Origin of the sequence: Mycobacterium sp. NPDC050853 (assembly GCF_040653875.1) — a bacterium.
In the GTDB taxonomy this organism is placed as follows: domain Bacteria; phylum Actinomycetota; class Actinomycetes; order Mycobacteriales; family Mycobacteriaceae; genus Mycobacterium.
This window is the reverse complement of record NZ_JBFAGW010000002.1, coordinates 284,730-339,933: the sequence shown is the minus strand read 5'-3', so window position 1 is coordinate 339,933 and position 55,204 is coordinate 284,730. Positions and strand designations below refer to the sequence as shown.

65 protein-coding genes (2 of these 65 only partly in view) are annotated in these 55,204 nt (G+C 62.9%); 54 read left to right on the top strand and 11 right to left on the bottom strand.

What is annotated here, in order from left to right; all coding sequences use genetic code 11:
* On the bottom strand, positions 1 to 1,002 hold the 5' portion of the coding sequence (locus tag AB0H22_RS10000; RefSeq protein ID WP_358146511.1) for an RND family transporter. The gene continues 1,911 nt to the left of window position 1, outside the view; 1,002 of the gene's 2,913 nt are visible here — the first part of the coding sequence; it begins with the start codon at positions 1,000 to 1,002; its stop codon lies beyond the left edge, outside the window.
* Between the two features lie 134 nt (positions 1,003 to 1,136).
* On the opposite strand from AB0H22_RS10000, the gene AB0H22_RS09995 reads away from it, so the two are divergent.
* The gene (locus AB0H22_RS09995) at positions 1,137 to 2,348 is read left to right on the top strand and encodes a histidine kinase (protein WP_358146510.1); all 1,212 of its coding nucleotides are present in this window, start codon (positions 1,137 to 1,139) and stop codon (positions 2,346 to 2,348) included.
* Positions 2,341 to 2,997 carry a response regulator transcription factor gene (locus AB0H22_RS09990; protein WP_180751687.1) on the top strand — a complete coding sequence of 219 codons (657 nt, stop codon included), beginning with the start codon at positions 2,341 to 2,343 and terminating at the stop codon, positions 2,995 to 2,997. The genes AB0H22_RS09995 and AB0H22_RS09990 overlap by 8 nt, the downstream gene beginning before the upstream one ends.
* A gap of 11 nt (positions 2,998 to 3,008) precedes the next feature.
* On the opposite strand, the gene AB0H22_RS09985 is transcribed toward AB0H22_RS09990, so the two are convergent.
* The 3 genes from AB0H22_RS09985 to AB0H22_RS09975 are packed head-to-tail and all read right to left on the bottom strand — an operon-like array spanning position 3,009 to position 5,460.
* Positions 3,009 to 3,488, bottom strand: a complete 480-nt coding sequence (locus AB0H22_RS09985) for a DUF1003 domain-containing protein (RefSeq protein ID WP_180751688.1) — start codon at positions 3,486 to 3,488, stop codon at positions 3,009 to 3,011.
* A complete protein-coding gene (locus AB0H22_RS09980; protein WP_180751689.1) occupies positions 3,485 to 4,774 on the bottom strand; it encodes a CBS domain-containing protein in 1,290 nt (429 codons plus the stop codon). The genes AB0H22_RS09985 and AB0H22_RS09980 overlap by 4 nt, the downstream gene beginning before the upstream one ends.
* 59 nt (positions 4,775 to 4,833) lie before the next feature.
* Entirely contained in the window at positions 4,834 to 5,460 is a 627-nt protein-coding gene (locus AB0H22_RS09975) for a TetR/AcrR family transcriptional regulator (RefSeq protein ID WP_180751690.1), read from the bottom strand.
* An 83-nt stretch (positions 5,461 to 5,543) separates the two neighbouring features.
* Between AB0H22_RS09975 and AB0H22_RS09970 the strand changes: the two genes are divergently transcribed.
* Positions 5,544 to 6,401 (top strand): SDR family oxidoreductase, encoded by an 858-nt coding sequence (locus AB0H22_RS09970; RefSeq protein ID WP_180751691.1) that lies wholly within the window; start codon positions 5,544 to 5,546, stop codon positions 6,399 to 6,401.
* Complete coding sequence (locus AB0H22_RS09965) at positions 6,398 to 7,846, top strand: NAD(P)/FAD-dependent oxidoreductase (RefSeq protein WP_358146509.1); 1,449 nt, start codon at positions 6,398 to 6,400, stop codon at positions 7,844 to 7,846. The genes AB0H22_RS09970 and AB0H22_RS09965 overlap by 4 nt, the downstream gene beginning before the upstream one ends.
* A gap of 16 nt (positions 7,847 to 7,862) precedes the next feature.
* Here AB0H22_RS09965 and AB0H22_RS09960 read toward each other — a convergent pair whose 3' ends face one another.
* From AB0H22_RS09960 to AB0H22_RS09950, 3 genes are all read right to left on the bottom strand, one after another.
* Complete coding sequence (locus AB0H22_RS09960; RefSeq protein WP_180751899.1) at positions 7,863 to 8,558, bottom strand: MspA family porin; 696 nt, start codon at positions 8,556 to 8,558, stop codon at positions 7,863 to 7,865.
* Between the two features lie 51 nt (positions 8,559 to 8,609).
* The gene (locus AB0H22_RS09955; protein WP_180751693.1) at positions 8,610 to 9,287 is read right to left on the bottom strand and encodes an MspA family porin; all 678 of its coding nucleotides are present in this window, start codon (positions 9,285 to 9,287) and stop codon (positions 8,610 to 8,612) included.
* Positions 9,288 to 9,516: 229 nt separating this feature from the next.
* Positions 9,517 to 10,332: an aldo/keto reductase gene (locus AB0H22_RS09950; protein WP_180751900.1), complete on the bottom strand. Its 816-nt coding sequence runs from the start codon at positions 10,330 to 10,332 to the stop codon at positions 9,517 to 9,519.
* 310 nt (positions 10,333 to 10,642) lie between these two features.
* Here AB0H22_RS09950 and AB0H22_RS09945 point away from each other — a divergent pair, with 310 nt between their 5' ends.
* Positions 10,643 to 11,920, top strand: coding sequence for a site-specific integrase (locus tag AB0H22_RS09945; RefSeq protein WP_358146508.1), 1,278 nt, complete (start codon positions 10,643 to 10,645; stop codon positions 11,918 to 11,920).
* 3,150 nt (positions 11,921 to 15,070) lie between these two features.
* Here AB0H22_RS09945 and AB0H22_RS09940 read toward each other — a convergent pair.
* Positions 15,071 to 15,712 (bottom strand): hypothetical protein, encoded by a 642-nt coding sequence (locus tag AB0H22_RS09940; RefSeq protein WP_358146507.1) that lies wholly within the window; start codon positions 15,710 to 15,712, stop codon positions 15,071 to 15,073.
* 637 nt (positions 15,713 to 16,349) lie between these two features.
* Between AB0H22_RS09940 and AB0H22_RS09935 the strand changes: the two genes are divergently transcribed.
* Positions 16,350 to 16,637 (top strand): helix-turn-helix transcriptional regulator, encoded by a 288-nt coding sequence (locus tag AB0H22_RS09935; protein ID WP_358146506.1) that lies wholly within the window; start codon positions 16,350 to 16,352, stop codon positions 16,635 to 16,637.
* A complete protein-coding gene (locus AB0H22_RS09930; RefSeq protein ID WP_358146505.1) occupies positions 16,634 to 17,437 on the top strand; it encodes a phage antirepressor KilAC domain-containing protein in 804 nt (267 codons plus the stop codon). The genes AB0H22_RS09935 and AB0H22_RS09930 overlap by 4 nt, the downstream gene beginning before the upstream one ends.
* Positions 17,438 to 17,481: 44 nt before the next feature.
* On the opposite strand, the gene AB0H22_RS09925 is transcribed toward AB0H22_RS09930, so the two are convergent.
* Positions 17,482 to 17,841, bottom strand: coding sequence for a hypothetical protein (locus AB0H22_RS09925; RefSeq protein WP_358146504.1), 360 nt, complete (start codon positions 17,839 to 17,841; stop codon positions 17,482 to 17,484).
* Positions 17,842 to 18,097: 256 nt separating this feature from the next.
* Here AB0H22_RS09925 and AB0H22_RS09920 point away from each other — a divergent pair, with 256 nt between their 5' ends.
* The 17 genes from AB0H22_RS09920 (at position 18,098) to AB0H22_RS09840 (ending at position 26,819) form a co-directional block, all read left to right on the top strand.
* Positions 18,098 to 18,283: a hypothetical protein gene (locus AB0H22_RS09920; RefSeq protein WP_358146503.1), complete on the top strand. Its 186-nt coding sequence runs from the start codon at positions 18,098 to 18,100 to the stop codon at positions 18,281 to 18,283.
* A gap of 101 nt (positions 18,284 to 18,384) precedes the next feature.
* On the top strand, positions 18,385 to 18,669 hold the full coding sequence (locus AB0H22_RS09915; protein WP_358146502.1) for a hypothetical protein: 285 nt from the start codon (positions 18,385 to 18,387) through the stop codon (positions 18,667 to 18,669).
* Positions 18,666 to 18,974 carry a DUF732 domain-containing protein gene (locus tag AB0H22_RS09910; RefSeq protein WP_358146501.1) on the top strand — a complete coding sequence of 103 codons (309 nt, stop codon included), beginning with the start codon at positions 18,666 to 18,668 and terminating at the stop codon, positions 18,972 to 18,974. Before AB0H22_RS09915 ends, AB0H22_RS09910 begins: the two co-directional genes overlap by 4 nt.
* Before the next feature lie 20 nt (positions 18,975 to 18,994).
* Positions 18,995 to 19,702: a hypothetical protein gene (locus AB0H22_RS09905; RefSeq protein WP_358146500.1), complete on the top strand. Its 708-nt coding sequence runs from the start codon at positions 18,995 to 18,997 to the stop codon at positions 19,700 to 19,702.
* Positions 19,689 to 19,958, top strand: a complete 270-nt coding sequence (locus tag AB0H22_RS09900) for a hypothetical protein (protein WP_358146499.1) — start codon at positions 19,689 to 19,691, stop codon at positions 19,956 to 19,958. Before AB0H22_RS09905 ends, AB0H22_RS09900 begins: the two co-directional genes overlap by 14 nt.
* Positions 19,955 to 20,389 (top strand): hypothetical protein, encoded by a 435-nt coding sequence (locus AB0H22_RS09895; protein WP_358146498.1) that lies wholly within the window; start codon positions 19,955 to 19,957, stop codon positions 20,387 to 20,389. Before AB0H22_RS09900 ends, AB0H22_RS09895 begins: the two co-directional genes overlap by 4 nt.
* Complete coding sequence (locus tag AB0H22_RS09890; protein WP_358146497.1) at positions 20,389 to 20,802, top strand: hypothetical protein; 414 nt, start codon at positions 20,389 to 20,391, stop codon at positions 20,800 to 20,802. Before AB0H22_RS09895 ends, AB0H22_RS09890 begins: the two co-directional genes overlap by 1 nt.
* Entirely contained in the window at positions 20,799 to 20,972 is a 174-nt protein-coding gene (locus AB0H22_RS09885; protein ID WP_358146496.1) for a hypothetical protein, read from the top strand. The genes AB0H22_RS09890 and AB0H22_RS09885 overlap by 4 nt, the downstream gene beginning before the upstream one ends.
* A complete protein-coding gene (locus AB0H22_RS09880; RefSeq protein WP_358146495.1) occupies positions 20,969 to 21,175 on the top strand; it encodes a hypothetical protein in 207 nt (68 codons plus the stop codon). The genes AB0H22_RS09885 and AB0H22_RS09880 overlap by 4 nt, the downstream gene beginning before the upstream one ends.
* Entirely contained in the window at positions 21,172 to 21,399 is a 228-nt protein-coding gene (locus tag AB0H22_RS09875; RefSeq protein ID WP_358146494.1) for a hypothetical protein, read from the top strand. Before AB0H22_RS09880 ends, AB0H22_RS09875 begins: the two co-directional genes overlap by 4 nt.
* On the top strand, positions 21,396 to 21,542 hold the full coding sequence (locus tag AB0H22_RS09870) for a hypothetical protein (protein WP_358146493.1): 147 nt from the start codon (positions 21,396 to 21,398) through the stop codon (positions 21,540 to 21,542). Before AB0H22_RS09875 ends, AB0H22_RS09870 begins: the two co-directional genes overlap by 4 nt.
* The gene (locus tag AB0H22_RS09865; protein ID WP_358146492.1) at positions 21,539 to 22,687 is read left to right on the top strand and encodes a hypothetical protein; all 1,149 of its coding nucleotides are present in this window, start codon (positions 21,539 to 21,541) and stop codon (positions 22,685 to 22,687) included. The genes AB0H22_RS09870 and AB0H22_RS09865 overlap by 4 nt, the downstream gene beginning before the upstream one ends.
* Positions 22,684 to 23,199, top strand: coding sequence for a hypothetical protein (locus AB0H22_RS09860; protein WP_358146491.1), 516 nt, complete (start codon positions 22,684 to 22,686; stop codon positions 23,197 to 23,199). The genes AB0H22_RS09865 and AB0H22_RS09860 overlap by 4 nt, the downstream gene beginning before the upstream one ends.
* Positions 23,196 to 24,173, top strand: a complete 978-nt coding sequence (locus AB0H22_RS09855) for an AAA family ATPase (protein WP_358146490.1) — start codon at positions 23,196 to 23,198, stop codon at positions 24,171 to 24,173. Before AB0H22_RS09860 ends, AB0H22_RS09855 begins: the two co-directional genes overlap by 4 nt.
* Positions 24,170 to 25,741 carry a DNA cytosine methyltransferase gene (locus AB0H22_RS09850; RefSeq protein ID WP_358146489.1) on the top strand — a complete coding sequence of 524 codons (1,572 nt, stop codon included), beginning with the start codon at positions 24,170 to 24,172 and terminating at the stop codon, positions 25,739 to 25,741. The genes AB0H22_RS09855 and AB0H22_RS09850 overlap by 4 nt, the downstream gene beginning before the upstream one ends.
* Positions 25,738 to 26,088: a hypothetical protein gene (locus AB0H22_RS09845; protein WP_358146488.1), complete on the top strand. Its 351-nt coding sequence runs from the start codon at positions 25,738 to 25,740 to the stop codon at positions 26,086 to 26,088. The genes AB0H22_RS09850 and AB0H22_RS09845 overlap by 4 nt, the downstream gene beginning before the upstream one ends.
* A complete protein-coding gene (locus tag AB0H22_RS09840; protein WP_358146487.1) occupies positions 26,085 to 26,819 on the top strand; it encodes a DNA-binding protein in 735 nt (244 codons plus the stop codon). The genes AB0H22_RS09845 and AB0H22_RS09840 overlap by 4 nt, the downstream gene beginning before the upstream one ends.
* Before the next feature lie 32 nt (positions 26,820 to 26,851).
* On the opposite strand, the gene AB0H22_RS09835 is transcribed toward AB0H22_RS09840, so the two are convergent.
* Positions 26,852 to 27,424, bottom strand: a complete 573-nt coding sequence (locus tag AB0H22_RS09835; RefSeq protein ID WP_358146486.1) for a hypothetical protein — start codon at positions 27,422 to 27,424, stop codon at positions 26,852 to 26,854.
* Here AB0H22_RS09835 and AB0H22_RS09830 point away from each other — a divergent pair.
* The 9 genes from AB0H22_RS09830 (at position 27,417) to AB0H22_RS09790 (ending at position 33,359) form a co-directional block, all read left to right on the top strand.
* The gene (locus tag AB0H22_RS09830; protein ID WP_358146709.1) at positions 27,417 to 27,965 is read left to right on the top strand and encodes a DUF4326 domain-containing protein; all 549 of its coding nucleotides are present in this window, start codon (positions 27,417 to 27,419) and stop codon (positions 27,963 to 27,965) included. The two genes, AB0H22_RS09835 and AB0H22_RS09830, sit on opposite strands and share 8 nt — an antisense overlap.
* A gap of 956 nt (positions 27,966 to 28,921) precedes the next feature.
* Entirely contained in the window at positions 28,922 to 29,269 is a 348-nt protein-coding gene (locus tag AB0H22_RS09825) for a hypothetical protein (protein WP_358146485.1), read from the top strand.
* Positions 29,266 to 29,445 (top strand): hypothetical protein, encoded by a 180-nt coding sequence (locus AB0H22_RS09820; protein ID WP_358146484.1) that lies wholly within the window; start codon positions 29,266 to 29,268, stop codon positions 29,443 to 29,445. Before AB0H22_RS09825 ends, AB0H22_RS09820 begins: the two co-directional genes overlap by 4 nt.
* Positions 29,442 to 29,621, top strand: coding sequence for a hypothetical protein (locus AB0H22_RS09815; protein ID WP_358146483.1), 180 nt, complete (start codon positions 29,442 to 29,444; stop codon positions 29,619 to 29,621). The genes AB0H22_RS09820 and AB0H22_RS09815 overlap by 4 nt, the downstream gene beginning before the upstream one ends.
* 90 nt (positions 29,622 to 29,711) lie before the next feature.
* Positions 29,712 to 30,053, top strand: coding sequence for a hypothetical protein (locus tag AB0H22_RS09810; protein WP_358146482.1), 342 nt, complete (start codon positions 29,712 to 29,714; stop codon positions 30,051 to 30,053).
* Positions 30,050 to 31,021: a hypothetical protein gene (locus AB0H22_RS09805; RefSeq protein ID WP_358146481.1), complete on the top strand. Its 972-nt coding sequence runs from the start codon at positions 30,050 to 30,052 to the stop codon at positions 31,019 to 31,021. The genes AB0H22_RS09810 and AB0H22_RS09805 overlap by 4 nt, the downstream gene beginning before the upstream one ends.
* 89 nt (positions 31,022 to 31,110) lie before the next feature.
* Positions 31,111 to 32,316, top strand: coding sequence for a Fic family protein (locus AB0H22_RS09800; RefSeq protein ID WP_358146480.1), 1,206 nt, complete (start codon positions 31,111 to 31,113; stop codon positions 32,314 to 32,316).
* 627 nt (positions 32,317 to 32,943) lie between these two features.
* A complete protein-coding gene (locus AB0H22_RS09795) occupies positions 32,944 to 33,246 on the top strand; it encodes a hypothetical protein (RefSeq protein WP_358146479.1) in 303 nt (100 codons plus the stop codon).
* A complete protein-coding gene (locus tag AB0H22_RS09790) occupies positions 33,213 to 33,359 on the top strand; it encodes a hypothetical protein (protein ID WP_358146478.1) in 147 nt (48 codons plus the stop codon). The genes AB0H22_RS09795 and AB0H22_RS09790 overlap by 34 nt, the downstream gene beginning before the upstream one ends.
* 371 nt (positions 33,360 to 33,730) lie before the next feature.
* On the opposite strand, the gene AB0H22_RS09785 is transcribed toward AB0H22_RS09790, so the two are convergent.
* Complete coding sequence (locus AB0H22_RS09785; protein ID WP_358146477.1) at positions 33,731 to 34,423, bottom strand: hypothetical protein; 693 nt, start codon at positions 34,421 to 34,423, stop codon at positions 33,731 to 33,733.
* A gap of 144 nt (positions 34,424 to 34,567) precedes the next feature.
* Between AB0H22_RS09785 and AB0H22_RS09780 the strand changes: the two genes are divergently transcribed.
* The 21 genes from AB0H22_RS09780 to AB0H22_RS09680 form a co-directional block, all read left to right on the top strand.
* Positions 34,568 to 34,915, top strand: coding sequence for an SdpI family protein (locus AB0H22_RS09780; protein ID WP_358146476.1), 348 nt, complete (start codon positions 34,568 to 34,570; stop codon positions 34,913 to 34,915).
* A gap of 21 nt (positions 34,916 to 34,936) precedes the next feature.
* Positions 34,937 to 35,287 (top strand): HNH endonuclease, encoded by a 351-nt coding sequence (locus tag AB0H22_RS09775; RefSeq protein ID WP_358146475.1) that lies wholly within the window; start codon positions 34,937 to 34,939, stop codon positions 35,285 to 35,287.
* 309 nt (positions 35,288 to 35,596) lie between these two features.
* A complete protein-coding gene (locus AB0H22_RS09770; protein WP_358146474.1) occupies positions 35,597 to 36,064 on the top strand; it encodes a hypothetical protein in 468 nt (155 codons plus the stop codon).
* 9 nt (positions 36,065 to 36,073) lie between these two features.
* Positions 36,074 to 37,723 carry a terminase gene (locus tag AB0H22_RS09765; RefSeq protein ID WP_358146473.1) on the top strand — a complete coding sequence of 550 codons (1,650 nt, stop codon included), beginning with the start codon at positions 36,074 to 36,076 and terminating at the stop codon, positions 37,721 to 37,723.
* A 76-nt stretch (positions 37,724 to 37,799) separates the two neighbouring features.
* Entirely contained in the window at positions 37,800 to 39,188 is a 1,389-nt protein-coding gene (locus tag AB0H22_RS09760) for a phage portal protein (RefSeq protein ID WP_358146472.1), read from the top strand.
* Positions 39,172 to 40,347: a hypothetical protein gene (locus AB0H22_RS09755; RefSeq protein WP_358146471.1), complete on the top strand. Its 1,176-nt coding sequence runs from the start codon at positions 39,172 to 39,174 to the stop codon at positions 40,345 to 40,347. Before AB0H22_RS09760 ends, AB0H22_RS09755 begins: the two co-directional genes overlap by 17 nt.
* 68 nt (positions 40,348 to 40,415) lie before the next feature.
* A complete protein-coding gene (locus AB0H22_RS09750; RefSeq protein ID WP_358146470.1) occupies positions 40,416 to 41,141 on the top strand; it encodes a hypothetical protein in 726 nt (241 codons plus the stop codon).
* 12 nt (positions 41,142 to 41,153) lie between these two features.
* Positions 41,154 to 41,567, top strand: a complete 414-nt coding sequence (locus AB0H22_RS09745) for a head decoration protein (RefSeq protein ID WP_358146469.1) — start codon at positions 41,154 to 41,156, stop codon at positions 41,565 to 41,567.
* A gap of 14 nt (positions 41,568 to 41,581) precedes the next feature.
* Positions 41,582 to 42,640 (top strand): major capsid protein, encoded by a 1,059-nt coding sequence (locus AB0H22_RS09740; RefSeq protein WP_358146468.1) that lies wholly within the window; start codon positions 41,582 to 41,584, stop codon positions 42,638 to 42,640.
* Positions 42,640 to 43,074: a hypothetical protein gene (locus AB0H22_RS09735; RefSeq protein WP_358146467.1), complete on the top strand. Its 435-nt coding sequence runs from the start codon at positions 42,640 to 42,642 to the stop codon at positions 43,072 to 43,074. Before AB0H22_RS09740 ends, AB0H22_RS09735 begins: the two co-directional genes overlap by 1 nt.
* Positions 43,074 to 43,502, top strand: coding sequence for a hypothetical protein (locus tag AB0H22_RS09730; protein ID WP_358146466.1), 429 nt, complete (start codon positions 43,074 to 43,076; stop codon positions 43,500 to 43,502). Before AB0H22_RS09735 ends, AB0H22_RS09730 begins: the two co-directional genes overlap by 1 nt.
* The gene (locus AB0H22_RS09725; RefSeq protein ID WP_358146465.1) at positions 43,493 to 43,816 is read left to right on the top strand and encodes a hypothetical protein; all 324 of its coding nucleotides are present in this window, start codon (positions 43,493 to 43,495) and stop codon (positions 43,814 to 43,816) included. Before AB0H22_RS09730 ends, AB0H22_RS09725 begins: the two co-directional genes overlap by 10 nt.
* Position 43,817: 1 nt before the next feature.
* The gene (locus AB0H22_RS09720; RefSeq protein WP_358146464.1) at positions 43,818 to 44,204 is read left to right on the top strand and encodes a hypothetical protein; all 387 of its coding nucleotides are present in this window, start codon (positions 43,818 to 43,820) and stop codon (positions 44,202 to 44,204) included.
* Positions 44,201 to 44,674 (top strand): hypothetical protein, encoded by a 474-nt coding sequence (locus tag AB0H22_RS09715; RefSeq protein WP_358146463.1) that lies wholly within the window; start codon positions 44,201 to 44,203, stop codon positions 44,672 to 44,674. The genes AB0H22_RS09720 and AB0H22_RS09715 overlap by 4 nt, the downstream gene beginning before the upstream one ends.
* A 17-nt stretch (positions 44,675 to 44,691) precedes the next feature.
* Complete coding sequence (locus AB0H22_RS09710; protein WP_358146462.1) at positions 44,692 to 45,618, top strand: Ig-like domain-containing protein; 927 nt, start codon at positions 44,692 to 44,694, stop codon at positions 45,616 to 45,618.
* Between the two features lie 75 nt (positions 45,619 to 45,693).
* A complete protein-coding gene (locus AB0H22_RS09705; RefSeq protein WP_358146461.1) occupies positions 45,694 to 46,185 on the top strand; it encodes a hypothetical protein in 492 nt (163 codons plus the stop codon).
* 56 nt (positions 46,186 to 46,241) lie between these two features.
* Entirely contained in the window at positions 46,242 to 46,604 is a 363-nt protein-coding gene (locus AB0H22_RS09700; protein ID WP_358146460.1) for a hypothetical protein, read from the top strand.
* Between the two features lie 3 nt (positions 46,605 to 46,607).
* Positions 46,608 to 51,545 carry a hypothetical protein gene (locus AB0H22_RS09695; protein WP_358146459.1) on the top strand — a complete coding sequence of 1,646 codons (4,938 nt, stop codon included), beginning with the start codon at positions 46,608 to 46,610 and terminating at the stop codon, positions 51,543 to 51,545.
* Complete coding sequence (locus AB0H22_RS09690) at positions 51,542 to 52,492, top strand: hypothetical protein (RefSeq protein ID WP_358146458.1); 951 nt, start codon at positions 51,542 to 51,544, stop codon at positions 52,490 to 52,492. The genes AB0H22_RS09695 and AB0H22_RS09690 overlap by 4 nt, the downstream gene beginning before the upstream one ends.
* On the top strand, positions 52,489 to 54,204 hold the full coding sequence (locus tag AB0H22_RS09685) for a hypothetical protein (RefSeq protein ID WP_358146457.1): 1,716 nt from the start codon (positions 52,489 to 52,491) through the stop codon (positions 54,202 to 54,204). Before AB0H22_RS09690 ends, AB0H22_RS09685 begins: the two co-directional genes overlap by 4 nt.
* A gap of 39 nt (positions 54,205 to 54,243) precedes the next feature.
* Positions 54,244 to 55,204, top strand: partial view of a hypothetical protein gene (locus AB0H22_RS09680; protein ID WP_358146456.1) — the 5' portion only. It continues 11 nt past the right edge of the window; 961 of the gene's 972 nt are visible here — the first part of the coding sequence; its start codon is at positions 54,244 to 54,246; the stop codon falls past the right edge of the window.

Sequence of the window (55,204 nt, the reverse complement as noted above, 5' to 3'; positions counted from 1 at the left end):
CAGGGTCAGCGAGGCTGCCATACCGGTGAGGATCCCTATGGCACAAGGTAATCCGGCGCTGCGCAGCATTCCGACCTGGGCGAACATCAGGCAGGACAGGGCGGCGGCGATGGTCAGCCCAGATGCCGCAATGACCGGTGCCACGCTGCGGTTGGCGATAGCTAGTGACTGTTCATGGTCCAGCCCCGAACGCCGCTGTTCGTGATAGCGCCCGAGCAGGAAGATGCCGTAATCGGTCGCCGCGCCGAGCACGAGGGCGGCGAGCAATGCTACCGAGAAGATGGAAACCTCGATGAGATTGCGTTCCCCGAGGAAAGCCACGATTGAGCGTGCCACGCCCAGGCCCACACCCACGGTGATCAATGGGATCGCAGCGGTGATCGCCGATCGGTACACGGCGAACAGCAGCACCGCGATGAGCACCACCGTGACGCCGGTGATTGTGAGCATCTGCGTATCGATGGAGGTGAGCTCGTCGGCGATGGTGGCGCCGGGCCCGGTAACCCAGGAGTGCATGCCGGTGGGCGCAGGCTCGTTGGCAACGATCTGCCGGACGGCGTCCAGGGAAGCGTTGGCTTGTGCACCGCCGAGCTCGCCGGTCACGCGCAGCATTGTGTATGCGGCCTTCCCGTCTGGGCTGAGCGCGCCCTCGGCCGTCATCGGGTCGGCCCACAGGTCCATCGCCGAGTCCAGATGGGCGGTGTCCGCACGCAGTTTTGTCAGCAGCCGATCGTGGTACTGATGCTCGACGGGCCCCAGTTTGTGGTCGCTTTCCAACACCAGATAGTTGAGGTTTCCGCCGTCGCCGTCCTGGAACTGCTTGCCCATGGCGGCGCCCGCGGTGTTCACCGGTGCGCTCTGCGGAAGAAAGCCACGGGCGTGGTTGTGTGCCGTGCTTTCCACCTGCGGCACAAGCAGATTGCCCGCCGCTGCGGCGAGTATCCAGAGCCCGATGACGAAAATCGCATAGCGGCTGCAGAACCTTGCGATGGCTTCCCACATGCCATGTGAAGTTACGGACACCGGGCGGCGCAGTCGTCGTGCTGTGGGCGACACTTCTTCTCATACCGTGGTAGGACACGCGCATCCGCGCCGAGCATGATGTGCGACAGGGTTACCGCCTCTACGCTGGCACTATGAACCGGCTCCGGGAATGGGCGTACCGCCGCCGTGCCCTGGTGCCGTACGAGTTCCCGTGGACTGTCCCCGTCGTCATGTACACCGGGACGCTGTTGGTCGTGGGGTGTGCAGTAGTACAACGCGGTTTCACCCGGCCGTGGCTGCTGGCACTGGCGGCCCTGGTGGCGCTGGCTCCGATCCTCATCTTTACGGCGGGATACAAGCTCGGCACCTTCGGGAGCGCGGCCTACAGCCTTGCGGGAGTGGCCCTGTTCCTGACGTGGCCCGCGAACGTCGTGGACGCCGCGCCGTTCCTGCTGATGTTCATGATCGGCGAGGTGGGCGCGCTCGCCTCCGTGCGTGCGGGGCTACTTGCCTGCGGCGCCTGTGTAGCGCTACTCGTGGTGGCCGAGCAGCTGCATCACCTCGGGACGTTCTCGCTCTACAACGCGTTCTTCGTGCTGGTCGGGTGGCTGATCGGACACATCTTGCAGCTGCAACAGCGGCTTCTCTTGCAGGAACGGGCCCAGCAGGCCCGGATGCAGGAACAGGCCGCCTCCGATGAACGGCGACGCATCGCGCGCGAAATCCATGACGTGATAGCCCATTCCCTCTCGGTGACGATGCTGCACCTCACCGGCGCCCGGCGGGCGCTGCAGGAGGATCGTGATGTGGAGGATGCCGTCGCCGGGTTGGTCGATGCAGAACGCCTTGGGCGTCAGGCAATGTCGGATATCCGTGGCACTGTGGGTCTGCTGAGCGCGGGACCGGGTGGTGTCGAGCCGATGCGGTTGGCGCCGGAGCCCGGCATCGCCGATATCCCCGATCTGATAGCCGACTTCACCACCGCGGGGATGACGGTGCAATCCACAATCGACGAGCCCGGTGAGTCCGTGAGTGCCGGAGTGGGTTTGGCGCTCTACCGGGTCGCACAGGAATCGCTGTCCAATATCGCCAAGCATTCCCCCGAATCGTCGGTCGCGGTACGCCTCGATATCAACGGGGCCGCGGCGACTCTGACGGTGAGCAACGACCTCCCGACAGGCGCCCGCCCGGTCGCCTGTGCGGGGGGTGGGCTATCGGGTATGCGCCAGCGGGTCGAGGTTCTGGGCGGCGAGTTCCGTGCCGGGCGGGAGCGGGACGGCTGGATGGTGTCGGCGAGGGTGCCGTTGGAGTCCACCGGATCAGCGTGCCGTCCGCGGCGGAAGGTGTTGTGGCGTCATGACTGAAACCGAGGTGGGCGTGCTGCTGGTCGACGACCAGGAGCTGGTACGTACCGGGCTGCGCCGGATTCTGCGCCGCAAGGATGGGTTCGCGATCGTGGGGGAGTGCGCCGACGGCAGCGAGGTCGCGGCGGCGGTAACTCGGGTGCGGCCCGATGTCGTGATCATGGATCTGCGCATGAAGCAGATGAGCGGTATCGAGGCCATTCGGCTACTTCATGCCTCCGAGGGGCCGCCGGCACTGGCGCTCACCACGTTTGACGACGACGAGCTGCTCTCGGGGGCGCTCCGTGCCGGTGCCGCGGGTTTCATCCTCAAGGACTCTCCGGCAGAGGAGCTGGTCCGCGCTGTGCATGCCGTGGCCCGCGGCGAGGCATATTTGGATCCGTCGGTGACCTCGCGCGTGCTCAGCGCCTATCGGCGGGCACCAGCCGCCACCACGGGTGATGTCGAGCAGAAGCTCACCGCGCGTGAGCTGGATGTGCTGGCGCTCATCGCATCCGGGTCAACCAATTCCGAGATCGCCCAGCAGCTGGTGATTTCCGAGGTGACGGTGAAGAGTCATATCGGCCGAATATTCGTCAAGCTCGACCTTCGGGACCGGGCGGCGGCCATTGTGTACGCCTATGACCAGGGCATCGTGACACCCAAATAGGGTCACTGGGTTTACTTCTCGCGAAGCGCTGTGATTGCTTCGTGGAGCTCTTCAAGCTCGCGCCGCAAATAGTCGCGGGTGGCGACCTCGCCCACCGCCAGCCGAAGTGCTGCCAGCTCCCGCGCCAGGTATTCGGTATCGGCCTTGGTCTGTTCGGCCCGGCGACGGTCCTCTTCCAGCGATACTCGGTCGCGGTTCTCCTGGCGGTTCTGGGCCAGCAGGATCAGCGGCGCGGCGTAGGCAGCCTGAGTGGAGAACGCGAGGTTGAGCAGGATGAACGGGTACGGATCCCATTGCATGCTCACCGCGAAGAGATTCAGGATGATCCACACGATGACGAACACCGTCTGCATGGCGAGGTAGCGACCGGTGCCCAGGAACCGGGCGATGTTCTCGCTGACCTGCCCGACCGCTTCCACGTTCAGGCCGAGCGACAGCCCCCGAGAGGTACGTGGGGTGTCGAGCCGCTGGCGTGCCGATGTCTCGCTCACGGGCGGTCACCTCCCAGTACTGGTTCGGGTTCGTCGGCGCGCCAGCCCTCTGGCATCAGGTGGTCCAACACGTCATCGACCGTGACCGCGCCGAGCAAGTGGTTCTCCCTGTCGATAACGGGGCCGCACACCAGGTTGTACGCGGCGAAGTAGCGGGTTACCTCGGTGAGCGGTGCCTCGGCGTCGAGGTGCGGCATATCGGAGTCGAGGATGCCACCCACCATGGCGTACGGGGGCTCGCGCAGCAGTCGTTGCAGATGCACACACCCTAGGTAACGCCCGGTGGGAGTCGCCGTGGGCGGCCTGACCACGAATACCAGCGAGGCCAGTGCCGGGGTCAGATCGGGATTGCGCACGCGTGCAAGGGCTTCGGCGACGGTGGTGCTGGGACTGAGGACTACCGGTTCCGGGGTCATCAGACCGCCGGCGGTATTGGGGGAGTGGGTCAACAGTCGACGGACAGGTTCCGAATCTTCCGGATCCATCAGTGCCAGAAGTGATTCCGCTTCCGCCGGGGGTAGTTCGCCCAATAGATCGGCGGCGTCGTCGGGATCCATTGCCTCCAGCACGTCGGCAGCGCGCTCGTTCTCCAGACTGGTCAGCACGTCGGCCTGGTCGTCCTCCGGCAGCTCCTGGAGAATGTCGGCCAGCCGCTCGTCGTCGAAGGCGCTCAGTACCTCATCGCGCCTCTTCTGCGGCAGGTCCCGGATCGCGTCCGCGACATCGGCGGGCCGCATGCCCTCGAACTGGAGCATCAGCTGAGCCACGCCCTGACCGGGCAGTTCCAGAGTGGAAGCAGTCAGTCCGTGGATGTGAGTCCAGTCGGTTACCTGCACCCCGGAGCGGCGACCCAGCCGCCGCGGGCTGCGCACCGCCACCCGGGTGACCACCCAGTCGCGGGTGCGGGTCTGCTCCAGGCCCAGGTCAACCACTGTCAGGTCGGCGCCCACGAGCTGTTCGAGCTTGGGATCGTCGGTGTGGACTGTGGTGTCGAGCACCTGCCCCAGGACCAGTGCTTCACCGGGGCGCTGGGCGAACCGCCGCAGCGACACATTGCCGGTCGTCAGGGTCACCGAGCCGGGCTCGATGGCGGTGACCCGCAGCATGGGAACGAAGATCCTTCGGCGCGTGAGCATTTCGACGACAAGACCGATGACTCGGGGCTGTTTTCGAGCAACCCCGATGCCGATCACGACATCGCGGACCCGTCCGATTGATTCACCGTCCGGACCAAGAACGACCAGGCCTGAGAGCCTGGCTGCGAACACCTTGCTCACTGCGGCCATGACAGCAAGATTAGGGGGTGGAACCTGAGAGCCGTCCCCCAGTGTCGCCGGGTGGGCGGTTAAGGGCCGATTCCGCCGTACATCAATGCGATGACGGCCGCCGAGAATCGATCGGTGTCCTGCACCTCGCCGCCCCGGGATGCATGCAACCCATTGGCGAGAATCATGCCGGTCACCGCTCGGGCTGTGTTCTCGGTATCGAGATCGGCACGGAGGTAACCTTTTTCGACACCGTGCCGCAGGTAGGCCTCGGTCAGCTGGTCGCTTGTGGAGAGCATGGCGAACACGCGCTCGCGTAACTCGCTGTCAACCGAGCCTGCCTCCAACAGAAGTAGTGGCAGCTTCGGGTTCTCGCGGAACAGGTGGGCGAGAGCAGCGCCGATACGCACCGACTGTCCGCGGTATTGGGCGATATCGTCGGCGAGCCCCGCGGCGTTCTCGGCGCTGATCGCCTGAAAGATCTGTCCGGTGACGTCATCGATGACATGCTCGATGATGTCCCGCTTGCTCTTGAAGTACCGGTAGAAGGTCCCATGACCGATCCCGATTCGTCCGGCGATATCCGCGACGCCCGTCGCGTGATAGCCCTGCTCGGCGAAGCAGGCAAAGGCGGCGTCCAGAATCTCCTGCCGCATCTCAAGCTTCTTGCGCTCGGCGCGGCTGAGTGTGGACGGGCTGGACGTCATACGCGGCAATCCTACCGACCTTGACACTCATCAAGAATGACATATCATTCCGAAACTGACAATCCATTCCGCTGGAGGTTGATGTGAGTCGTTATCCGAGGATCGAGCTGCGCGGCGCGGTGGTGGTTATCACCGGCGGAGCCAGGGGAATCGGGGCCGCGACGGCGCGCCTCTTCGCTGACCAGGGAGCCGATGTCTGGATCGGCGATGTCGATGACGTGGTCGCCAAAGAGACCGCGGAGGGAATCCCGCGAGCGCAGGCCGGCGCCCTCGATGTCACCAAGCCCGAGTCCTGGACCGCGTTTCTTGAGCAGGTGCGCGCCCAATCCGGACCTGTCGACATCTTGATCAACAACGCGGGTGTCATGCCGCTGGGCGGATTCGTCGAAGAAAACGAGCGCACCACCGACTTGATTCTCGACGTGAACGTGCGTGGCCCGCTCAACGGTGCGCGGGCCGCGTTGCCGGAGATGGTGGCGCGCGGGCGCGGACACATCGTGAACGTGGCGTCGATGGCGGGCAAGTTGGCAGTCCCGGGCATGGTCACCTATAACGCCTCCAAGTTCGGTGCTGTCGGACTATCGATTGCGTTGCGCAAGGAGTACGGGAACAGCGGCGTGAGCATCAGCTGCGTGCTACCGAGCGCGGTCCGGACCGAACTCGCCTCGGGTGCGCCGTTGGGGAAGGGTATGCCGACCGTTGACCCAGAAGATGTGGGCGCCGCGATTGTTCGAAGCGTCGACACCCGCCGCGCACAGATCTCGGTGCCGGGCTGGCTCGCGTTCGGTTGGGGACTGGTGGACCTGCTGGTGCCCGAACCCGTTGAGCGACTTGCCCGGCGGCTCATCGACGACCGCCGCGCCCTGACGTCGCTCGACCTGACCGCGCGCGGCGCCTACCTCGAACGGATCGAGCGTCAGAGTAGGGAGCACGAGAAATGAGCAACCAACGCACCCCGAGGGTCATTGTCATCGGCGCGGGCATGGCGGGAATTGCGGTGGGCCACAAGCTCAAAGAGGCCGGATTCGACGATTTCACGATTCTGGAGAAGGGCGATGACGTCGGCGGCGTCTGGTACTGGAACCGCTATCCGGGACTGACATGCGATGTGCCCTCCCAGGCCTATCAGTACCCGTTTGCGCCGAGAACGGACTGGCCCCGCGTCTTCGCCACCGGTAGCGAGATTCAGGCGTATCACCGGCGGGCAGCCGAGGACCTCGGTGTGATGCCGCATATCCGGTGTGGGCAGGAAGTGACGGCAGCCGAGTTCACTGGATCGGGGTGGCGGGTCACCACTGCGGCGGGGGAGATACTCGAATGCGATTTCCTGATCGCCGCCACCGGCGTGCTGCATCACCCGAACATTCCCGATATCCCTGGGCTCGACAGCTTCCGGGCGACGGTGGTGCACACCGCCCGCTGGGATGACTCGGTGGAACTGGAGGGCAAGCGAGTCGCCGCCATCGGAACGGGTTCCACTGGAGTGCAGGTGGTTTCGGCGCTGCAACCGATCGTCAATCAGGTGACGTCCTTTATCCGGACCCCGCAATGGGTGCTGTGGGCACCGATGGGGATGCGGCAGCCGAAGTTCGTTACCAAGGTGTTGGAGGCGTTGCCCACGGAACGTATTGTGCGGTTCAGCGCGCTGACGGGCACCGATGCATTGGTCAACATCGTGACCAAGCCCAACTGGGGGCGGCGTCTGGTGCAGCAGTACGCGCGGGCCTGTCTGCATTTGATCCGCGATAAAGAGTTGCGCCAGAAGCTCACTCCGGATTACGAGCCGCTGTGCAAACGGCAGGTGCTATCCGGGTCATTCCATCGCGCCGTCCAGAAGCCGAATGTCGAGATTGTCACCGACCGTATCGACCGGGTCACGCCAACCGGAATCGTGACGGTCGATGGCGTCGAGCGTGAGTTCGATGTGATTGTGCTGGCTACCGGTTTCCAGGCACACAACTACATGCGTCCCATGAATCTGGTTGGCAAAGACGGATATTCGATTGAGGAGGCATGGGAGAAGGGGCCCAAGGCCTACCGTATGACCGCTATCCCCGGCTTCCCGAACTTCTTCACCGTGCTCGGTCCCAACTCGCCGACCGGGTCGATCTGGCTTCAGCACACGGCCGAGCGCACCGCCGAATATATCGTCAGCTGGCTTCGTCGTTTCGCCCTCGGTGAGATCACCACGGTTGAGGTGAGTCGTGAGGCTACGGACGAATTCAATGACCAAGCGCGCGAGGCGATGAAACCCACGGTGTGGGCCACCGGCTGTAACTCGTGGTACCTCACTGAGGACGGATCGGTCGACTTGTGGCCATTCGATCGAAAGACCATGGAGCGCATGCTCGCATCTCCCGAGGAGAGCCACTACATCGTGCAGTGAGGCTGGTTGATCCGGATCAGACGGTCTTGGTCACCCCGTAGTAGGCGACGATATCTTGAGTCCCGGTGGTGGAGCTGGTCAGGACCGCGTATGACCGTAGGAAGGACTGTCCGACACATCCGTCGATTTTGATGTGTACGTCCTTGAGAGTGACCCGAGATTCGGTGCCTTTGAATTTCTTCTTGGTCACCGAGACGTTGATGACCTCGCCGGGTTTGGGCCTGACCTCAATGTTGCCCACGAAGGGCATACTGATGTTGCCGAGACCGGATTGGCCTATCGAGGACGATAGGCCAACGCTGCCCGTCAGTCGGACAGAGTTCAGCTCAATGCCGCAGCCGATTTGGTAGCCCGCCTCCACCGTTCCCCCCTTCAGTTTGGTGCTGCCGCTGCCCTTGACGCTGCCGGTGAAGGTGCCTCCAGTGAGGTACTCGCGGGAGGAAACGGCGGTCGTCAGCGGTGGGATCGGCAGTTGGGTCTCCTCCTCGGCGGCGAGCGTCAGCACCCAACCGTCGGGTGTCTTCGCAGTGCTCGGCTCCTCGGAGGCGACGATGCCGTTGTCCAGCGGTGGGCCCGGCTCACCCTCGGCGGGTTGCGGCAGCGCATCGGCGGCGGGTATAGGCGGCGGAGTGGAATCGGGGTCCGCCCGCGCCAGCGGTGCCGTCCCCGCGATTGTGCAGGCCGCAGTCAGTGTGGCAAGAGTTTTGAGCATCATGAGTTTGCCTCTCGGGGCTGAAATGCATTGAACGATATGGGATGTGGCTTATACGGCTTTGGTGGCGCCCATGTAGGTGATCACGTCTTGTGTGTCTTCGGTTGAGCTGGTGAATGTGGCGTAGGAGCGAATGAAGGATTGGCCCACGCAGCTGTCGATCTTGATGCGGAATGCGGTGATTGTCACGCGCGCCGAGGTCTCGCCCTCGAATGCCATCTTGGTGACCGGGATGATGGTCGCGGTCCCCGGTTTGAGCGTAGGGCGAACTTGTGCGAAGACATTGGCACCCACACTGGGCACGCCAACGGGGCTGATTTGTGGCGTGATACCGCCACCGAATCTCAAATCGACCTCGGCTGCCGTTATGCCACAACCGATCTGATATCCGGCTTCCAGAATCCCGTCGGTCAGCGCGGTCTTACCGGAACCCTGGATGGATCCGATGAACGTGCCGCCCACCAAGTACTCGCGGGAGGACAGGGCGGTGGTCAGCGGCGCGACGGGCAACTGAGTCTCGTCCTTGGCCGCGACCACCAGAATCCAGCCGTCGCGTGTACGCAGGGTGCCCGGCTCGGCGGAGGCGACGGCACCGTTGTCGATAGGCGGCACGGAATCGGCGACAGGCTGTTCCGGTAGCGGTTCGCCGCCCGGCGGATTGGCCAGGGCGCTTGGCGCGGCGGCTCCAAGCGTGCAGATGATGGTCAGGGCGACAAGGCTTTTCAGCATGGCGGCATTGCTTCTCAGTTGTCCGACAGCGTCCATCCGCGGGGGATGTCGCGACGCGGCGATGTCCAGTACCCATGAGGGGTACGGGTACCTCCGGAAATTTCTAAGAGAGCCGCATTTCTGGCTGAAGAACAGAAGGCAAACGCAGTATGTAGATCAAGTATCCGTTTCCTGCCGGGACCGTCGACGGCAGGGGATGACGGTCCCGGCAGGCGTGCTGAATCGACTGTTAACGCAGGTTGAACGTCGCGGGATCCGGGCCGATGCGGCCGTCGGGTACGTCGAGTGCGGTGATGCGCTGTACCGCCTCCTCGTCGAGCTCGAATCCGAACACGTCGAAATTAGCCGCAATACGTTCCGGGGTAACCGATTTCGGGATCACCACGTTACCCAGCTGAAGATGCCAGCGCAGGATCACCTGGGCCGGAGTCACGCCGTGGGCTTGCGCGATGGCGCCGATCGTCGGATCCTCCAGGACGGTGCCCTGACCGAGCGGAGACCACGCCTCGGTGGCAATGCCGTATTCGGCATGGAAGGCACGCAGCTCGGGTTGGGTGAACCGGGGGTGCAGCTCGATCTGGTTGAGGGCAGGGACTTCTCCCGTCTCGTCGATCACGCGCTGGAGGTTCTCGATGGTGAAATTGCTGACCCCGATGGCCTTGGCGCGACCATCCGCCTGGATCCGTTGCAATGCTTTGAAGCTCGCCACGTACTCATCGAGCTCGGGCACCGGCCAGTGGATGAGATACAGGTCCACGTAATCGGTGCCCAGGCGCGCCAGGGAGGCGTCAAAGGCGCGCAGCGCGCTGTCATAGCCCTGATCGGAGTTCCACAGCTTGGTGGTCAGGAAGACGTCCCCACGGGAGAGTCCGGAGTCCGCAATGGCGCGGCCGGTGCCCTCCTCGTTGTCGTAGATCTTCGCGGTGTCGATGCTGCGATAGCCGACCTGCAGGGCGGTAAGAACGGCAGCCTGGGCGCCGTCACTGGGTACCTGCCAGACACCGAAACCGAGCTGGGGAATCGTGGTACCGGAATTGAGCGTCACATCGGGGACTTCATAAGGAACCGTCACGGTCAACGCAACGCGACCCGCCGCCGAGTATTCCCGGGCATCTCCACAAAATGAAACGCCCCGTGCCCAGCCATGGGAACTTGGCTGAGAACGAGGCGTTTCTATGGTGCGCCGTCAGGGGCTCGAACCCCGGACCCGCTGATTAAGAGTCGTCGGTTTGGGGTATGCTCATCTCGTAATACCGTGTCAAATACACTGGTAGAAGGCTTGATAAGACTCCATCGGTTGTATGCGGCTGATAACGTAGGCGGGACTTGTAGGCGGGAGTCGAGGGAGGTTCCGAATGGCGGTTGCAGGGGAGAGTTCAAAGGAGAAGGAGAAGCGCCGTCCACGCGGTTTAGGAGGGCTATTCAAGCGATCCAACGGACTCTGGACCGGATCGGTGGAGATCCCCACCGTGGATGGCAAGCGCCGGCGATCAGAGGTTTCGTCGAAGGACTACAAGACTGCGGTGGAGAAGCTGCGCAAGCTCCAGGATGATGTCGCCAACGGCATCCTCCCCGTTACCGGTAAGACGACCGTTGATCAATGGATGACCCGCTGGCTGGAATCAGTCCACGGCCCATCCCTACGCCCCAAGGCCCTCAAGTCGTACTCAGATACCTATCGCTTGCATATCAGCCCATACATCGGATCCAAGCGGCTGGACAAGCTCACCTCCGAAGAGATCCGAGGTATGCACCGCACCATCCAGAAGGGTCTGGGTGCACAGAAGGCATCGACACGCAACGCGCAGCTGGCGCATATCGTGCTATCCAGGGCGCTTAAAGACGCGCTGCGAGAGGGGTTGATCCGTCGCAACCCTGCTGATGCGGTAGCCACTCCGAAACATACGACCAAGGAGCGTGAACCGCTCGATATCCCATCGGCCAAGAAGTTCCTGCGCTGGCAGATCGACAACAACGACCCGCTGGCGACCCGTAGGGCCGGAGCCTTCCTCACCGGGGCCAGGCCGGGGGAGATGCTCGGGCTGACCTGGGACCGTTGCGACCTCAAAAACGAGCTCATGGACATCTCCTGGCAGCTGCAGCAGCTCAGCCAGATACATGGGTGTGGCAAGGCGCCCGCCGACAGCAAGGCGTGGCCATGCGGGCGCATCAAGGCCGGTTACTGCCCGCAGCGAAAGTGGGATCTCCCGCCAGGATTTGAGCATGAGGTGCTCCACCGGTCGCTCGTGTTGACGCGCCCCAAGACGAACAAGGGCAAGCGTGTAATCCCCATCGCGCCACCGCTCCTGGCGCTGCTCACCGAGTACGCCAAAACCCAAACCGGACTCAACCCCCACGGATTGGTCTGGCATCACGAAGACGGCAGGCCGGTATCTCCACGAGAAGACCATGCGCTCTGGAAAGAAGCACTTGAGGGCGCCGGCCTACCGGACTCACCCCCGTACGCATCCAGGCACACCGTGGCCACCCTGCTCATGGAGGCGGGAGTGGAGGAAATGGTGCGGATGCAGATCCTTGGCCAGTCCTCAGTCCAGGCGCACCGCGGATACACGCACGTGAACCAGGCTCAAACGCGGGCAGCGCTGTCGAACCTCAATGAGCTGTTGGGTTAGTGGCTAGCGTCGGTCTCTAGTTCCCTGGTGGATCAGAGCAGCGCCCGCCTACGAGGCGACCACCAGACGCCTTGCTCGACGCGCTTGCGGTTGCCGCATCCAAATCCGGACCAACGCCGCTGGCGATCGTCCCGTTTGCGCGCACGGCAAATGCAGCACACGCGTGATGGGCTTGGGCGGCGACTTGGCACACGCTATTGGATCCCGCCGTGCACTGCGCGACGGCAATCTTGTCGGCTTCCGGCTGGCTTGTTGCGGTCCCGAATGTTGCCGCGATCGGGTTGTTCGACGGCGTAGCCAAGGAGACATAGTCGTTTCCGGGCGTGCCAGCTATGCAGGATTTGAAGTCGCTTGGGTCAACATAGCTGCCTTGCGGGCACACTCTCGCAGCCGAGGGGCCGGGGTCATAGTTCGTGTTGGGAGGTGGGGCTGCTGGGACGTTCGCGGGTGGTGGGCTCGCGTTCGGAACCCATGGGACGTAGCCGTGATCGACCTTGGGCCCCTGGTAGATCGGGTGGAAGTAGTCGCCGCTCGGGCTGCTGATGCATTTCTCATAGCCTGGACCGGTCTCGTAGCAGAACGGGTTGGCGCTGGCGACAAAGGTTGATGATCCGAGCCCTGTCGCAGCTGCTACTAATGCGAACGCCACAGCCTTCACGGGCAATCCCCTCCGATTGCAATCGATCCCGACCAGCGCACTCTACGCCTGACCAAGATCGCCCCACAGTCGTTTCACAGCCAGATTCCGTGCCCGATGGACGGTAGAGAACCTCGTCAACGCCGAGCGCAAGAGCAGGGGCGAAATGGCACAGTCCGGGCCCCGTCGAGGTCGAGGACGGTATCGGTCTGGAGATCTTGCTAGCGAGCTTGTTACCAAGCTGGCTTGCTTGTTATAGAGCGGGTTAGCGGGCTAATCCGCTAGATTGATGACCTGCAAGCGCGCCAGGTAGCCGGTTGCCAGAAACTTGACATACCACGAACACCCCCATGTCGATGCTATTTTTTGTGCTCTCTTCATGTGTGCTGGGGTCTTGCGGCGCGCATCTTGCTTAGCTCGGCGACTCGTGTGGTAAATGCCCACACCGTGGTGCCTGGCGTCGGGGTGCCGGATTTGGTGCCGGGAAGCGTTTCCATGCACTTCAGGCGGCATCCTAAGCCTGAGCTTAAGGCTGACCTGTCAGGCCTGCGCCTCGGGGTAGCCAGCTGCGAGCCTAAATAGAGATCTAAATAGAGATCTAAATACATACCTAAATACACACCTAAATACATGCGCCCATAAATACACGTACGTATATCTATTGGCATACGCCAATAGATATATGGATGCACGGCTACAGGGCATTGCTGTCGACGCCCTAAACCATCCACCTATCCCTTTGATTTGCATGGATAGGTGATGGTTTGGATGTGGAACTCTCATCGCGAAAGCATCGAACGCGCATCGCGATGTCACCGCGCTGTAGGTGACTTGGTCGGTGATGTGGTGGATCACATGCCGGGTGATATCGGCGGTGACATGACCGGCACCATGGGCGGCAACGGCGCCTGCAACAGGGTTGCCCGATGCCGGTTTCGGCCACGTGAAACTACCTCTGGTACTAGGCAGTTTCGTGCTTAGTGCCCACTCCGATGCATGTGTATCGGAGTGGTTGACACGCGGACCGGTCGCACGCAAGGCCCCAGTCGTGTGGGCGCCGAGGCCAGCGCGCAGTGGACTCGCGTGCTGGTCTGTCAAACATGGAGGCAAAGGCGCCAAAAATGGAAGCGAGGCGGCACAAATGCGAGATCATTTCCACTTTTGCAAGAAAATTGCTGTTCCTGAAACCCGCCATGGTGAACCAGCAGGGCGGGTTGCCAACAGTTCTGAATATTGCGTCTTCCCGGCCATCGGGAATGGGTATAAGGTGACGCCAAGATTGCGTCGGCCAAATTGGTTCATACTGAGATGCAGCGCGGATGCTGGGCCGGATCGGCGGTCCTAAGGCATCAGACGGTACGGACGGCAGGGAAGGAGTGAGGGCTATGGCCACCTGGAGTGAGTCAGGGCCGCAGGAGTGCACCTCGTTAACCGTCCCTCGCGGCCAGAACCGGGTCGAGAATGTTCAGATGACGACTGTCGCTGCAGAATTTTGGGGTGAGAAGGCCCCCCAGGGATGGGGTTACGTTCCTTGTATGCAGATGAACGCCGCGAGATCGCCAGTATGCAGCCTCCGCGTCGGCCCGCCCTGCGAGGGATTCTCAGCGTCCGGTATTGGGAGTCTTGGTCGCCTCCCGGCCGCCGAAGCAAACCCGTTTCATGTTCGATCCATGAAGAAAGTTGCCGTTGGTGGTGGGCATCCGTCGTGCCGGGTCTCTACGGTGCAGATCTATGCGCGAAACCACTATGAGGTGCACACAGAATGTCCGAAACAGGGTGCAGACTTATCCCAGGGTCCGCGGGGGAGCGGGCACTGGACCAAGACAAACCGGGGGGAGCAGTGTCGAACTATGCCGGAAGCGACTGTGTGTTGGACAGACGCCGGATCTGGTTTCTATCTTCATCCTCAGGCAGGGAGTTATCCACAGATTTGGCGCTCCGGAGGCTGGCGAAGGTGTGTCGTCCCCATCAAGTCGGACTATCGAAGAGGATCGAGAAATGGAACCTGTGTCCCACGGAAACGACCTACCGGCGTGTCAAAACCACTTTGGCCAATCCAGGGAAGGATGAGACGCGTGAGTGAAGTTGGCTTCGTGTCGGCGAGCTACTTCCCGGGTGCTGTCGCTACCGCGGGCGAGGATGCGAGGCGTTGCACATGGTGTGGAAGTTCGGCCGAATCGATGAGAGGGTGATCGTATGAGCCAGAAGGACGTGCAAAGAGGCCGATTTTTCAGCGGCACAAGCGAGTTCGGGCTGACAGAATATGAGCCGAGGAAGGCTGAGCGGTGCTTCACAACTGAATAGAAGCAAATGATGGAGCCCCTGGCTGGCACCAGGGGCTCCGTGACCAAGCACTTATCTGTGGGAACAGAGGAAGGGATTAGTCATGCTTAAACTACACCGACGATGCACATCCGACACAGTTGGTGAACGGAAAACTGTGCATGAAATGCGTCGCCTGTGGCATACCTGGCGGGCGCCGCGACATGAGCGATGACGAGTCGGAGAGACTCCTATGTGCGATCGGTGATGTCGTCAACGCCGTGAGGGAGGCCATCAATTTGTTCGCTGAGCCTGGTGACGGCGTTCATCAGTGCGTCCATCTCGTCGGCGAGATCGGACTCGGTTGCGAGACGATTGAGACGCATTCCAGCTTCGTTAAGGATCTCGATGAGACCTGACAGGTATCCGAGTTGTCCCGATGTGGTGTCCAGAACGGGGCTGAGTGCTTTTTCCAGTCGCTGCGCCTCAGGTCTGAAATCGAGTGTCGCGTCGATTTTGGCAAGGCGCTCGAGCACGCCTTGGATCTCGCGTCGAGGCAGGTCGGCGATCGGTTCAGGTAGGTGGGCCTCCTCCGCCACGCGAGCGACGTTAGCTCTCAGGCCTTGGAGCGACACGACGAGCTTGTTGGCTTGGGCGTCAGTGCTCACTTCGGCGATCTGTCCGCTCAGTGCCTCAATCGTTTTCGCAACGGATTCGGTCAAGTCGTTTGAGTACTGGTAATACTGACTTCGCACCTCGGGGACGTGTAGCAGCGGTTCCAGAACGGCCGCAGCCGCTTTCGCATCCGCGATCGATTTAGAGAGCTCGTCATACAGCTCTTTGCTTTGGAGTATCTGCGTGAGGATGAGTGCACGGTCAGCTACCTTGATCACCGATTGGACCCGTGTTTGAGCTAGCTGGGGCTCACCGGTTGGTAGCTCTGACCTCGGCGTACCGGGAGTCTCGGCCGACGGCGCGCCAGTAGGGGGAATCTGTACAGATGCGGAGTCCCTGCCGCTTCCAGTGTCGGTGCCGGTGATCCTGGTCCTGGGATCGTTCTGTAGATCGGCTGAAGACACTATCGGCGTGGGGCTTCCGCCGATAAGGATGTTCTGGATCGACCCGGACTCCCATTCGAGCGCCCGCTCGACGGAGTCGATAGTGCTATCCGACCAGTTGTCTCGCTTGCCGTTCTCGATGTCACTAATCAATCGTGGGGATAGGCCTGTGGTATCGGCCAGGTCTACCGCCTTCTTCATCCCTAGCTCGCGGCGGCGGGTCGTCACAAGCGAAGCGAGTCGTTGGCGGCCCTGGTCCAAGGTCTTGTGTTCAGTGCCCGTCATCCCCTCATGGTGCATGAAACTGCATGAAACATCCACCCGGGGTTCATGGCAATCGGGTCACGATTTCCTGAAACTCATGCGTGAAACTACAACGGATGGATGGCCATCTACCTGGGGTTGAGCAATTAAGTGAATCGTTTCATGCAATTGCTTGACACAGTTTCATTAGGTTGCATACGATGCATGCATGCGAGCCGAACTGGACATGAATCGCCTTCGGGAGGATCTGCGGAAGGAACTCCAAGAAGTAGAGATGGTGCGAATGGGCGCGACGATAAAAGCACTCCGAGAGGCGTATGGCTGGCAAGTCGGCAAGTTCGCCATCGCCATCGGAACCACGCATCCACATCTGTCGAACATCGAGTCGGGGCGGCGCAGATGCACTCCGGTGATGGCGCGGAAGGTCGCGCAAGTGCTAGGCGTACCTCTTGCGGCTATCACCTCCAGCTACACGCCTGAGGAGATCGGGGCGTGAGCACCGCAGTCGAGCTATTCGAGTTTCACGGCCAGCCGGTTCGCTTCATGATGATCGACGGTGAGCCTCACCCGGTTCTTGCCGACCTGTGCAAGGTGCTTGAGCTGACCAACCCAAGCATGGTGGCGCAGCGTATCGATCAAGCTGCTCTAAGTCAGGCTGATATCAGGTCTGGTGGGCAGATACGGCGCGTCACCGTCGTGAACGAGTCGGGTATGTACGAGGTGATCTTTCGCTCCGACAAGCCCGAGGCTGTCGAGTTCCGTCGTTTCGTCACGGGTACGGTTCTGCCGCAGATTCGCAAGACTGGTCAGTACGGCACGGCTGCGGTGGTTCCACTGACTCGTCTGGAGTATGCGCGCAAGCTGGTCGACGCCGAGGAACGCGCCGAGGCTGAATCCCGTGCCCGCATCGAAGCTGAGTCGCGTGCAAGGGAGTTGGAGGCGCCAGCCTCTGCCTGGTCTCACATGGCCGATTCAACTGGCGACTATGGGGTCGCCGACGCCGCGAAGGTCCTATCGCGTGACCCGAACATCAACATCGGCCGTGACCGTCTCTTCAGGTTCATGGCTGCGGAGGGCTGGATTTACCGCGACCGCGGCACCGCATCCTGGAAGGCCTATCAATCCCAAGTCGACTGCGGACGCCTCGTCGAAAAGCTGAACACCCCGTACCTGCACCAGCCGTCGGGGGAGATGCGGGTACCGCCTCCGACTATTCGGATCACGCCGAAAGGACTTGCAGAGCTTCATAAACGGCTCGGTGGTAGCGGCCAGCTAGCGCTGGTGGCGGCGTCATGAGTGCCCTGTCCGTGCGCGAGGAGCTGGCGGCACACGGCGGCGAGTCAGCTCCGCTCCAAGGCCTCAATCCGACTGGTCAACTGCTGAACGAGCACCTCCAGACCCTTCACGGCAGCGACCACGTAGCCGATCCGCTCTATCGCGGCAGCACCGTAGGAGACCTCGCCGCTCGTGCGTACCGCAGCGGCCTCGAAGCCATTGATGACCATCTTCGTGATCGGGTACGGCTCCAGGGGTCCAGCGTCGATGAAGGGCGCGTCATTTGGTCGGGTGCGGACGAAGGACTCCAGGTCGGACAGTCCGGCAATCAGGACCTCATCGGTGCTCCATCCGTGGTTGCGCAGTCGGTTCACGGCTTCCGCACTGATCGCCAAATGGACGGGAAATGCAATCTCCCTCTCCATAACAAATCTCCTTACGTTGCACGGGCTGTCACCCGTTATGTAGCCGGCGCGATCCTTGCCGCGTCTCGGTGGTGGCAGCGTAAGGCGTGGTCCGACGTGCCGCGGGTAACTCGCGGCCGTCGGGTATCACAAAGGCCGGTGACCCCTAATGACGGACAGCACCAGCTGGGTTCCGACCGTCGAGGCCAACAAGAAGTTCGTTGCATCCGAAGCCGAGATAACGCAGAACAGATGACGACACGAACGGAGACGCCGCGTGAACAAGATCGGCTACAACCGGGCTGAAGCGGCAGACGCCCTGGGTATATCCATCGACAAGCTCGACCAGGAGTACAAGGCCGGTCGAATCTGCCCTAAGTACACGGGCAAGAAGCCGCTCTACTCGCCAGACGAACTCAAACGCTGGCTTGAGTCTTTGCCGTCAGAACCCAAGTCGGCATAGCACTTTCAATAACTGAATAACCGAAAACGTCGGCGGCGGCTCCGCGACCAAACGATTCCACCGCCGACGTTCCTACTAGCAATCCTACGGAAGGAATTGCCATGTCACACCATATCCTCAGCCCCGGTGAGCGCGTCGGAGATGCACCGCCTGACGAGGCCGAACCACAGGTGAGCGTATGGGCGACCGAGATCAGCGCCCGGATCGGCACCGTGATCGCGACCGCCACACCGACCGGTACGAATCCCATGCAGCCCTGGGATATCACGGCCAACATCGGAGACGCCGTCTACGAATTCCCAGTGCTCAACGTCAAGGCCGCAAATGCCGCCATCAACGCACTGGCTCAGGCTTACGCCCACGGGCGTGAGGCGGTGTCGGCATGAAGCGCCTACTCCTTGCCGCCGCGGTCGGCGCCGTGATCGCTGGCGCTTGCTCGCCACCGGCACACGCCGATGACGCCAGTGATTACGCGGCCAGCTATGGCGGTCTGGTCTGCAAGCAGCTCGATGCGACTCCGACGCTGCCGGGTGTGACCCGGGTGGGCGTACTTGTTGCAGGGGAGGGGTTTTCGTCGTACGACGCGGGCCGCATCATGCGCCTGTCGGTCAACACGTTCTGCCTACGCCACACCGATCTGCTCCAGCGCTACATCGCAGCAGCAGGCATCGCGCCGGGGAGGTCGGCATGAGCCACTTCACAGTCATGGTCGTGCTGCCCGGCACGCTCAGTCCTGACAAACTGCGCGATGCGCTCACCGCAGCGCTGGCGCCGTTCGATGAAACCCTCGAACTGCCGCGCTATGTCGAATACACAAAGCAGCAGTTGATCGACAAGGGCCGCAGAGAGATCCAAGAATACAGGGATGGCCTATACGCCAGGTACCTGGCCGATCCGATCAAGTATCTGACGGACTGCCGAAATCCTGGCCATGCCCGTTACCTCGCTGGGGAGTCCGATGATGGTGGCTTCCCGGCGAAGCTGAAATGGTCGGACGAGCAGGTTTACACCGATGGAATCCGTTGGTACGAGCCAGAAGACATTGGCACCGACGGCGAGGTCTACTCCACGAGTAATCCGAAAGCCACGTGGGACTGGTGGATGATTGGCGGTCGCTGGCGTGATGCATGGCGGCTCAAGGCGGGTGCCACATCCGGACTCGCCAGCGAGTCGTCATGGGCTTCCGATGCGCCCAAGTCCGGCCACACTGACTGCGCTCGCCTGACCGACATCGAGCCCGATTCGATCGGAGCCTCTTACGCCCTACTCGGCCTCGATGGGAAATGGGTAGCAAAAGGCGATATGGGCTGGTTTGGCATGTCTCGCAATGAGAATGACGACTGGCCAGAGGCGTTCAAGGCTGCGCTTGCAGACATTCCCGCTGATAGCTGGGTGGTGAACGTCGATGCGCACATCTAGTTGCACCGAGTTGCGGTGTGTCGATATCCAGGACGAGCTGGACGTCGAGGATGACCTCGTGGAGATCGGGGTAGCGATCGGGCACTTGATCGGAGTGGCCTTCGACGTCTCGGAGACCACCGGTGTTCCGGTGCCGGATTTCAACAAGGATCCGAACTGGTTCGGGGGCTGCTACCTGGAGATCGCCGACGAGCTGGGCTACAAGCCGACGCTGGCGGGGGATTGGTGGATCGACGCGCCGAGGTGGGCGGCATGAGCATCTACGTAGCGAGTTCGTGGCGAAACCAGTTGCAGGACGCAGTGGTCCACGTGCTGCGTGCGGCCGGCTTCGACGTGTACGACTTCAAGAATCCACCCAATGGCAGCGGGTTCCATTGGCCCGAGGTTGGGCTACAGCGAGACAGTGATACGTCGCGTGTTGAGGACTACCTGACGGCGCTGGGGCATCCCCGCTCCGTCGAGGGGTTCAACTCGGACTTCGAGGCCATGGAGGCGGCGGACACGTTCGTTCTGGTGCTGCCGTGCGGGCGCTCTGCGCACCTTGAGCTCGGCTGGGCAGTCGGTGCGGGCAAGCGCACGGCCATCTTGCTGGAGGATCCGTGCACCCCGGAGCTCATGTACAAGATGGTGGACTACCTAGCGCCCAGCATGTTTGACCTACTCGGTTGGCTGGAGGTGAAGGACTGATGACAACCCTCGAGTACACCGAGCAGCTGGTGGTCGAGCACTGCTGCAACTGCAGCATGGCATTCGCAATGCCCGCCGATTTCCAGCGGCGACGCCGCGATGATCACGTGAACTTCCACTGCCCGGCAGGTCATCCCCAGCACTACTACGGCAAGACCGAGGCTGAGAAGCAGCGGGAGCGCGCCGAGCGACTGGAACGCCAGGTCCAGGCCCGCGAGGCCGATATTCGCTTGGAGCAGCGGCGTCTGGAGTCGGCGCGACGCGCGCACGCGGCTACCAAAGGGCAGCTGACCAAGACCAAGAACCGCATCGCGAACGGTGTATGCCCTTGCTGCAATCGCTCTTTCGCGAACCTTGAGCGTCACATGTCAGGGCAGCATCCCGATTACCGGCGACAGGGGGAGGGCCAGTGATCGAGTTGACCGTACCGGTGTGCTCGGTGCATCGGATGTTCATGCCGTGCCCTCCATGCGCGAAACAGGAAGCGCGGCTGCGCGTGCAGAACCTGGTGGCCCTCGGGTGGATGCTGCTGTTCACCGTGTTCTTCGTGGCTGTGCTCTGGTTTAAGTGCGGTGGCCAATGACTGCCATCGAGACGAAGGAAGTTGCATCGCTGGTCGCGAAGATCGTCCGGGCTCAGGTGCTTGAAGCGATGAAGACCCTTGTCACCGTGCGGGTCATTGAGCCCGATCATGAGCAAGACGCTGCCGCCATCACCCAGACACTCCAGCGGGCCTACGACCAGCTGACCGCCGAGTTTGACCTTTCGGTAGGTGATTCGCGATGAGCCTCAACAACTTCGATGAGTCCCTCGCCGAGTTGATCCGTCACGGGGCAGCCATGGCCGACATCCAGACTGTCGCGTCGGCCCGAGCTCTCTACGCGAAGGCCGACGGCGACGTGTGCCTGCTCTGTGAAGGGAGCGGAGTCATTCAGTTCCGGCTGACCACGGGTATTTGGTCCCAACCAGTTCAGTGCTCGTGCGTGATCTACAAGGAGGTTGTGGCGTGACCGCATACAAGGGAGAGGTCTCCAAGTTCAGCACCGAGGGAATCGTGATCACGGGTGACTTCACACCCGGGGACGTGATCTCTCTGCGCCCCGGGGCCCGAATCGTGATCCTCACGGAAGAGGACGCGGAGAGGTTCCTGTGAAATTCTCTGTGCGCTCCAGCGTGTTTGCGCCTGCAATCGCTTCTGTCGCAGCGGGTCTGCCGCGCGCGGCCGATACTCCAACGCTGGCCGGGATCCTCGTTGAGCCGTTGATCGGGTCCGTGGCGATGAGCAGCTACGACTACGAGCGGTCCATCCGCATGGAGGTTGCCGCCGACGTGGGCGAGGTCGACGGCGCCGTGTTGGTCTCCGGCCGACTGCTCGCGACTACCGGGAAGCTGCTGCCCTCGGACGCTGAGGTTGCCTTGGAGGCCAAGGGCGGCACGCTCTCTGTCAGCTGCGGCAAGGCCTCTTTTGTGCTGCCGCTCATGGAAGCTCACTACTACCCCCAGCTGCCGCAGGTTGCCGAGGACCGCGTTGTCGGCGCGGTGATGGCGTCGGAGTTCAGTGCGGCGGTCGCGGCGGCGGCTCCGTTCGCGGCGGGGGATCCCGCCCTGCATGAGTGGACGGCGGTGCACCTGGTCGCCACCGAGGCCTATCTCGAGCTGACGGCGTGCGACAAGTGCTCGGTCATCGTCAAGCAGATCCCATTCAACTTCGCCGCCGAAGAGGTGACGACCGTGGATGTGCCTGCTGGACTCCTGGCCGATGCAGTGGGTCCCTGGAAGGGATTCGACGGCTCGATCGAGTTGTCCTGGGACGAGAACCTATTCGCACTGTCAGGGACTGGATCAACGTCAACGATGAGCATCCTGGCCTACCCCTATCCATCGGTCGAAACTGTGTATCCCAAGCAGGTCACCACGGCGTGCGAGGTGACCAAGAGCCACCTGGTGACGATGCTCAGCCGCGCCTCCGCGTTCAGCTCGGGGGATTACGCCCGCATCGAGTTGTTCGCGACCGAGGGCAGCCTCGCTGTTCAGAATCTGGGCGGAGATGGGCTCATTCGCGATGAGCTGACACCCCACAGGTTCTCAGGCGCTCCAGCCAAGGTCTCCATCAACGGTCGAAGGCTGGCAGCAGCTATCAAGGCCATCGATACCGACCGGATGACCCTGGGATTCAACGGAATGCGCGTAGGGATCTACCCCGGAACACCGGAGGTCATCTTCGAGCGCTCAGGCATATCGCTACCGCCCGAAGAGATGGCGGTAGCAGTCATGGGAATGGTCGGAGATAAGCAATGAGTGCTGAGCGGATATCGGACATCGCTGTGGAGGCAGTCCTGTGGGCGCACGTCGGCAAGCTGGCCGACGAGCGCAAAGAGGCCGCCAAGGCGCGCGCGGTCGAGCGGATGAAGGCCGACGGTGTGCGAGCCGTTGACGCGGTGGCCCTGGAGAAGATGATCGGGCAGATCTTCGCCTCTCGTCCGAAACAGGCCTGCCGAATTGAGGACTCGCCCGGCTTCCTCGCCTGGGTCAAGGAGCGCTACCCGGACGAGATCGCCGAGACGGTTCGGGCGCCGTTCCAGAAGAAGTTGATCGACTCCGCGGTGGTCGACCCTGACGGCGTTGTGTGGCTGATGGGGGAGGCGTGCCCCTCGACGTCCTCCTATCTCAAGGAACCGACGTACACCGTGAAGCCCTCAGGAGACGTCGCCGAGGTCGTGTCCGAGCTGATTGCCCTACGCCGATTCACGCTTGATGGCTTGAAGGAGCTGGAAGACAACGTTATCGAAGCGGAAGTGGTGGACGAGTGACTCTGACAGTCCGCAAGCCAACCGGTGTCGTGCCTTTCCCTCTGGTCCTGATTGAAGGTCCCGAGAAGTCAGGGAAGACCTACGCCGCAGCGCAGTTCACCGCCTCGGACAAGATCGGGCAGGCCTACTGGCTCGATCTCGGTGAGGACGCTGCCGACGAGTACTCGGTCATCCCCGGCGCCGAGTACCTAATCATCGAGCACGACGGAACCTGGCGCGACATCGTGCACCAGGTCGAGGAAGTGGCCAAACTCGCGAAGGCAGCGCATGCGGCCGATGAGCCCCCGGTGGTGCTGGTCATCGACTCGATGACTAATGAGTGGACTTTCCTTAAGGATTGGGCCGATCAGCGTGCCAGGAACACACCCTCGAATCGGGCGAAGCTGGCCAAGGACCCGGACGCTGAGATCAAGCCGTCGATGAACTTCTGGAACGACGTCAGTGAGCGGCACTACCAGCTGATGCGAACCCTGGTGTCGTTCCCCGGGATTGTGATCATGACTGCCCGGGGCAAGGAAGTCGCCGAGGTCGAGGACGGCAAGCCGACGGGCAAGCGTGACTACCGCGTTGAGGGCCAGAAGGATCTGGCCTACGAGGCCACGGCCTGGGTGCAGCTCTCGCGCGAACGGCCACCCGTCGTGGTTGGGGTGCGCTCGCCCACCTACGGGGTACGCCCAGGCGTAGACCAGCCCAAGCCGGTGAAGGACTTCTCGCTGGAGTGGCTGATCTTCGACGTGATGAAGCCCGGCATGTCCCCGCGTAAGACCACACCGTTGCAGGCCTCCGACGTTCCGCCGGCCCAGCAGATGAAGGAACAGCTGCGCGCGCTACTGGAGGGCAGGGGCATCGACTTGAAGTCCGCGGGGAAGTGGTTCAACGACGAGTACGGCGCAGACCTGAATTCCAGTACTGATCTGGAGCAGCTAGAGGCGACGATCGACCACTTCGAGGCGATGGAGAGGTCGGCCGCATGAGCACGCACGTTTCGATGACGGACTTCTTCTGTGGCGCTGGAGGTTCTAGCACCGGGGCAGTTCAGGTCCCAGGCGTATCGATCCGGACTGCGGCCAACCACTGGCAGCTGGCTGTGGACACCCACAACGAGAATCACCCGGACGCAGACCATATCTGCGCCGACCTCTCCCAGATCCACCCCAAGTACTTCCCATACAGCACGTTCGGATGGTTCTCTCCTGAGTGCACCAACCACTCACAGGCCAAGGGAATTAGGCGGATCGACGCACAACCCGACCTGTTCGGGGAAACCCTGCCCGACGAGGCGTCCGAGCGCAGCCGGGCGACCATGTGGGACGTTGTTCGGTTCTCGGAATACCACCAATACGAGGTGGTGTTTGTTGAGAACGTCGTAGAGGCGGCGAAGTGGGCGCCGTTCCAAGCCTGGCTGACCGCGATGGAAAGCCTCGGCTACGACCACCGGCTTGTGATGTTGAACTCGATGCACGCACAACTCGGCGGTCTCGGGGCACCGCAGTCCCGTGACCGTCTGTACGTGGTGTTTTGGCGCCGAGGCAACCGGGCACCCGACCTGGAGCGCGTCGTCCGACCGCGCACCCTCTGCCCTGACTGCGGGCCCGTCAACGCAATGCAGGTGTTCAAGAAGCCGGGCAACACCGTCGGCCGGTATCGGCAGCAGTACATGTACCGGTGCCCGAACATCAAGTGCCGCAACCAGATCATCGAACCTGTGGTTCGCGCGGCGGCTGAGATCATCGACTGGTCACTACTCGGCGAACGGCTCGGCGACAAGCCCATCAAGCAATTCGTCGACAAGAAGACCGGCGAGGTGAGCTTCGGGCCACTAGCGCCCAAGACGATGGCCCGCGTGCACGCCGGCATCGACCGCTACTGGCTCCCGCTGCTGGTGCCCGTCGAAGGCCGAGAAGGCAAGGAAGCCCGCCCAGTCTCGGAACCTGTCAGGACGATGACCACACGCAGTGAAACCGGTCTGCTGATGCCTTGCGGCGGCACGTGGCGTGACGACGCGGCGCCGACCACCGAACCCTTCTCCACCCGCACTACCAGGGAGACAGACGCCCTCGCATTCATCGCTGAACTACGTGGAGGCAGTAGCGACGCCCGCTCTATTGCCGACCCGCTGGCCACCGTAACCGCTTCGGGTAACCATCACGCACTCGTCACCACTTACAACGGCAAGGGTGGCACCAGGTCGGCCGACGAGCCGCTATCGACAGTGACCGCGGTGGAGCGCCATGGGCTGCTGATGCGGAACAACACTCCGCGCGGCAATCCCGCTCAGATGGTTACCCCGGCTTCCGAACCGATGCGGACCCTGACCACTGAGGGGCATCAGTCGCTACTGAGCGCTGAGCGTCCCACGATCAATGTCGATGACGTCCGATTTCGGATGCTGGAACCGGGCGAACAGAAACGCGCCATGGACTTCCCAAGTGACTACGTCATCAAGGGCAACCGACGTGAGCAGGCACGCCAAGCGGGCAACGCCGTAACCCCGCCGTCGTCACGCGACCTGATCACGGTTGGCGTGGAGAGCCTGTCGTGACCGCTGAGTTCACCCCTGAGGCGCTACGGCTCATGCGTGAGCGCTCCGGAGGACTCTGTGAGGTCCAGTGGCCCAATGTGTGCCAGGGCAGCGGTAGTCAGCTGGTCGGCCATCATCGGCGGCCGCGCGGCAACGGCGGCACCAAGCGTCAGTCATCGCGGCTGGCGGCCAACGGGTTGATGGTATGCCCTCGGTGCCACACCTTCCTGGAGACCGGAGAGCGCGGCCAGGCCCGCAAGCGCGGGTTCATCGTTGCCCAGAACGCGGAGCCCATGGACGTCCAGGTGTTCTACCGGCACGAGCACAGCATGCTGCTGGACAACGACGGAAACATGGTGGCGGCATGAAATGCACACGCGGCAACTGCTCCGGAAACAGCCGCGCGCGGACCAGGAGCAGCTTCCGGCAAGGACTATGCAAGCAGCACTATGAGCTGGCCGAGCGCGGGTATGTCGACAGTGCGCCTGTACGGGCTCGCCTGACGCTGCTTCACGCCGCGGGGTACTCCTGGGCGCACATCGCCGAGCTGGCCGACCTGAGCGAGCACGGTGTGCGTCTCATCCGGGATGGTGAATACGACTCGGTCCGAATGCATTCCGCGAAAGCCATCCTCACCATCCCAATTCCGGGGCGATTCGATGGAAGCGGATACGTCAGCACGGTGGGCACTGTGCGACGACTGCAGGCGCTCGCCGCGATCGGGTGGAGCTTCGATGCCCTGGCCAAGATGATGGGCACCCACCGCAACGTGCTGCTGTCGCTGCTCAAACGCGAGCGCATGCTCGCACGCCGGGCTCGCGAGATCGCCGAGCTGTTCACCCGGCTGCATCTGACGCCGGGGCCGTCGGAGAAGGCACGCCGGCATGCGCGCGGCAACGGGTGGCCCGTGCCCTTCGCGTGGGACGAAGACACCATCGATGACCCCAGCGCCACACCGGATCTAGGCGGTGAGTCGACGTGGATGCAGGAATACGAAGACCTCCAGTGGGTCTGTGAAGACGACGAGAAGATCGCCGAAGCGATGGGCATCCAACCGGACTCGGTGAAGACGCAACTACGGCGGAAGGGCGCGGCATGAGTGACGCAAGGGCTATCCGCCAATTAGTGTCCCTAGCCCGACTGGAACACGATCCCGTCCCACTCCGCTGGCGTGGCCGCGGGCTTCCGTGTTGTCTGTACGACCGGCCCCTGGGACACGCCAGCCCCCTGCTGGTTCTGCAGGGCGACGTAAAGCATCTGAGCCTCAAGCCATCTGCATTCCCACAGCGCATTGGAGATCTGTACAAGACTAACTTCCATCGGGGCGGGTATAGGTTTGGAAAACGTACTCAGCACGCTCTTGCTCATGATCAGTCGGCCATCTGCATCGAGTCTGAATGTTGCCGAGTGCGCAACGCGGTCTCTCACCGCTTTGATTCCCATGTATACGTCCTTGGTCGAGCTAAGGTCCGCGTCGGTTTCGATATCGTCGGCGATGTTGAGGAACAACTCGATTCGTTCAGCGTCGTTAATTCGGGAGACCGCCCGTCGCCAGACCAAGTCAGCGGTGTGGGGCATCCGCTTATCGAAGAACATCTTCGCGATCGCGTTATCCACGAAGTCTTGCAGATGGGCGAAGGCTCCAAGGAGCTTAAGTACCAACGTATGAACGTCCTCAGTGCCGGTCTCATCGGGGATGGTCATGGCGGTGAGGCTACGCATTCATGTCGGCCTGAGTTGGTGGTTTCGCATGCCTGAGCGAATCCAGTTGCGGCGCACTAAGGGGTGGCGCAAGCCCGAGGGCGCGATCGTGGTGTCGCGGCCGAGTCGGTGGGGCAACCCGTTTAGGATCGGCGGCCCGTCTGGCCTCGCCCGTATCCCCGCCGTGCACTACCCCGAGAGGGAATGGGAATACGAGGGCCGGTGCAGCGCAGCCGGTGCGTACCACCCATATGTCTCAGACGAAGTGGTCAACCATCCGAAAGCGAAAGCCACGCCGGACCTTTCAATTAGGGCGTACGTGCCCTGCAACATCCGGCATATGACGCCAGCGGAATCCGTCGAGTGCTACCGCGCATACGTCACTGGGGGCGGCTGGCCGATCGACTGGGTACCGCGGCCGGGGTTCACCGTCGCTGAAATTCGCGCCGAGCTCGCCGGCCACGATCTGGCCTGCTGGTGCCCGCTCGACCAGCCGTGCCACGCCGACATCCTGCTCGAAATCGCGAATCAGGAGGACGCCTAAATGGCAAGGGATCACACGCGAATCAACCTGGACATCTGGGGTGACGACGAATTCCGCGACCTTCCCGTGGATGCTCAGAACCTCTATTGGACGCTCTGGACGAGTCCGGACAGGACGTACTGCGGGGCCCATGAGTGGAGGCCCGGGAAGCTCGCACAGAGGGCGGGCGACTGGACGGTGCCAAGGATTCTGGCGGCCGGCGCGGTGCTGTCGAAGCGCCTGTTTCTCATCGTTGACGACGTCACAGAGGAGTGCCTGATCCGGTCGTGGATCAAGCACGACGGTCTATGGAAGATCCCCAACATGGCGGTCACGATGGCCAACGCTCGAGCATCGGTCGGGTCGAAGACTCTCCGCGGCGTGATCGTTCACGAGGTCAAGAAGCTCGTCAAAGCCGAACCCGCCCTGGGTTCATGGAAGCGCGACGAGGTTGTCAACCTTCTGTCCCAGAAGGCGATCGACCCCGCAAGCGTGGAGCCGTTTACCCCACCGCCAACCCCGCCAGCATCCCCACCGCCAACCCGGCGAGTAACCCCCGACTTAACCCTTAGCGATGGGGTTGGGGTTAACCCCCCGCTTAACCCGGCCCCTACTACAGCTACTGCTACTTCTACTACAGCTACATCTACAAAAGAGGGTTACGTAAGTCGGGTACCTCACCAGAGCGCCGAGCCGGTTCCGCCCCCTCATTGCACTCGCCATCAGGGTGGAACTGACTTGCGCTGTGGCGCCTGCGCTGTCGCGCGACGTGCTCACGATGCGGCGACAGAGGCCGAGCACCGACGAGTCAAGGCCGAACGTCGCGACGCCCTGGCTCGTCGGCAGGGCTGCACCGAATGCGACAGCGCAGGCTGGCGTCTGGACTCTCCGGATGACGCTGCCGTGAAATGCACCCACGGCGCCACGCCAGCCCTCCAGCTCGTCCACAGCGATGCGAACCACCGGCGGGTGGCCGGATGAGCGGGGAACAGCATTCCGGAGGCTCTGCGGCCGTCCTGGACCGTCCCAAGGTCGATATCGCCGAGATCGTCGGTGGTATGGGCGCGAAGGCCTGCCAGTGCCTGTTCGTCGTATGCCCGTGTCACGAGACTCGATGTGATCAGGAAGCGAAGTGGGCGGCCCGCATCCATGGCTGGATTAGAAGGGGCGACACAGAGCACTACAAGGTCTACGACCTTTGTGATGACTGCAAGAAGCACATCGAGGAATCGGTACGACAGCTTGTCGGAACCGACGGTGCGTGCAGCTGCGGCATGACCGGTAAGTCGGTTTCGGACTACATCGGTCCGGTGATGCCGCTATGAGCTTCGAGGCGAAGTACCCGGGACGGTGTGGCAGCTGCGACAACAAGATTCATCCTGGCGACGACGTGCACTACGAGGACGACGAGCTGGTGCACGACGACTGCCCCGGTGAGGTCGGTGGACCCATCGAGGTGTGCCCGGACTGCTGGTGCATTCATCGAGGGGAGTGCGCGTGAGCGACTACGAGGAAGACACGGGCCGCCCGGAGCGACCTGGCCCGTACGACGTGAACGAGGCGATCGGCCGCGACTGCCCGGACTGCGAGGCGCCGTTGGGACGTAAGTGCCCACGCCCCAACGGGGCTGGATTCAAGGACTGCCCGTGTGTCGGTCGACTGAAGGTGGGTGCCTGATGACGAAATGCGGCGTGGAATCTCAAGTACTGCAGGCGATAGCCGAACTAGAAGCCAACCAGGACGACATCGAGATAGTGGAGGTGACGTATGGGCACAGCTGATCTCGCCACGCTGGAGTCCGAGGTGGCGGCTGAGTATGCGGAGCTGGCCGCGGAGCGTATGCCAGAGAACCCTTTCAGCCTGGATGACTGGTTCGAGACGGTTGACTGGTCGAACTTCGAGCGCAGCACCGAACGGCGTGACGCCATCGGTCCCGAGTTTCCGCGAGAGCAGTGGGTGGTCTATCCGGGGAAGCGCATGGTGATTCTTCTGTTGGTGCGTAACGTGATTCGGCTGATCCGAGAGAAGCCGGATCACCCTAGGAATGAGGAGTTGTTCCAGCAGGTGGCGTTTCTGTTCGTGTACGGAGGGAAGGTGCGGATCGCGTGACCGAATGCACTCGCTGTGGAGAACGCTGCGAACTGTTCCTGTGCTGGAACTGCGGCAAGACCATCCGACGCCTGCTCGTCGGCCAGAAGGTGACCCGCCGCAAGGGAACCGAGGCGCAAGGGGAGGAGCCGGGCATCATCTGGTACCTGGACCGCCTGATGGAGTCGGCTTACCTGCAGACCCGCATGGGGTCGAGCAGTGTGCGTACTGCGCCCGACTCCATGCCGCTACTCCCAGATAACCGGGCATCGAAGTTGCGCCACAAGATCCATGCCGAGCTCACGTCGTGGGTCAAGCAGATCACCGAGGGGCGTCGTATCCGGTTCCTGCCGCTGGATTCTGTGGAACCAGACTTCATCGGCCCCTTGAGGCCCGGGTGGCGCCGCATCCCCGCCGACTACACGGCATCGAGCGCCGACATGGCGCGCTGGCTGGCCCACAACCTGCTGGCGATCATGTCCGAGGAGAACGCTGCCGAGCTCTATGACGGACTCGTAGCGCTGACCAAGAAGGCACACAGGGCCATCGACCGCCCCGAGCTCCAACTCTTCGGAGAGTGCTCAAAGCCGATGGGGGAGAGCGACGAAGGTGTCCCGCTGACGTGCGGGGTGAAGCTCTACGCGGAGAAGGGCGAGAGCGTCGTGGGATGTCCGCGGTGCCGATCGACGTACGGCGTCGATGAGCTCCGCGAGGACATGCGGGCCCGGGCCCGGGACCAGCCCATGACCGGAGCGGACGTGCTGCGCATGATGAAGCTAGCCGGCGAGGCGCCGCCGCCGGCCACGTTCTACAAGGCACTCGGCCGCGTCGCGCCGCGGATGTACCTGCACGCCGACGGTCAGCGCAACCAGACTCACACCCCGGGCTGCAAGAAGCTGTACGCCTACGACGACGTGTTGGCCAAGCTCAACGAGAAGGACGACAAGCCGGTGCACCGTCGGCGCGAGCGCAGGAGGACGAGCGCGTAACTATATTGGACGTGGGGCCAGACAGCCTGGTGGACGCATAGATGGACGAAGATATGGACAAATATGTCCCTATCTTCTAGTATTGCCTAATGGGGACTCGTAAGTACGAGACATCACATGGTTGGTTAAGATTCGAATTCAAGGGTGGCGAGTTCAGTCAACTGAGCGTCCGTCTGGGTGAGGCTTTCTCCAAGTGCAGGCATCTATCTGGCACTCCGCTACAGCCGATGCTGGCAGCTGAGCTAGCCCAGCTCTATCTCGTCAAAGGAGTTTCGGCGACCACGGCGATTGAGGGAAACACGCTAACCGAGTCCGAGGTTGCGGACATTCTGGAAGACCGTCACAGGCTTCCGCCGTCGCAGGATTATCTCCAGCGCGAAGTCATGAACATGGAAGAAGTTCTCCATCAGATCGACGTTGAGGCGAAGAAGCCGGGTCGGTGGTTCGTCACGCCCGAATGGCTCAAAGACCAGAATCGGGGGATTCTGGCGGGCATCCCAGACGAGGAGCATGTCATTCCGGGGGAGTACACCTCGAAACAGCTGATCGTCGGGAATGTGTATCGGGCTGCGCCGCCTGAGGATGTCCCGTACCTGGTTGATCGTCTTTGCACATGGATCAATTCGATGCTCGAACCGGTCTATGACCCGAAAATCGACTCAGACAAACGCTTCTTCCAGGCGTTCTACGCGGCGGTGCTCGGGCATCTGTACATCGCGTGGATACACCCGTTTGGGAACGGTAACGGTAGGACGGCCCGAGCCTTAGAGAGTGCGATCCTGGCAAGCTCAGGCCTGGTGCCGTGGGTGTCCAGCAGCCTGCTGTCTGACCACTACAACAGAACACGTGCTCGCTACTACGCGAAGCTTGACGCTGCCTCGCGAAAGGGTGAGGTTAAAGAGCTGATCGAGTACGCCGCAGATGGTTTCGTCGACCAGCTGCGCGAGCAGATCACGCGAGTGCAAACCATGCAACGGAAGGTTGCGTGGGTCAATTACGTTTACGAGGTATTCCAGGACGAGACGCAAGGGGCAACCTCGAAGCGGCGGCGTGCTCTTTTGTTGGCACTGCCGGAGGGGCGCTGGACGCCAAAGTCTCGGCTTCGTCGCCTTACTCCCGAGTTAGCGGAAATGTACGCGATTGTTGGCGACAAGACTGTTTCCCATGACACCAACCGGCTGGTCAAGCTTGGTCTACTACGTGGTGACGCCAAGCGCGGTTTCTGGCCAATGATCGATCTGATGGATGCATTTATTCCGGCCAAGCAGACATCCGACGACATCGATTGGTTGTAGGTTACGAAGGATGAATCACATGCTTGTAATTAGCCCTCTGACCTCGTAGAATACGGATAGCAGTAGCGCAACTATGCCCAAATTGGCGGTTGACCTGCACTTTATGGCGCTCAGCTGAGGTCTACGCGGTGCATTGACTCCAACGATTTGTATGTTGGACGTCGAATCTTTCCCTGCAGGTTCCATGAAGTGACTAACGTGCGCGCGTGCGCAAAGCCATCGCGGTGATCTGTCTGGGTCTAGCCCTTGCTGGCTGTGGCTATGACCGGCGTAAACCGTCGACGCCGCACCCCCTCATGCTTTCGACTGTTATCTCTTGCAGCCGTGCCGCGTACACCGGCGCCCCGTATTACGTTCAGCTCCGCGACCCGGCAGATCTTTCAGGGATGTGTGCAAACGCCCTGAAAATGCTTACCCCCAGCAGTTTCAGGAAATTCCCGGCCTCACACAGCACTGCGTGTTCAATCGGGATGCGCTGGCCCGACTCAAGCACACCGTCGTGTCCATATATAGCGACGAAACCCCGGCGAGCATTAGTGCTGCACGACTCATCTGTGTAAGCGTCGGCCCACATCCCGCGTAGGGAGCTGTCGGCTAGGCGGACGCGAATGACCTACCATCGAACATATGTTCGACAACTGGTGTGACCCGCCAGGGGTCAAGATCCTGCACCGAGTGGACCGCCCGGTCGTGATCTACACGCACCAGGTCTGGCCCAGCGCCGGCCACTCGATGCGCCTCGGCCCGTTGGATGCCCGTCGGCACGGCCTGCGAATCGAGTCACTGCAGCCCGGCCGCCAAGCGGCCTGGGTCCGTCTCGACACCGGTGAATGGCTAGCGCTCGTCTTCGCCGACGTTGAGACCGCCGACGGCCGATCCAAGGTCACGATGCAGCTGTGGCTGAAGCGGCACATGTTCAGGCCGATCTGATGGTCGAGCTCCACGTCGACAAGCTCAACACCGGCCAGACGCGCTGCATCGTCCATCACAACACCGGCCAGACGCGCTGCATCGTCCATCACAACTACGGCCGCGGCACCTGACCGAAATCATCCAGGGCGACCTGCGTGACGGCAAGGAGTACGGCCGATTCCAGGTCGAACCCGGCCTGGAGGTCCGATTGCTTTGTCGCAGTGGCCAGATCGTCGCTGAGACCCGCAGTCGACTGGCGGGCAGCACCGCGGTGGTGCAGGCGACGCCGCCCGCTTGGGCTTACAAGCCGGGCTGAGCGCGCCGGCAGTAGGCTGGGTGTTGGCTGCAATCCCGGTGCTGCAAAGACGGGCGATCGGGTAGGGGACACCGGGAGTTTCTTCTACTCGCGCCCGTACCAAAGATCAAGGCTGCATTGGCCCGCCTCGATGAGGTTGTCAACGAGACCCACCGCCTGTGCACCGATACGGTCGAGCCGGTATCGCTAGGTGCTTGGGGTTTGGTATCCGATGCGTTGAGCTTCTGTGAGCAGTGCGGTGATGTCGGGATTGGGATGGAACTGCCGGATTAGTGCTTCGGCGAGGGGTTCGTTGTTCATGACGCGGGCGACGGCGTCGTGAGTAATGGTGTGTTTGACTGGGCTATATAACCTTTGGGCTATCTTGCTTGCAGACCAGTCGGTCAGCAGATGAAACAGCCAGCCTTCCCCGCCGTCGGGTTCTCCACCCCACGAGGATTCCCCCGGTGTGCCGTGAACCCATCGGTCGCTGCTTGAGGTGCGCCAGATGGCCACTGTCGTCTGAGGATTGCCGTCGAACCAGTCATACAGGTCGCTGTTCTCGAGCTCGGACTTGAAGCGCTCGGGGAGGTTGTCGATCAGCCCGGGCCAGTATCCGATTTCGGAGTCATAGGTATTCATCTCTGACTCGTGGTCGTAGCCGCGCACAAACACCCCGTCCTGAGTGGAGAACAAGATGGACCAATGGTCGCCGCCACCGTTGGCGTAGGTGGCGAGGTCGTCGCCGGGCTGCCAGTTCCTCCGGTACAGCACATTCCCGGCGGGGTCTTCAGTTGGCCGCCCCTCGGTGAGTGCCGCGAGGACGGCGTGAATTTGGCAACGCCGTTTCAGCTCGGTGGGTTCGGGAAGCTGTGCAGCAAACCCGGCAAGCCTGGACATGCGCGCACCATATCAGCTGTGTCTTACCGACGACGGATGCTCAAAAGCTTCAGTCACTGCCTGATGGGACCTTTCGGCAACACGCGTCGTGGACTGGCTACGGCACTCGTCCTGACTAAAGATCTCGCAGCTATCGTTGCTGCCATGTCCGACACGTTCACCCTTGGCACTCAGCTGATTGTTTCAATCGCGCTGGCCTTCGTTGTTATCTCTGTTACGTGGCGTGCGGCGACTGGTCGTTTGGTGCGTAACCAAACTGTGGGTATTCGGATTCCGTCCACGATGGCGAGTGAGAGGGCTTGGCAGGTGGGCCATCGCGCGGCATTGCCGGTGACCTGGCTGCTCGCGTTTGTCGCGGCAGCTGCCGACATTGCCGCATTGGCCGGTGTGGCAACCATGCTGACCATGTGGCTTTGGGTCGCAGCATCGGTGGTAGTCCTCGCCATCGCCGGCGTTGTTGCCGGTCGCGCCGCACGGCGAGCTGCCGACTAACCTGCTTGGGAGGTCCGGCCGATGCCACGTGCACCACGTCCGTGCCCAGTGTCCGGATGTCCCAACCTGATCCGCTTCACTCGCTACTGCCCTGAGCACACGCAGGCATGGAGCGGACCACGCACGGCTTCCAGTGAGGTCACCCGTCAGCGCCGATGGCGAGAGCTGGTCCCGAAGATCTTGGACCGAGACCGCTATCGCTGCCGCATCCAGTACGAGGGGATCTGTACCGGGCGAGCCACTGTGGTGGACAAGGAGCAGCCAGCCTCGCGACGGCCCGATCTCGCATTCGATCCGAAGAACCTGCGTGCTGCCTGCCAGCCATGCAACGACCACAAGGCGCGCACTGAGGACCGTGGGCAAGCGGGATGATGACTGAGGGCAGCAGCACCGGTTCGTGTCACACGATGACGATGAGCGACGCTGCAGGCACTGTGACGGCCACCCGTTCGACCTACTGCACTGGTGCACTGGATAGCGCACGGTCTGACCTGCGTCGATACACCTCACCCCCAGGGGTCTACCCCCTCCCCGGGTCGCCCTAGACAGCCGTAACGCTCTGTGAAATCCGCCGTGTACGGATCCCCACATTTTCCGGGCCGCGCAAATCGCGCGCATTCGCCTGTTGCGCAACGACATTCCCGACATGGGAGTCAACTATCCTGACATAGGAGTTCAGTCATGCCACGTCAGCCCAAAGAACCCTCACTACGTGCTCGGCGGAACACGACAACTACTCGCGCAGTACTCAAGGCCCAGGCCAACCCGACCATTCCGGAGCTGCCGAAGGGCAGGTGGCACCAGCAGGTGCAGGACTGGTGGAAGCGGGCATGGTCCTCGCCAATGGTTCCGGAGTGGACCGAATCGGACATTGACTCGCTGTACATGGTCGCCCGGCTGATGCAGATGTTCTGGCATTCAAGCACCTTGCCGAACGAGTGCAAGGCGCTTGCCGCTGAGATCCGGCAGCTGCTTTCGCAGTGCGGGTTGACGCCGATGTCGCGCCGAGCCCTGCAATGGGAGATTGAGCGCGGCGAAGGTGCGGCGCAGTCGACGGCCCAGCGTCGGGCCGCCAGTAAGGCTCCCGCCAAGAAGGCGCCGGCCAAACCCGATCCTCGTGTCTCGCGGGCGAATCTGCACGTCGTGTAACGGCTTGCGTTGGAACTGATTGTCCCGCCGGATACCGGCGAGCTGTTCCCCACGCTGGGGGATCAACTGTGCGACTTCCTCGAGGAGCGTGCATGCCATGGCCCAGGTGACCTCAAGGGTGAGCCGATCACCCTTGCCGAGGACTGGCGGTATGTCCTCTACCGGCTGTACGAGCATTGGCCGAAGGGGCATCGGCGCGCTGGCCGTCGCCGGTTCAAGCGCGGTGCGGTGTCCTGGCGCAAGGGCTCGGCCAAGACCGAGTTCATGGCCCTGGTCTCCTATCTCGAGTTGCACCCGGAATCACCGGTGCGGTTCAACGGCTTCGATGAAGACGCGCCGTGCGGCCTGGCCCAGGGCCGACCCGTGGTGGATCCGTACATACCGCTGCTGGCCAACACCAAGGATCAGGTCGAAGAACTCGCCTACGGCGCACTCAAGGTCATCTGCGAAGAGTGCGTCGATGCAGACATGTTCGACGCCGCACTCGATCGCATCCTACGAATCGGTGAAGACGGCAGGGCCGACGGTAAGGCCGTCGCCCTAGCCAACGCGCCGAACTCGAATGACGGAGGCCGCACAACCTTTCAGGGCTACGACGAAACCCACCGCCTATACCTGCCGAACCACAAGGCCGCCATCCAGACGATGGAGGCCAACCTGGGCAAGCGCATGGCCCAAGACCCCTGGTCGCTATCCACGACGACCGCCGGCGAGCCAGGACAGAACTCACAAGCCGAGGATGATCACTTCCTCGCGGAAGCTATTGCCCGCGGTGAAATAGCGCGGCCGCGCATGTTCTATTTCCATCGACAGGCATCTGATGGCTGGGACCTCAAGAAGTTCGAGGACCGAGTAGAGGCGATCCGCGAGGCCTCCGGCCCCGAGCTCGCCGCACGTACCGATCTGGAAGACCTTGCAGCCCAGTGGGACGATCCCAAGGCGGACAAGGCCTACCTCGAGCGAGTATGGACCAACCGCTGGACCCAGCAGGGCGCCCAGGCGTTCAATATCCGGCGCTTCAAGGCGCTGGGGCTGCCCGGACTGTGGATCCCGCGGCGCGCGTTTGTCACGCTGGGGTTTGACGGCGCGCGGTTCCGCGACGCGACCGGGCTGGTCGTCACCGACGTCCAGTCAGGCATGCAGCAGAAGGCGTACCTGTGCGAGAGACCGCTCGATGCCCCCGCCGATTGGGAAGTCGATGAGAGGGAAGTCGACGCCGCGGTCCGTGAGGTGTTCAAGGCCTGCCGAGTGCTTCTGATGTACGCCGATCCACCGCACTGGAATTCGACTATCGGCGACTGGTCCGCCCGGTACGGCGACAGTCGTGTCACCAAGAGGCCGATTGTCCAAGAGTTCTGGACCAACAAGCAGGACCGGATGATCAAGACCATCCAGGCCTACGCAGATGCCATTGCGGCCGGGAAGATCTCGCATAACGAGGACGACGAGGGCGACCTTGTGCGCCATGTCGGCAACGCCGGAAAGCACTTCCTCAAACGCGTCGACACTGAGACTGGAACGCAGCTCTGGATTCTCGGGAAACTGCACCGGGACCGCAAGTTCGACCTCTGTATGGCATCCATCTTGTCCTGGCAGGCCCGGATGGAAGTGTTCGGACTGGTCAAGCCAACTAAGCGTGTGATATCGCGAATTCGGTAGAAGGGGTGAGGATTTGGACAAGGATCTCACCCCGAGCGAGTGGTTTACGCGGCTCAACGCGAGATTTACTTCGGTCATGCGTCAGCCTTGGTTGGACAAGCGCCCTCGCCCGAACGACGGCCGATGTGGCGGCGTGCAGCGATACCGGCTGCCTCGCAACCAGGTTCTCGACACGCTGTGGTCGTACCGGACCGGTGATCCGCCGCTGCCGCAGGTGGCTGAGGAGTACCAAGAAGTCTTCCGTGATGTGATGTGTAAGGCGCGCTCGAACTATGCGCCGATGTGTGTCAACGCGATGCTCGACCGCATGGAACTGCAAGCGGTTTCAACCCTTGCGGATTCGGACACCGATGGCGACGACGTGGCCGCTCGGATCATGGAGGACTCGGGTTTCCTAGCGGTCTTCAAGGATCTGCTTGACTTCGTCTTCTCCATGGCCGAGGGCTACGCCATGGTAGTTCCGGGCCATCCGTACCCGACGATCCACGCCATCGATCCCCGCCGGTGCGTAGGCATCCCCGATCCTGAGAATCCGATACGGCTGTGTGCGGCCATTGTGCGCGAATGGGATCCGATCCAGGAGCAGCACAAGGCGTACGTCTTTCTGCCCGGCCAAAAGTGGACCTTCCGGATGGAAGGCAATACGTGGAACGACACGCCCGATGCGGAATTCGAGTCAGTCGACGGGTTGGACGACCTGGGTGGTATCCCCATCGTCCGATTCGACAACGCATTGGGGCTCGGGGAGTACGAACCCCACATCGATCTACTGGACCGCATCAACGATGTGACCCTGCAGCGCATCATCGGCTTCTGGTATCAGGCGCTACGCCAGCGCGCCATCAAGGGCGACCAGGATGACGACGATGATGACGAGCCGGGTACCGAGCCGGCCGACCTGAACAAGGTGTTCAGGGCAGATCCCGGCTCGCTATGGCAGATCCCGTCCGACTTCGATATCTGGGAGTCGGCGCAATCGGACTTCGGGGCCTTCCTCAATGCCAAGCGCGACGATGTGAAGGAATTCGCCGCGGTGACCAGCACTCCGCTGCACCTGATCACGCCGGATGCTGCGAACGGCTCGGCCGCCGGCGCGGGCCTGATTCGCGAGTCCGCCACATCGAAGGTGCGCGATCGTCGCGCCCGACTGACACCATCGCTAAAACTGCTGTGGCGCATCGCATTCGCACTCTCCAAGCAGGACCGAGGATCTGCTATCAAGCTGCACTGGGGCCCGATCGAATTCCGCACCTTGGCTGAGAAGGCGTCCGCGTCGTCGCAGTCGATTGGAACCCTGTCACTGGAGCAGCGGTGCGAACGCATCTGGGAGATGTCCCCAGAGGAGGCGGCGGAGAACATCGGTCAGCTGGCAGCCGAGCAGATACTCCTGCCAGGTGCTCCCGCCGCACCCACCGCACCAACCCCGGCGGTGGGCCAGGTGACGACGAATGCCCCTGCCGCCTAACTACCAGGACGCGCTGGCATTGGCGACCGCGGCATACGCCGCGCAGCAAGCCAAACCACAGTCCGAGACAGTCCTAGCTGTGGCCACTGCGGCCTCTTCGAGCACGATCGCCGTACGCGAGAGAGCTGCCGACTACGCCAAGTCGGTACTGCGTCGATTGTGGGCATCGACCAACCCCTACAGCGACAAATCGGTGCGAGACTTCGCCGTTCAGGCCGCCAAGGTCATGCGGTCCGCACAGACCGCATCAGTGCGGGGAGCTGCGGCCGGCATCGCCCAGCAGCTCGCCGCGGTGGGCCTGCCGACCAAGGCGCAGCCATCCAACCCGCTCAATGTGCGCGCACGCGGCGTGCAGGTCCGCGGCGGCACCCTGACCCTGGTGCGTGAGCCCAGCACGATCGAGTACTCCAACGGCACGACAGCCGAAGTATCGGTGCGGGAGATGACGACCGAGGAGATCTTCACCCGGCCCGCGGTGGGATTCCGCTGGATCGAATCAGAAGGTGGCACGCGCGAGGACGCGGCGCGCGAATCCGGGCTGCGTATCGACGCGCTGGTAGAGGACAACCTGATGCTCGTCCAGCGGCTGGCGCAGGCCGAAATGATCGCCCAAGCGGTCGATCTCGACAATCTCGGCAAGTCCAAGATCATCGGAACCCGCCGGATCATCCATCCCGAGCTGTCCAGCAGTGGAACCTGCGGCCTGTGCATCGCGGCCGCCGACCGGATCTACCGCGTCACCGAGCTGCTGCCGATCCACAACAAATGCAAATGCACCTACGGCATCGTCACCGAGGACTTCGACCCCGCCGACCAACTGAACTCCATGGACCTGTCGCAGCTGTACGGCGACGCCGGCGGAACTTCGGCCGCGCACCTCAAACGCACCCGCTACCAGGTTGACGAACACGGAGAGCTCGGACCGGTACTAGTGCCCGTCAAGGCGTACAAGCCGCGCGACAAGGCCAAGCGGTCCGCCGCACAGAACCCGCCACATACCAGCACCGCTGAGTCCAAGGCGCAGATCGCGGCACGGATACTGCCGGGCCTACGGCAAGGCCTGTCCAGCTTGCAGGCTAACGGCCTGGGCGAGGACACGCCGCAGATCACCTACCACCGCAAGCAGATCGCGAAGTTGCAACGCGATCTCACGGCCTAGAGCCGCAAAGACTTCCACCGCACCGGTGGTCGACCCGTCATGGGTTCCATTTCCCGACATGGGGAGTCATGTTGTCCGATCTACCGATCCATCCATTCACTCACGTGCGCGCAATCGGCTTCACCAGCCGCGGCCCGATCTGGCCCGTCATGGGCGGATCTGAACCGCCTGGCGATCTGAACGACCCAGCCAAGCGCACCGAACCGGCGGGTCCGGTCAAGTCACCTGTACCGCCCGAGACCACCGACAAGGGGTTTCCGGCGGACACTCCCGTCGCTCAGATGACCGACGCGCAGCAGGCCGCGTACTGGAAGCACTACTCGCGTGAGCACGAGGGGAAAGCCAAGGCGTTCAGCACTCTTGGGCTAACCCCCGAGCAGATCCAGCAGTTGCAGGAGCGCAACACCGAGCTGGAGAAGGCGCAAATGGATGCCAGCGAGCTCGCTCTCAAGGAGGCCACCGACAAGGCGGCCGCCGAAGCGCGCGCGGCCACCGAGGCCGACTGGAAGCCCAAACTCCTGGCGAGTCAGCTCAAATCCGCGGCATCGCAGGTGCTTTCCGGAGAGCAACTCAACGAGTGGTTGGACAGTGTCGACCCCGGCAAGTTCGTCGGGGAGAACGGCGAGATTGACGAATCCAAGGTGATGGGGAAACTCACCGCCATCTTCGGCCAGAAGCAGGAACAGCGACAGCAGCGGTCCTGGGGCCAATTCAACACCGGGCATCAGTCCACAGATACACCCGGAGCAGCCGGACGGGCCGCCGCCGAGAAGCGGTTCCCCTCCAAAACCTAAGGAAGGTGAGACATGTCTACCGACATCTCGATGCAGACGACGAATTACCAAGTCGGTAATCGTCAGTGGCTCTTGGATGAGCCCGACTACAAGCCCAACGTGACTCTCGATATCTCGAAGTTCACCCAGGGCACCCACTTCCCGAACGGATACATTCCGTCGGGCACCGCGATCGGAAAGCTCACCGCCGGTGGGCTGTTCGCTCCCTACGACAACGCGGCATCCGACGGAAGTGAAGTCCTCTACGGCTTCACCTACGCCGATGTGCGCGCGGTCCGCCAGAACGGATCGGTCGCGACCAAGGTCGGAACCGGAGCTGTTGTTTCCGGCGCCGTCTCGGCGTCCAAGCTGCCGTTTCAGACCGGCAAGGGCTCGGTCGACGCAGGCGGCAAGGCCGACACCCCCACCATCCGCTACGAAGCCTGAGAGGAGACTGACCAATGGCCCTTTTCCTAGACGGCCCACTGCCGCTTGAGGACACCATCGCGTTCGTCCAGAACGTTCCCCTTCCGTCGAACAACCAGTTCACGCAGATGATGCCCTCCAAGGAGTACGCCACCGACGAGATCGACTTCGCGACCATCACGAAGACGAACCGTGCCGCCAAGTTCCGCAACTGGGACGGCTCGTTCTGGATCGCACCGCGCGACACCGGATCTGAGAAGCGCGTCCGCATGCTGCCCCTGGGCGGCCAGCTCTCGGTCGGCGAGTACGAACGGCGTCAGATCGAAATGGCTCGCTACGGCGGCACCATTCAGAGCGTCCTGGTCGACGCGATCTACAACGACCTGGAGAACCTGACGCGCTACGCACAGAACCGCGTCGAGCTCGCCTGGGGCGACGTCCTCAGCGATGGTGTCCTCACCATCAACGAGAACGGCGTGCAACAGCAGGTCGACTACGGCATCCCCGCCGGCCAGCTGGTCACGCCGGCCACCCTGTGGTCCAACCACGCCACCTCGACCCCACTGAGCGACCTGATCGCCTGGACTGGTGTCTACTCCGGCGTCAACGGATCCCCGCACGGGCAGTTCAAGACCTCCACCGCGGTGATTCAGCACCTCATGCAGAACACCCAGTTGATCAACGCGATCAAGGGCGCCAACACCGGCGCCACCTGGGTATCGATCAACGAGATCAACGCCTTCCTGGGCGGTTTCGGCATCCCGCCGTTCATCGTCCCTCTCGACGGGCAGCCGGGCGGATCGATCTACGCCTCCAGCTTCGACGTGGACGGAGTGACTACTCCGGCATTCGCCACCAACAAGCTGGCATTCCTGCCGGGTGATCTGGGCTCGCTCGGGTTCACCGCGTGGGGCACCCCGACCACCTCCCTTGAGCTGAGCGCCAACAACGTTCAGGTCCAGGTCGCCGCGGGCCTGATCGGCATCCTGGTCCGCGAGGAGGCACCGCCATTCCGTAAGACCACGTTCGTAGACGGCGTGGTGCTGCCGGTGCTGGCCGATCCGCGCAAGATCCTGGTCGCGACGGTGCTGTGATGGCAGTCGTCGGAGAGTACGCCCTGCATCTGCAGGATGCGAAGGGCAACTTCCATTCGTTCCTGCCGGGACAGAAGGTGCCGGGGTGGGTGGCCGATCTTGTCACCAATCCGCTGGCACTGGTTGGTGATCCTGAGGTGGCTGAGGCCGAATCGGATGGGGGTGTGCCCGACGGGGGTCCTGCCGGGCCTGCGGTTTCATTGCAGCCTGCGGTGCCCACCGAGCCGGTGGGCCCGGCGGTCGGTCCGGACGCAGGCCACGCTGGGGGACAACCCTCGGGCAGTTCTCCGGTCGAGCCACCGCCGCATGCCGGAGCCGGGTCCGGCCGCGATGCCTGGGCGCAGTACGCCTCTGCCAACGGTGTCTCAGTCCAGGAAGAGTCCAGACGCGATCAGATCATCGAGGCTTGCCGCGAGGCGGGCGTCGCTCTCTGATGGCCAATCCCGCGGCCCCGGCGAAGTTCGCCTCGGTGGACGACGTCACCTCCCGGTTCGAGAAGGCATTCCCTTCGGACCGGGAGGGATGGGTCCAGCTGCGCATCGAAGACGTCGAGGCCGAACTCATGGCCCGAGTCCCGTCGCTGCGAGTTCCGGTCGGGGAGATCGCCGCGGATCGATTACGGCAGGTCAAACGCCTTGTGGCCGACAAGGTACTGGAGCTGTACCGCAACCCGGACGGTGCCAGTCAGGTGTCCCAGACCATGGAGCAGGACACCATGTCGCGGTCCTACTCGCGGGACACATACCGCGGCAAGATCGCCTTCACTGACGACGAACTCGATTCAGTCAGGCTCAAGACCAAGCGCCCACGGTTCGGCACCATCTCCGTGGCCGCGCCTCCATGGTCGGCGCAATGTCGCTGAACATCAGCGACTACCAGACGGTCATCCCGACACGGGTGGTCGATGAGGCGAACAACACCCGCCAACCCCTACCGGCTATCGACGTTGTGGCGTTCCTGGAAGAGCCGCAGGTTTTCCCGGACTCCCAGGGAAAACGGTTTGTGCAGAACGGGATTCTGCGTGTACGCCGCGGCAGTGATCTGAAGGTCGGCGACGAAGTTCCCCTACCTGAGGGGATCTTCGGCGTGGTGGGCGCCCCGACGGGTAACCGCAATCACTCCATGACCGGCGCCGACTTCGGCTGGACCCGGTACAAGATCCGCAGGGGAGGCTGACATGGAGATCAAGCTCGACCCCGCCCCCAACCCTGCAATCACCAACGCTCTGAACGGCACCGAGATGCGCCGAAGCCTGGAGACGGTCATTCACACCGCCCAAATGCTCTACCAGGCCAAGGTCGCCAAACGCAGTGGCGCACTGGCGGCCGCGGCGCGAACCTCGGTGCACCGAGGTGGCATCAAGGAGGACCGGCTCGTCGCCGATCTGATCGTTGGCGGCCAAGGCCCCCTCGGCACCGTCGACTATGGCCCTTCGCACGAGTTCGGCACCGAAGAGCAGCACGGCGAGAATGATGCGGCACGCCTGGCCGGCGAGGCCCCGATCGATGAGCATCCCGGTGTCCACGATCTCAACTGGGTGCTCGAGGAGCTGCACCAGTGGTGAGCTTCCCGGCCTGGTGGAAGGGCGGTTACCCCGACGTCGAGAAGCTGCTCACCGACTCACTTCTACAGCCTCAGCTGCCCGACACCAACGTCACCTACTGGCTTCCCTCGAACGCACTGGAGCAGATCCAGGCCGGCGTGGCGTTCCTGCGCGTGCGCCGCATCGGTGGCCGCATCAACACAGGCGAGAAGCGCGACGAACCAGTAGTCCAGTTCGCCGCCCTCACCAAGTCTCGCGACACCTCCTATGAGCTCATCGAGTTCGTCCGCAGTGGCGTGCTCGAGTCCTTCATGGACGCGGTCGCGATCGTTTCGGGAACCCCACACAAACTGGGCTGTGAGGGCGAAATTGTTGGCCCGCAGTCCATCCCGGAACCCATCAGGGACGAGCGTCTCGTCCCTGCGACCTTCGTACTCCACACCTGGAAGCCGAAGGGTCTTCCGAATTACCGACAGGCCCTCGGCCTCTAAACCGAAAGGTAATCACCATGTCCATCAACTTCCAGCTAGGTCAGTCCGACCTGGAACTTGCCGGTTGCGACAGTCGGGTTCTGCTGGCACCGTACGTCGGCACACCTCCGCTGACCTCCCTCGAAGACACCACCGCCGGTGGTATCGACCTGGCCAAGATCGGCGCTGGCTCCCGATACGCCACGGTCGGTAACTACGAGAAGAAGGCTGGCGTCAAGCTGTCCAACAAGCCCAACATCAGCGATGTGATGTCGGCGGGCAAGGGCTCGCCCACGCGCCAGCTGCCCACCGATGCCAAGAAGGGCATCACCTACACGCCGCAGGAGATGAAGCTCATCAACCTGATGAACGCGTGGGGTTTCCTGCCCGATGCGGTCTCGGCGCCGTCGGCCAAGGGCGGCGTCACGATCGGCATTCCGGAGCTGCCCGCCAACATCCTGTGGCGCGCGGTGCTGCTTGCCTGGGATTCGTTCAACGGCAAGGACATCTGGATGTACTGGATCTGCAACAAGGCCAACGTGGGCGATCGCGATGACATCAACGCCCACGAGGACGGCAACGTCATCACCCATGGTGTCGGACTGAACTTCCAGTCCGATCCGATCGTGGGCCTGCCGGTCATCTTCGGCATGTGCGGCGAGGGATTCAAGGATCTGATGGCCGCCACCGACACCGGCGGGCTGTACCCGCCGATCACCGGCATCACCGTGACCCCGGCGACCGCGAACCTGACCGTGACCGCCGGAGCCAACCACACCAAGCAGCTCGTGGTCCTGGATTCCAACGGCCTGGACCGCACGGCGATGGCCACCTTCAACTCCGATGCGATCGCCAAGGCGACCGTGGACGCGCTGGGCAAGATCACCGCCGTGTCCGCCGGATCGGCCAACGTCGCAGCCAGCTACGGCGGCTTCACCGCCACCTGCGCGGCCGCCGTCTCCTAACCCACCTCAAGGCCACCCACCGCAGCCGAAAACGGTTGGGGGGGTGGCCCTTGGCATATCTGAAAGGCAGCAGAAATGGCAGGACCCAAGAAGAGCGCCGGCCGTGCGGCGGCCAAGACCAGGGCCGCGTCCGGACGCTACCTGGAGTTGATTCAGGAAGTCCAAGCACCCACGCCCTACGAGATCGCCGACGGCCTGATCATCGATCCGCCCTCAAAGCCCATGGCCGACAAGCTCAACGATGCCCAATACCGGATGGCTGTGGCCAACGCGATGACACAGGCCATGCTGGGCAGCGCAGCCGAATACACGCCCGAGTACTTCGAGCAGGTCCGGGAGATGTCCGAGAAGGCCGTCGAGGACTACAACGATGCGTTCTTCAACGGCAGGTACCACGAGGTGCAGGAGTTCTTCACCGGCCAGAGCAACGAGTACTGGAACGCATTCGTCACCGACTACAAAGCCCGGATGTGGCCCAAGGAGCCCGAAAGCAACGGCACCTGCCCCACGTGCGGTCATGACCCCAACTCGGAGGCAGCCCCTTTAGAGCCCGCGTCCTTGAACTAGTCGACTGGTACTGGGACGCAATCGAGAAGGACTTCGCCGGAATCTGCTGGGACGCCATGGATTACTTCCGTGGCCTCAGATCCTGGCGGCAGTTCGGCAACATCTGCACGAAGTTCGCCAACGAAGAGGGCACCTATCTGCGGGCGGCCCAGCTCAAAGACCCCCGCCACCTGGCCAAGTTCCAGCAGCAGTACGAGCAAGCCCGCACCTGCACCGAGCCGTACCGCCCACAGCTGGAGGGGCGTACCGCGCTGCTCTCGGAAATTTCGGCTCTACGCAACGACTTACGTCGCGTCCACGGCCTGCCCCGCCTGGAAGGCCCGAAGACACCCATGGACGAGGTCACCGAACGCAAGAAGGAATACAGCAACAGGCGCATGGACGCCGCGCTGGGCTACAGCGACGAGGAGGTGAGCTGATAAGTGACCGAGTACTCGGCCGGTGAAGCCAAACTCCGCGTCGCCCCTGACGCCTCGGAGTTCAAGGCCAAGCTCGACGCGGACATGCGCAAGATCCGCGCCGAGTTCACGGTCAACGTCAACGCGGCCACCGCGCAGGCGCGCGCCGACATCGAACGATTCCGGGACACCCAGGAGCGCAACGGCATCAGCGTCGGGGTGGATGCCGCCCTGGGGCAGGTCCAAGCAGACATGCGACGCTTCCGCGCCGAACAGGAGGCCAACCACGTCACGGTACGTGTGGACGCCGACACCCGCGGTGCTCGCCGAGAGATCGAGGAACTACGCCGCAGCGTCACCCATGGATCCCTGGGTTCGGCGTTCGCCTGGAACGCCGGAGCGGCGGGCCTGTCCCTGTTGCCCTCGGCGGCCACGGGTCTGGTGTCGCTGGCCGGCGCACTGCAGCAGGTCGCCCAGTCGGGCATCGCGGTCCCCGGCATTCTCGGCGGCATCGGCGCCTCGGTCGGCACGCTGGTGCTCGGACTCTCGGGCGTCAAGGACGCCTACACCGCGGCCGCTGATGCCGCAGGCAAGTTCGGAGCCGACGGCGCCCAGCAGTCCCAACAGGCCACCGCGGCCGCCAACGCGCTGCGCAACGCCGTCTACGACGAGGCCCGCGCGCAACACGATGTCGCACAAGCACGCAAGGACGCCCGCGAGCAGCTCCAAGACCTGAACCTCGAGCTACGTGGCGGCCGGATCAGCGAGGCGCAGGCCGTACTGTCCGCGCAGCGGGCCCGCCGCGATCTGCAGTCCGGACAGTACAAAGATGCCCTGGACTATCAGGAAGCCCAGCTGCGGGTGGTCGAGGCCGACCAGCGCGTCATGGAGACCCGCGCACGTAACGCCGAGCTGCAGGACAAGACCAACGACGCCAACACCAAGGGCGTCGAGAGCTCCGATCTCGTGGTGGACGCCCAGGAGCGCCTGGTGCGCGCACATCAGGGCACCCAGCAGGCCCAGGCCGCCTCGATCGCATCCACCGTGGCGGCCGCCGCAGCCCTGAACAACCTGGCGCCCAATGCCGCCGACTTCGTCAAGACGCTCGTCGGTATGCGTGAGCAGTTCCGCGGGCTGCGCACCGACGTGCAGCAGGCACTGTTCGCCGGCCTATCCGACGAGATCAAGACGCTGGTCGAAAACGACCTCCCAATCCTGGACCGCGGGCTCACCAACGTGGCCACGGGCATAAATCAGAACTTCACCCAGGTGCTGCGTTCGCTGGGTTCTGAACAATCCCAAGGACTTCTCGACCGGATCCTCGGGAACACCGACGAGGCGCAGAAGCGATTCACCGCCGCGATCGACCCGATCGTGCACTCGATCGGGACCCTGACCGGAGGCTCCTCGGACGCCCTGCCCCGCATCGCCGATGGCATCGGCAAGGTCGCCGAACGCATCGACAATCTCATTACAACGGCAGACCAGGATGGCAGCCTCGCCAAGCTGATCGATGAGGGCATCGACGGCTTCACCAGCATGGGCAACATCGTGCTCAATGCCACGGGAACCGTCACGGCGCTCACGAAAGCCGTTGGCGGGGGCGGCCTCCTGAGTTCAATCGAGCAGAACTCCAAACGGCTCTCGGACTTCCTGAACTCCACCAAGGGGCAGGACCAGCTGCGCAAATTCTTCGCCGATGGCCGCGCGGAACTCGACAAATGGGCACCGATCCTGCGCGACTTGCCGGGGATGATCGGCGGCGTTGTCTCCGCGGCCCAAGAAGGCTCCGGCGTCGTGTTGGGCGTACTGCGCCCGGTGAGCCAGATACTGGGGGAGCATCCGGAGCTGGTCAAGAACATCGCGCTGGCATTCCTGATCTGGAAGACCGTTCCACCCTTGGTTGGCGGCGTCACCAATTCCCTTGGCGCACTCTCGCGCGGCCTCACCGAGGTCGGTACCGGATTCTCCGGCACTCGCGACAACATCACTCGCGGCATGGATGCGGTGGACAAGAAGTTCGATGCCGCCGGCAGTGAGCGCGGCGGCGCGCGGCGCTTCTCCAAGGCGCTCGCCGGAATCTCGGCCGCGGGCGGCCCGCTATCGCTGCTCGTGACCGCCGGCATACCGCTCGTGGCGGAGTTCGTCGCGAAGTTCACCCGCGGCATGGACGATGCCAAGAAACGCGCGGAAGAACTCGACCGGACGACAAAAGGGCTCCTGGGGACCCTGGAAGCGGTCACCAACCTCACCGGGCTGCAGACGCGTGCCGAGGTCGCCAAGAATCTCCAGCAGGGTAATACCGGCGACGGCAACGGAATACCGGGAGACGCGCTTGCGGCGGCACGCGCCCTCGGCATCGGGGGTCAGGACCAGCGCGATCTGATAACCGGCACGCTTCCCGGCGGCGATGCCCAGTACGACCAACTCATGGGCCCGCTACGCGACAAGGTGCGCCCCGCGGTCGAGGACTTCATCAAGAACCAGGGGCTTGATCTGGGGCGCCTCGGCATCGATGAGACCACCTTGGTCGATGCGTTTCTCGGCGTGCCGTCGGCGGTTGAAAAGGTCCAGGCCGTCAAGGATCTCGGAGGCGCACATAGCCCGATCGACCTCGGCACCCTGCAGAGTCAGGTTGAAGGGCGTAACGACGATTCGACCAGATCGGCCATTGTCGGGCAGAACCTGAACAAGCAGCGATTCGGGACGGACAGTGCGGTCGCTGAGGCGCAGCGTAGGCAGGCTGCTACCACCCCTCAGCCACATCTCAAGCCTGAGTTCACGAGCCAGTTCCCGGGCGCCGTGGTCAACTCCGATGGCACGACCACGACGATCGTCTCGACCATCCCGCCCAATGCCGGGATGGGCCTTAGTGAGCAATCGCAAGCCACGCAAGGTGTTCCGCCGAATCAGGACAAGTGGACCTACCGGCTCTCACCGGAGGATGCCCGCCGCCTGACATTCGAGAAGGGTGGCTTCACGCCTGGCCATACCGGTACCGGACCCACCGGCGGGCATGTCGCCGAAGTGCACAAGAAGGAATTCGTCGTCAGCGAGCGCGGCACCGCCGTGGTCCCAGCGCCGTTCCTGCACGCCCTGAACACCGGAATCGTGGACTCCAGTCTGCTGCTGCCAAAGTACGACCAGGGCGGATTTGTCGGTCCCGACGGCAACCCCATCGTGCAGGGCCCGTTGCCCGGCGCGGCCCCCGTGGCGCCGATCGCACCCGCGCCCCAGGGCGGCGGCCTGCTCTCGGCGGTCGGCAAGGCGGTCGACGGCATCCAGGGCCCGGTCAACAACGTCACCGGCGCGCTCGGGAACCTCGGCGGCGGCCAGAGCATCCAGATTCCCGGCCTCGGATTATCCATTCCCACTGGCGGTTTCACCGCACCCACACTCGAATCGTGGATGCCCTGGCTGCCCAAGCCCGGTCAGGACATGTCCACCTGGAACCCGTTCGCGGGGGCGCCGGACAAGATCCAGCCGCAGAACATCGCCTTCCGGGGCGCATCCACGCTCATCGGGGGTGCACTGAGCGGACTCGGCCTGGACAACTCCATCCTGTCGCAGAACAACCCCTACAACCAGGCCGCGCAGAAGAGCGCCCAGTTCTATCTGGACAAGTTCAGCGGCGGTGGCGGTCAAGCCGATGCCGGCGTGGCGGCGGTGATCGAGGCTGCCAGTAGCGGAGCGCCCCAGTTGCCCTGGGCCACAGCGCTATCTACCTCAGGTGGCGACGGCACCCTGAGTCCTGCGGCGCTGCGAGGTATTGAGTACGCCCAGCAGCACGCCGTGGGCCAGAAGTATCAGTACGCCGGTGTCGGCGACGAGGCACACAAGTACGGCTACGACTGCTCGGGCATCGCCTCAGCGGTCTACGCCGCCACCAAGGGACTGCCACAGGGCAAGCGGTACTTCGACACCGAAGCGGACTTTGTGGCCTTGGGATTCGTCCCCGGATACCGGGCGGGCGATCTCAATATCGGTGTGATGCGCGGCGGGGGCGGACCGAACTCGCATATGGCTCTGACGCTTCCGAACGGCGTGGACGTTGAATCTGGTGGGTCGCACAACACCACCGCATACGGCGGGCCAGCGCGCGGCGCCGGCACCTTCCCGTTGCAATGGCACCTCCCGGTGTCCGCCAAGTCCGAGGGATCAGTTCCCGGCTTGTACGACATTGGTGGCTGGCTGCAGCCGGGGCTGTCGATGGTGATGAACAAGACCGCCGCCCCGGAGCCGGTGCTTAACGCTCAGCAGTGGAGCACCGCGTCCAAGGCGATCGACATGGTGAGTTCGTCGCGTCCGACGCCGCCGCAGCCACCTATGAGCGGAGCACAGGGCGGTATCACCGGTGGTGGCATCCAGCCGTACAACCCGACACAGAAGCCAGCATCGTCACCCCCGCCGTCGGCGGCACCAGCCTCACCAGCGAGCCCAAGCACGCTGCAACCAACAGAATCTGCACCCGAGCAGGCACCGTCGCAGCAGCAGGGGCCGACATTCGCCCCGGGCACTGTCGGCGCGGCGCCCTCGAGTCTGAATCACAACCTGCCCGCCATCGACAAGGCCATCGACTCCACGGCATCGACACTGGCCAACCTGGCATCGACCGCGATCTCAGCCGCCGCAGCGGGGGGATCGATGGGCATGGGTGGGGGAGCTGGAGGCGCCCTGGCCTCCTCCATGGTCGCGGGCGGAATACAGCAAGCAGGCAAGATCGCGAAAAACGTGGCCAACGTCGGCTCCTCACTGCTTGTCGGCTCGGTGCCCGGTTCCAACGGCACCACCGACCGCGCCTACGGGGAGCTGCTGCGCCCGGCGCAGAACGCACCCATCACCGCACCCACGTACGCCCCGAGCTACCACGTCTCGGGGAACTACGAACTGCGCTCGGCTCTGGATCAGCTGGAGCTCAAGGAAAAAGTGAACGCACAAGCACGACTGGCGAACAAGCCATGAGACGCGAAACCGACATCATCGACGTCGTCGGAGTGAACGGCGACTTCTGCCGGATCTCGCCTCCCGGGTTCTCCTGGGGGCCCGAGCTCGCCCCTGGCTCTACCGGCCTGTACGACATGCCGATCCAAACAAACTGGGGCAGTTACGGATTCGGCCAGTTCTTCCAGTCCTGGAAGCCCAAGCGCCGCGACGTGGTGTGGACCGTACACATCATGAACCCCGAGACCGGAATGAGGGTCGACCAGAGCTCGGATCTGTGGCACCTGATCTATTCGCGCTGGAAGGCGATGTTCTCCCCGGCCCAAGAGGCCAGCATCGTCTACACCTCGTTCGACGGTGAACGCCGCCTCGGCATCCGCAACCTGGACACCCCAAAGCCATTCACCGCACAAAGCTTTGAGGGCAAGGACCCCAAGCTGTTCACATACGGATCGGTCGTGATGACCACCGCCTGCGAGCTTCCGTTCTACGTCGGAGCCGCAGAGCGTTTCGCCTGGGAAACCGACACCCCCGGCAACTACTGGTTCAAGCTGCCGTTCTACAACCCCTGCCCCGTGGACATCTGGCCCGAATGGGACCTGACCGGCGGGGCCAAGTACCAGCTGCCGGACTACTCGTTCGGCAGCCAGGCCTACGGGCGCGGTATCGCAGATCTCGGCAAGACCATGCCCTTGGCGCAGCTGATGACTGCCGAGGACTTGCAGATCCACACCCGGCCCGACCTGGAGACCTTCGTCACCAGCCTGGAGACCCAATTCGCAGGCCGCAACGCGGGCAAGGACTTCGAGTACCCCATCGCCCCCGGGGCAGGGTCCTCCGAAGGTGAAGGCAGCGACAACCCCGGCTGCATCGTGCGTGCCAATGTCACCAACCCCGACGGTGCACGTGTGGAGCTGACCTTGCCGCGCTGGTACGACGAGCCGTTCGGCACACCGAGGGCTGTGTGAGCACAGCCCTGGCCGCGCGGCTGCAGCAGTCGCGCGCTACGTGCACGCAGATCAGGTCAGACCGCAAGGCCCTGCAGCGCGCACAGACCGAGATCACGATCTACAAGAACGACCCCACAGGCAAGCCCGGCCTGATCTTCGTCGGCCGCGTGCACATCATGGAGCCCACCAAGCACCAGTTCCCCAAGAAGGGCAACGTCTCAGCATCAGGCTATTTCGAGCTGCGGGCCACCCACTACATTGCCAAATTCATTGCCTCCGTTCCCAACAACCCGAACGAGTGCAAGAACATCATCATCCGCGTCGACAAGTTCGGCGGGAAATGGCGCTGGACCGGCTTCATGCACCACTGGAAAGTCGAGACCCGAAACGGTGTCGACTACATCTCGGCGTTCTTCAACGACGACATGCAGTACCCCCAGTTCGTTCTCGCACCGCCGAACCCAGCCCTACCGATCCCACTATTTCAGTTCCCCAGAGACGGATTCATATATGCCCCCGGGGTCTGGTCCATCTCAACAGTGTTCCTGCTCAACCTCATTCGCAACCAAGCACCGATCTACCACCTTCCAGATGACCCGTGGAGCATCGAGGGCTGGACCCAGCCACTGGACTGCCGCAACTGGCAGGTACACATCAAATGCAAGCCGTTCCTCACCGATTCATCGCTGTGGAACGTCATCGCCTACCGGATGAACACCATCGACTCGGTGATCGCCGCGGGGCTCGATGACGGGCAGCTGTGCCTGGACTACCGCCGCTACTTCACCGCCGAGGGCGAGATGGGCACCGACATGTTCGGTCAGCCCGTGGCCAACGGTGCACTGGTCTTCGAGGTCTTCAACCGCTCCGGATTCGCCCTGCCCGGTGGCACATTCATGAACGGCACCGCCGCCGGCGGGCTGGCGCGCTCGGTCATCCAGTGGGGCTCGGGCTTCATCGAGGACAGCTTCGAACAGGTCAGCGACGACGAAACCCTCTACCCCGACGAGTACTGGCAGTCCGGATACCTCGGCAACTTCGCCACCGCACCCGCCCTGGCCATCCGCGACTCCTGGTGGAACGACCTGCAATCGGTAGTCACCCACTCACCGGCCACCGCGGTCAGTGGCGTAGTCGGCGGCGACAACCCCACGGCCGACGCCATCGTCAAACTCCTGATCGAGGCCACAGGAAACCTCATAGGTTTCTTCTTCCTCGGAGGCTTCGACTCACTCGGGGACATCGCCAGCGACGTCATCATGCCGTTCCTGGTCGGCACCATCCTGGCCTGGGATGAGTGGAAGAACGACAGCCGCGCACGCAATCTCGGCTGGGCGCACCTGTTCGAGGTCTACAACTCCGGTGCCGAGCAGAACGCCTGGAGCCTGGCCGCGACCGCCGCGATGCGCGGCCTGTTCAAGGCCACCGATGCCGAGACCAGCCACACCATGGTCATCGACGAATCCACCTGGGTACTGCCCGGTGTGCACTGCCAGATGAAGGACCGCGTCGCCTCCAGCGCCGGCGCACTGCAACGCCTCGGCATCGACCTGATGTTCATCAACCAGATTGAGGAACAGATCCTCTCCGGCGACGACACCGGCAAGAGCGAGTTCCTGATGAAGTGCGGCCAGAACAAGGCCTCACTGAGCACAGGGGAGCGGACCGCCCAAATGCTCAAGACCGCGCTCGATCGTATCGCCGACATCGGCTTCCATCTCGTCTCGTGAAAAACGCAGCAGGACTAAAGAATTGAGGTGAGAGATTAAATGCAGAACCTCGCAACCGCGCTCGTGCTCTCGCGCGGAAGTATCTGGAAGCCGCAGCCCTGGGATTGGTCCCCGCCGCTGGTCGCCGAATGGAACATGCCCTGGCCAGAGGACGCCACGGCCCGGGCCGTCTTCTACGACACCGCCGGTGGTCTACTGCTCACCGTCGACGGCACGGTGAGCACCGAGATGATCAACTTCACGGCTGCCCCCGCGGTCATGGACCCGATCCCCGCGGGCGCCAACTTCGAGATCTTCCTGGACACCACCGAGGGCCCGGTGATGATCCGGCACGGCAAGGTGATCCGCAAGGAAGCCCAGTTCTTCGATGCTCCCGCGAGCACCATCTCCACGACACCACGCAAGTTCCAGGACTACTTCCCGACACTGGGACTGCGATCGGTGTGGGAACCGATCTACGGCCGGGTCAAGGTCTGGGACAACTCCGCACAGTCGCTGCCTAACGGGGTCGGGCCCGACGTCGCGCTCTTCTCGCAGGGCAAAGCCGCGATGCGCTACTACGAGCCGTTCGGCTCGGACTCGGTGAAAATCCATGTCCGGCTGCTCAATCCCAATGCGGGCAAGACCTCGGTGGTGGTGTGCGCCGACAAATGGTTCACCAGCTACCTGGCCGTTCAGTTTGAGTCCGACCCGATCATCACGAGCAACAACAAAGTTCACCTCGCGGTCGGATCCTCACCAACGCAGATGACCTACCAGGGCGCCGCGGTCAGCCACACCGTGGCCAACGGCAACGACTACTGGATCGAGTACTCCAACCTCACCAAGACGCTCCTGGTGCGCAAGGGCACCGACACCACCCCCATGGCGTCCTGGCCAGACGACGCAGACCTCTTGCCGCACGGCCCGGGCTATCGGTATGCGGGGTTCGTCTGGGACGGAGGAGATCTGGTCGTCGTCAACGTCAGCGGACCGCAGGTGACCGGATGGGAGGCGTTGG

What these genes read in the sequence shown, in the direction of transcription:
- AB0H22_RS09975 (WP_180751690.1), bottom strand. Translation starts at nt 5,460, where the DNA reads ATGACGTCCAGCCCGTCCACACTCAGCCGCGCCGAGCGCAAGAAGCTT.
- AB0H22_RS09900 (WP_358146499.1), top strand. Translation starts at nt 19,689, where the DNA reads ATGCGCACATCTAGTTGCACCGAGTTGCGGTGTGTCGATATCCAGGAC.
- AB0H22_RS09965 (WP_358146509.1), top strand. Translation starts at nt 6,398, where the DNA reads ATGAGCAACCAACGCACCCCGAGGGTCATTGTCATCGGCGCGGGCATG.
- AB0H22_RS09820 (WP_358146484.1), top strand. Translation starts at nt 29,266, where the DNA reads ATGAGCTTCGAGGCGAAGTACCCGGGACGGTGTGGCAGCTGCGACAAC.
- AB0H22_RS09740 (WP_358146468.1), top strand. Translation starts at nt 41,582, where the DNA reads ATGGCCCTTTTCCTAGACGGCCCACTGCCGCTTGAGGACACCATCGCG.
- AB0H22_RS09990 (WP_180751687.1), top strand. Translation starts at nt 2,341, where the DNA reads ATGACTGAAACCGAGGTGGGCGTGCTGCTGGTCGACGACCAGGAGCTG.
- AB0H22_RS09780 (WP_358146476.1), top strand. Translation starts at nt 34,568, where the DNA reads ATGTCCGACACGTTCACCCTTGGCACTCAGCTGATTGTTTCAATCGCG.
- AB0H22_RS09730 (WP_358146466.1), top strand. Translation starts at nt 43,074, where the DNA reads ATGGCCAATCCCGCGGCCCCGGCGAAGTTCGCCTCGGTGGACGACGTC.
- AB0H22_RS09770 (WP_358146474.1), top strand. Translation starts at nt 35,597, where the DNA reads ATGCCACGTCAGCCCAAAGAACCCTCACTACGTGCTCGGCGGAACACG.
- AB0H22_RS09890 (WP_358146497.1), top strand. Translation starts at nt 20,389, where the DNA reads ATGACAACCCTCGAGTACACCGAGCAGCTGGTGGTCGAGCACTGCTGC.
- AB0H22_RS09690 (WP_358146458.1), top strand. Translation starts at nt 51,542, where the DNA reads ATGAGACGCGAAACCGACATCATCGACGTCGTCGGAGTGAACGGCGAC.
- AB0H22_RS09750 (WP_358146470.1), top strand. Translation starts at nt 40,416, where the DNA reads ATGTTGTCCGATCTACCGATCCATCCATTCACTCACGTGCGCGCAATC.
- AB0H22_RS09720 (WP_358146464.1), top strand. Translation starts at nt 43,818, where the DNA reads ATGGAGATCAAGCTCGACCCCGCCCCCAACCCTGCAATCACCAACGCT.
- AB0H22_RS09810 (WP_358146482.1), top strand. Translation starts at nt 29,712, where the DNA reads ATGGGCACAGCTGATCTCGCCACGCTGGAGTCCGAGGTGGCGGCTGAG.
- AB0H22_RS09925 (WP_358146504.1), bottom strand. Translation starts at nt 17,841, where the DNA reads ATGGAGAGGGAGATTGCATTTCCCGTCCATTTGGCGATCAGTGCGGAA.
- AB0H22_RS09800 (WP_358146480.1), top strand. Translation starts at nt 31,111, where the DNA reads ATGGGGACTCGTAAGTACGAGACATCACATGGTTGGTTAAGATTCGAA.
- AB0H22_RS09725 (WP_358146465.1), top strand. Translation starts at nt 43,493, where the DNA reads ATGTCGCTGAACATCAGCGACTACCAGACGGTCATCCCGACACGGGTG.
- AB0H22_RS09980 (WP_180751689.1), bottom strand. Translation starts at nt 4,774, where the DNA reads ATGGCCGCAGTGAGCAAGGTGTTCGCAGCCAGGCTCTCAGGCCTGGTC.
- AB0H22_RS09955 (WP_180751693.1), bottom strand. Translation starts at nt 9,287, where the DNA reads ATGCTGAAAAGCCTTGTCGCCCTGACCATCATCTGCACGCTTGGAGCC.
- AB0H22_RS09760 (WP_358146472.1), top strand. Translation starts at nt 37,800, where the DNA reads ATGCGTCAGCCTTGGTTGGACAAGCGCCCTCGCCCGAACGACGGCCGA.
- AB0H22_RS09995 (WP_358146510.1), top strand. Translation starts at nt 1,137, where the DNA reads ATGAACCGGCTCCGGGAATGGGCGTACCGCCGCCGTGCCCTGGTGCCG.
- AB0H22_RS09860 (WP_358146491.1), top strand. Translation starts at nt 22,684, where the DNA reads ATGAGTGCTGAGCGGATATCGGACATCGCTGTGGAGGCAGTCCTGTGG.
- AB0H22_RS09880 (WP_358146495.1), top strand. Translation starts at nt 20,969, where the DNA reads ATGACTGCCATCGAGACGAAGGAAGTTGCATCGCTGGTCGCGAAGATC.
- AB0H22_RS09755 (WP_358146471.1), top strand. Translation starts at nt 39,172, where the DNA reads ATGCCCCTGCCGCCTAACTACCAGGACGCGCTGGCATTGGCGACCGCG.
- AB0H22_RS09960 (WP_180751899.1), bottom strand. Translation starts at nt 8,558, where the DNA reads ATGCTCAAAACTCTTGCCACACTGACTGCGGCCTGCACAATCGCGGGG.
- AB0H22_RS09850 (WP_358146489.1), top strand. Translation starts at nt 24,170, where the DNA reads ATGAGCACGCACGTTTCGATGACGGACTTCTTCTGTGGCGCTGGAGGT.
- AB0H22_RS09735 (WP_358146467.1), top strand. Translation starts at nt 42,640, where the DNA reads ATGGCAGTCGTCGGAGAGTACGCCCTGCATCTGCAGGATGCGAAGGGC.
- AB0H22_RS09915 (WP_358146502.1), top strand. Translation starts at nt 18,385, where the DNA reads ATGTCACACCATATCCTCAGCCCCGGTGAGCGCGTCGGAGATGCACCG.
- AB0H22_RS09745 (WP_358146469.1), top strand. Translation starts at nt 41,154, where the DNA reads ATGTCTACCGACATCTCGATGCAGACGACGAATTACCAAGTCGGTAAT.
- AB0H22_RS09775 (WP_358146475.1), top strand. Translation starts at nt 34,937, where the DNA reads ATGCCACGTGCACCACGTCCGTGCCCAGTGTCCGGATGTCCCAACCTG.
- AB0H22_RS09705 (WP_358146461.1), top strand. Translation starts at nt 45,694, where the DNA reads ATGGCAGGACCCAAGAAGAGCGCCGGCCGTGCGGCGGCCAAGACCAGG.
- AB0H22_RS09910 (WP_358146501.1), top strand. Translation starts at nt 18,666, where the DNA reads ATGAAGCGCCTACTCCTTGCCGCCGCGGTCGGCGCCGTGATCGCTGGC.
- AB0H22_RS09875 (WP_358146494.1), top strand. Translation starts at nt 21,172, where the DNA reads ATGAGCCTCAACAACTTCGATGAGTCCCTCGCCGAGTTGATCCGTCAC.
- AB0H22_RS09840 (WP_358146487.1), top strand. Translation starts at nt 26,085, where the DNA reads ATGAAATGCACACGCGGCAACTGCTCCGGAAACAGCCGCGCGCGGACC.
- AB0H22_RS09895 (WP_358146498.1), top strand. Translation starts at nt 19,955, where the DNA reads ATGAGCATCTACGTAGCGAGTTCGTGGCGAAACCAGTTGCAGGACGCA.
- AB0H22_RS09835 (WP_358146486.1), bottom strand. Translation starts at nt 27,424, where the DNA reads ATGACCATCCCCGATGAGACCGGCACTGAGGACGTTCATACGTTGGTA.
- AB0H22_RS09710 (WP_358146462.1), top strand. Translation starts at nt 44,692, where the DNA reads ATGTCCATCAACTTCCAGCTAGGTCAGTCCGACCTGGAACTTGCCGGT.
- AB0H22_RS09945 (WP_358146508.1), top strand. Translation starts at nt 10,643, where the DNA reads ATGGCGGTTGCAGGGGAGAGTTCAAAGGAGAAGGAGAAGCGCCGTCCA.
- AB0H22_RS09795 (WP_358146479.1), top strand. Translation starts at nt 32,944, where the DNA reads ATGTTCGACAACTGGTGTGACCCGCCAGGGGTCAAGATCCTGCACCGA.
- AB0H22_RS09830 (WP_358146709.1), top strand. Translation starts at nt 27,417, where the DNA reads ATGGTCATGGCGGTGAGGCTACGCATTCATGTCGGCCTGAGTTGGTGG.
- AB0H22_RS09785 (WP_358146477.1), bottom strand. Translation starts at nt 34,423, where the DNA reads ATGTCCAGGCTTGCCGGGTTTGCTGCACAGCTTCCCGAACCCACCGAG.
- AB0H22_RS09700 (WP_358146460.1), top strand. Translation starts at nt 46,242, where the DNA reads ATGGATTACTTCCGTGGCCTCAGATCCTGGCGGCAGTTCGGCAACATC.
- AB0H22_RS09935 (WP_358146506.1), top strand. Translation starts at nt 16,350, where the DNA reads ATGCGAGCCGAACTGGACATGAATCGCCTTCGGGAGGATCTGCGGAAG.
- AB0H22_RS09825 (WP_358146485.1), top strand. Translation starts at nt 28,922, where the DNA reads ATGAGCGGGGAACAGCATTCCGGAGGCTCTGCGGCCGTCCTGGACCGT.